Source organism: Halobacteroides halobius DSM 5150, from assembly GCF_000328625.1.
Lineage (GTDB): Bacteria > Bacillota > Halanaerobiia > Halobacteroidales > Halobacteroidaceae > Halobacteroides > Halobacteroides halobius.
This window is the reverse complement of the sequence record NC_019978.1, coordinates 461,373-519,043: the sequence shown is the minus strand read 5'-3', so window position 1 is coordinate 519,043 and position 57,671 is coordinate 461,373. Positions and strand designations below refer to the sequence as shown.

Annotated in this window: 66 protein-coding genes, 8 tRNA genes, 2 pseudogenes and 2 riboswitches (2 of these 78 cut by a window edge); of the genes and pseudogenes, 9 read left to right on the top strand and 67 right to left on the bottom strand. The window is 31.3% G+C overall.

Annotated features, from left to right (window positions below; translation table 11 throughout):
• The 6 genes in view from pilM to HALHA_RS02550 are tightly spaced (at most 12 nt apart) and all read right to left on the bottom strand, a layout consistent with a single transcriptional unit that may run on beyond the window.
• Window positions 1-258: the 5' portion of a type IV pilus assembly protein PilM gene (gene pilM / locus HALHA_RS02575; RefSeq protein WP_015326222.1), read on the bottom strand. 750 nt of this gene lie to the left of the window's left edge; 258 of the gene's 1,008 nt are visible here — the first part of the coding sequence; it begins with the start codon at window positions 256-258; its stop codon lies beyond the left edge, outside the window.
• Window positions 259-268: 10 nt separating this feature from the next.
• Entirely contained in the window at window positions 269-1,051 is a 783-nt protein-coding gene (locus HALHA_RS02570) for a helix-hairpin-helix domain-containing protein (RefSeq protein WP_015326221.1), read from the bottom strand.
• Window positions 1,048-1,485 (bottom strand): PilW family protein, encoded by a 438-nt coding sequence (locus tag HALHA_RS02565; protein ID WP_015326220.1) that lies wholly within the window; start codon window positions 1,483-1,485, stop codon window positions 1,048-1,050. Before HALHA_RS02565 ends, HALHA_RS02570 begins: the two co-directional genes overlap by 4 nt.
• A gap of 12 nt (window positions 1,486-1,497) precedes the next feature.
• Window positions 1,498-1,851, bottom strand: coding sequence for a type IV pilus modification PilV family protein (locus HALHA_RS02560; protein ID WP_281098769.1), 354 nt, complete (start codon window positions 1,849-1,851; stop codon window positions 1,498-1,500).
• A gap of 5 nt (window positions 1,852-1,856) precedes the next feature.
• The gene (locus HALHA_RS02555; RefSeq protein WP_015326218.1) at window positions 1,857-2,321 is read right to left on the bottom strand and encodes a prepilin-type N-terminal cleavage/methylation domain-containing protein; all 465 of its coding nucleotides are present in this window, start codon (window positions 2,319-2,321) and stop codon (window positions 1,857-1,859) included.
• 9 nt (window positions 2,322-2,330) lie between these two features.
• Window positions 2,331-3,530 (bottom strand): type II secretion system F family protein, encoded by a 1,200-nt coding sequence (locus HALHA_RS02550; protein ID WP_015326217.1) that lies wholly within the window; start codon window positions 3,528-3,530, stop codon window positions 2,331-2,333.
• A gap of 253 nt (window positions 3,531-3,783) precedes the next feature.
• On the opposite strand from HALHA_RS02550, the gene HALHA_RS13545 reads away from it, so the two are divergent.
• Window positions 3,784-3,960 (top strand): hypothetical protein, encoded by a 177-nt coding sequence (locus HALHA_RS13545; protein WP_015326216.1) that lies wholly within the window; start codon window positions 3,784-3,786, stop codon window positions 3,958-3,960.
• Window positions 3,961-4,043: 83 nt separating this feature from the next.
• On the opposite strand, the gene HALHA_RS02545 is transcribed toward HALHA_RS13545, so the two are convergent.
• The 34 genes from HALHA_RS02545 to HALHA_RS02400 all read right to left on the bottom strand — a co-directional run bounded on the left by HALHA_RS02545 (window position 4,044) and on the right by HALHA_RS02400 (window position 29,845).
• A complete protein-coding gene (locus HALHA_RS02545) occupies window positions 4,044-4,904 on the bottom strand; it encodes a shikimate dehydrogenase (protein ID WP_015326215.1) in 861 nt (286 codons plus the stop codon).
• Window positions 4,897-5,931, bottom strand: coding sequence for a GntG family PLP-dependent aldolase (locus HALHA_RS02540; RefSeq protein ID WP_015326214.1), 1,035 nt, complete (start codon window positions 5,929-5,931; stop codon window positions 4,897-4,899). Before HALHA_RS02540 ends, HALHA_RS02545 begins: the two co-directional genes overlap by 8 nt.
• Entirely contained in the window at window positions 5,928-6,818 is an 891-nt protein-coding gene (locus tag HALHA_RS02535) for a DMT family transporter (protein ID WP_015326213.1), read from the bottom strand. Before HALHA_RS02535 ends, HALHA_RS02540 begins: the two co-directional genes overlap by 4 nt.
• Window positions 6,819-6,843: 25 nt before the next feature.
• Window positions 6,844-7,278: a nucleoside recognition domain-containing protein gene (locus HALHA_RS02530; RefSeq protein ID WP_245547378.1), complete on the bottom strand. Its 435-nt coding sequence runs from the start codon at window positions 7,276-7,278 to the stop codon at window positions 6,844-6,846.
• A gap of 59 nt (window positions 7,279-7,337) precedes the next feature.
• Entirely contained in the window at window positions 7,338-7,751 is a 414-nt protein-coding gene (locus HALHA_RS02525; RefSeq protein WP_015326211.1) for a nucleoside recognition domain-containing protein, read from the bottom strand.
• A 132-nt stretch (window positions 7,752-7,883) separates the two neighbouring features.
• Window positions 7,884-8,603 (bottom strand): hypothetical protein, encoded by a 720-nt coding sequence (locus HALHA_RS02520; RefSeq protein WP_015326210.1) that lies wholly within the window; start codon window positions 8,601-8,603, stop codon window positions 7,884-7,886.
• Between the two features lie 515 nt (window positions 8,604-9,118).
• Entirely contained in the window at window positions 9,119-9,259 is a 141-nt protein-coding gene (locus tag HALHA_RS13540; RefSeq protein WP_015326209.1) for a hypothetical protein, read from the bottom strand.
• A 15-nt stretch (window positions 9,260-9,274) separates the two neighbouring features.
• Complete coding sequence (gene feoB, locus HALHA_RS02515; RefSeq protein WP_015326208.1) at window positions 9,275-11,116, bottom strand: ferrous iron transport protein B; 1,842 nt, start codon at window positions 11,114-11,116, stop codon at window positions 9,275-9,277.
• A gap of 17 nt (window positions 11,117-11,133) precedes the next feature.
• On the bottom strand, window positions 11,134-11,346 hold the full coding sequence (locus HALHA_RS02510; protein ID WP_015326207.1) for a FeoA family protein: 213 nt from the start codon (window positions 11,344-11,346) through the stop codon (window positions 11,134-11,136).
• A 170-nt stretch (window positions 11,347-11,516) separates the two neighbouring features.
• Window positions 11,517-11,681 carry a DUF362 domain-containing protein gene (locus HALHA_RS02505; protein WP_015326206.1) on the bottom strand — a complete coding sequence of 55 codons (165 nt, stop codon included), beginning with the start codon at window positions 11,679-11,681 and terminating at the stop codon, window positions 11,517-11,519.
• Window positions 11,682-11,841: 160 nt separating this feature from the next.
• Window positions 11,842-12,273: a Fur family transcriptional regulator gene (locus tag HALHA_RS02500; protein ID WP_015326205.1), complete on the bottom strand. Its 432-nt coding sequence runs from the start codon at window positions 12,271-12,273 to the stop codon at window positions 11,842-11,844.
• Between the two features lie 88 nt (window positions 12,274-12,361).
• Window positions 12,362-14,203 carry a ferrous iron transport protein B gene (gene feoB / locus HALHA_RS02495; protein ID WP_015326204.1) on the bottom strand — a complete coding sequence of 614 codons (1,842 nt, stop codon included), beginning with the start codon at window positions 14,201-14,203 and terminating at the stop codon, window positions 12,362-12,364.
• A gap of 16 nt (window positions 14,204-14,219) precedes the next feature.
• Window positions 14,220-14,432, bottom strand: a complete 213-nt coding sequence (locus HALHA_RS02490; RefSeq protein ID WP_015326203.1) for a FeoA family protein — start codon at window positions 14,430-14,432, stop codon at window positions 14,220-14,222.
• A 66-nt stretch (window positions 14,433-14,498) separates the two neighbouring features.
• Complete coding sequence (locus HALHA_RS02485) at window positions 14,499-14,933, bottom strand: flavodoxin domain-containing protein (protein WP_015326202.1); 435 nt, start codon at window positions 14,931-14,933, stop codon at window positions 14,499-14,501.
• 86 nt (window positions 14,934-15,019) lie between these two features.
• On the bottom strand, window positions 15,020-15,301 hold the full coding sequence (locus tag HALHA_RS02480) for a DUF2325 domain-containing protein (protein WP_015326201.1): 282 nt from the start codon (window positions 15,299-15,301) through the stop codon (window positions 15,020-15,022).
• Window positions 15,302-15,472: 171 nt separating this feature from the next.
• The gene (folK, locus tag HALHA_RS02475) at window positions 15,473-15,979 is read right to left on the bottom strand and encodes a 2-amino-4-hydroxy-6-hydroxymethyldihydropteridine diphosphokinase (protein ID WP_015326200.1); all 507 of its coding nucleotides are present in this window, start codon (window positions 15,977-15,979) and stop codon (window positions 15,473-15,475) included.
• A gap of 12 nt (window positions 15,980-15,991) precedes the next feature.
• Entirely contained in the window at window positions 15,992-16,354 is a 363-nt protein-coding gene (folB, locus tag HALHA_RS02470; RefSeq protein WP_015326199.1) for a dihydroneopterin aldolase, read from the bottom strand.
• A 51-nt stretch (window positions 16,355-16,405) separates the two neighbouring features.
• The gene (gene folP, locus HALHA_RS02465; protein WP_015326198.1) at window positions 16,406-17,194 is read right to left on the bottom strand and encodes a dihydropteroate synthase; all 789 of its coding nucleotides are present in this window, start codon (window positions 17,192-17,194) and stop codon (window positions 16,406-16,408) included.
• Entirely contained in the window at window positions 17,194-17,763 is a 570-nt protein-coding gene (gene folE / locus HALHA_RS02460; protein ID WP_015326197.1) for a GTP cyclohydrolase I FolE, read from the bottom strand. The genes folP and folE overlap by 1 nt, the downstream gene beginning before the upstream one ends.
• A gap of 229 nt (window positions 17,764-17,992) precedes the next feature.
• Entirely contained in the window at window positions 17,993-18,193 is a 201-nt protein-coding gene (locus tag HALHA_RS13425) for a hypothetical protein (protein WP_156801203.1), read from the bottom strand.
• A gap of 61 nt (window positions 18,194-18,254) precedes the next feature.
• Entirely contained in the window at window positions 18,255-19,070 is an 816-nt protein-coding gene (murI, locus tag HALHA_RS02455; RefSeq protein WP_015326196.1) for a glutamate racemase, read from the bottom strand.
• A 116-nt stretch (window positions 19,071-19,186) separates the two neighbouring features.
• On the bottom strand, window positions 19,187-19,681 hold the full coding sequence (locus HALHA_RS02450) for a GerMN domain-containing protein (protein WP_015326195.1): 495 nt from the start codon (window positions 19,679-19,681) through the stop codon (window positions 19,187-19,189).
• Window positions 19,681-21,897, bottom strand: coding sequence for an N-acetylmuramoyl-L-alanine amidase family protein (locus HALHA_RS12945; protein ID WP_052326454.1), 2,217 nt, complete (start codon window positions 21,895-21,897; stop codon window positions 19,681-19,683). Before HALHA_RS12945 ends, HALHA_RS02450 begins: the two co-directional genes overlap by 1 nt.
• 96 nt (window positions 21,898-21,993) lie before the next feature.
• Window positions 21,994-23,337 (bottom strand): N-acetylmuramoyl-L-alanine amidase family protein, encoded by a 1,344-nt coding sequence (locus tag HALHA_RS02440; RefSeq protein WP_015326193.1) that lies wholly within the window; start codon window positions 23,335-23,337, stop codon window positions 21,994-21,996.
• Window positions 23,338-23,392: 55 nt separating this feature from the next.
• On the bottom strand, window positions 23,393-23,881 hold the full coding sequence (locus HALHA_RS02435; protein WP_015326192.1) for a hypothetical protein: 489 nt from the start codon (window positions 23,879-23,881) through the stop codon (window positions 23,393-23,395).
• Between the two features lie 139 nt (window positions 23,882-24,020).
• Window positions 24,021-25,460, bottom strand: coding sequence for a glucose-6-phosphate isomerase (locus HALHA_RS02430; protein WP_015326191.1), 1,440 nt, complete (start codon window positions 25,458-25,460; stop codon window positions 24,021-24,023).
• Between the two features lie 211 nt (window positions 25,461-25,671).
• Entirely contained in the window at window positions 25,672-26,256 is a 585-nt protein-coding gene (locus HALHA_RS02425) for a DUF3793 family protein (RefSeq protein ID WP_015326190.1), read from the bottom strand.
• Between the two features lie 135 nt (window positions 26,257-26,391).
• Entirely contained in the window at window positions 26,392-26,916 is a 525-nt protein-coding gene (locus HALHA_RS02420) for a hypothetical protein (RefSeq protein WP_015326189.1), read from the bottom strand.
• 87 nt (window positions 26,917-27,003) lie between these two features.
• Window positions 27,004-27,087, bottom strand: a riboswitch (cyclic di-GMP riboswitch).
• Between the two features lie 126 nt (window positions 27,088-27,213).
• Entirely contained in the window at window positions 27,214-27,378 is a 165-nt protein-coding gene (locus tag HALHA_RS13420; RefSeq protein WP_015326188.1) for a hypothetical protein, read from the bottom strand.
• A 117-nt stretch (window positions 27,379-27,495) separates the two neighbouring features.
• Window positions 27,496-27,588: riboswitch (cyclic di-GMP riboswitch) on the bottom strand.
• Window positions 27,589-27,693: 105 nt separating this feature from the next.
• Window positions 27,694-28,212, bottom strand: a complete 519-nt coding sequence (locus HALHA_RS02415; RefSeq protein ID WP_015326187.1) for a general stress protein — start codon at window positions 28,210-28,212, stop codon at window positions 27,694-27,696.
• A gap of 101 nt (window positions 28,213-28,313) precedes the next feature.
• A complete protein-coding gene (locus HALHA_RS02410) occupies window positions 28,314-28,874 on the bottom strand; it encodes a Spy/CpxP family protein refolding chaperone (protein ID WP_015326186.1) in 561 nt (186 codons plus the stop codon).
• A gap of 108 nt (window positions 28,875-28,982) precedes the next feature.
• Window positions 28,983-29,249 (bottom strand): Na+/H+ antiporter NhaC family protein, encoded by a 267-nt coding sequence (locus HALHA_RS02405; protein ID WP_041607623.1) that lies wholly within the window; start codon window positions 29,247-29,249, stop codon window positions 28,983-28,985.
• Window positions 29,250-29,291: 42 nt separating this feature from the next.
• Complete coding sequence (locus HALHA_RS13785; protein WP_015326185.1) at window positions 29,292-29,414, bottom strand: hypothetical protein; 123 nt, start codon at window positions 29,412-29,414, stop codon at window positions 29,292-29,294.
• A 23-nt stretch (window positions 29,415-29,437) separates the two neighbouring features.
• Window positions 29,438-29,845, bottom strand: coding sequence for a SoxR reducing system RseC family protein (locus tag HALHA_RS02400; protein WP_015326184.1), 408 nt, complete (start codon window positions 29,843-29,845; stop codon window positions 29,438-29,440).
• A 524-nt stretch (window positions 29,846-30,369) separates the two neighbouring features.
• On the opposite strand from HALHA_RS02400, the gene HALHA_RS02395 reads away from it, so the two are divergent.
• The gene (locus HALHA_RS02395; RefSeq protein ID WP_015326183.1) at window positions 30,370-31,707 is read left to right on the top strand and encodes an NAD(P)/FAD-dependent oxidoreductase; all 1,338 of its coding nucleotides are present in this window, start codon (window positions 30,370-30,372) and stop codon (window positions 31,705-31,707) included.
• Window positions 31,708-31,793: 86 nt separating this feature from the next.
• On the opposite strand, the gene HALHA_RS02390 is transcribed toward HALHA_RS02395, so the two are convergent.
• The 7 genes from HALHA_RS02390 to HALHA_RS02355 all read right to left on the bottom strand — a co-directional run bounded on the left by HALHA_RS02390 (window position 31,794) and on the right by HALHA_RS02355 (window position 42,170).
• Entirely contained in the window at window positions 31,794-31,949 is a 156-nt protein-coding gene (locus HALHA_RS02390; RefSeq protein WP_156801202.1) for a hypothetical protein, read from the bottom strand.
• 739 nt (window positions 31,950-32,688) lie between these two features.
• Window positions 32,689-33,762 carry a PTS fructose transporter subunit EIIC gene (locus HALHA_RS02385; RefSeq protein WP_015326182.1) on the bottom strand — a complete coding sequence of 358 codons (1,074 nt, stop codon included), beginning with the start codon at window positions 33,760-33,762 and terminating at the stop codon, window positions 32,689-32,691.
• Window positions 33,763-33,793: 31 nt separating this feature from the next.
• Window positions 33,794-34,105 (bottom strand): PTS fructose-like transporter subunit IIB, encoded by a 312-nt coding sequence (locus HALHA_RS02380; RefSeq protein ID WP_015326181.1) that lies wholly within the window; start codon window positions 34,103-34,105, stop codon window positions 33,794-33,796.
• Between the two features lie 27 nt (window positions 34,106-34,132).
• Window positions 34,133-34,582: a PTS sugar transporter subunit IIA gene (locus HALHA_RS02375; RefSeq protein WP_015326180.1), complete on the bottom strand. Its 450-nt coding sequence runs from the start codon at window positions 34,580-34,582 to the stop codon at window positions 34,133-34,135.
• 14 nt (window positions 34,583-34,596) lie between these two features.
• On the bottom strand, window positions 34,597-36,597 hold the full coding sequence (locus tag HALHA_RS02370; protein ID WP_015326179.1) for a BglG family transcription antiterminator: 2,001 nt from the start codon (window positions 36,595-36,597) through the stop codon (window positions 34,597-34,599).
• Window positions 36,598-37,521: 924 nt separating this feature from the next.
• Window positions 37,522-38,648 (bottom strand): IS3 family transposase gene (locus tag HALHA_RS02365; RefSeq protein ID WP_156801201.1). Its coding sequence is split into 2 segments (ribosomal slippage): window positions 37,522-38,396 and window positions 38,396-38,648, totalling 1,128 coding nucleotides; the frame shifts between segments, so codons are not numbered across the junction.
• A gap of 279 nt (window positions 38,649-38,927) precedes the next feature.
• Window positions 38,928-42,170 carry an alpha-amylase family glycosyl hydrolase gene (locus tag HALHA_RS02355; protein WP_015326176.1) on the bottom strand — a complete coding sequence of 1,081 codons (3,243 nt, stop codon included), beginning with the start codon at window positions 42,168-42,170 and terminating at the stop codon, window positions 38,928-38,930.
• A 311-nt stretch (window positions 42,171-42,481) separates the two neighbouring features.
• On the opposite strand from HALHA_RS02355, the gene HALHA_RS02350 reads away from it, so the two are divergent.
• The 4 genes from HALHA_RS02350 to HALHA_RS02340 all read left to right on the top strand — a co-directional run bounded on the left by HALHA_RS02350 (window position 42,482) and on the right by HALHA_RS02340 (window position 45,649).
• Window positions 42,482-43,162, top strand: coding sequence for an IS4 family transposase (locus HALHA_RS02350; RefSeq protein WP_281098763.1), 681 nt, complete (start codon window positions 42,482-42,484; stop codon window positions 43,160-43,162).
• A 67-nt stretch (window positions 43,163-43,229) separates the two neighbouring features.
• Window positions 43,230-43,442, top strand: coding sequence for a transposase (locus HALHA_RS13780; protein ID WP_281098762.1), 213 nt, complete (start codon window positions 43,230-43,232; stop codon window positions 43,440-43,442).
• A 637-nt stretch (window positions 43,443-44,079) separates the two neighbouring features.
• Window positions 44,080-44,637 (top strand): TetR/AcrR family transcriptional regulator, encoded by a 558-nt coding sequence (locus tag HALHA_RS02345; protein WP_015326175.1) that lies wholly within the window; start codon window positions 44,080-44,082, stop codon window positions 44,635-44,637.
• A gap of 55 nt (window positions 44,638-44,692) precedes the next feature.
• Window positions 44,693-45,649 (top strand): 4Fe-4S double cluster binding domain-containing protein, encoded by a 957-nt coding sequence (locus tag HALHA_RS02340; RefSeq protein ID WP_015326174.1) that lies wholly within the window; start codon window positions 44,693-44,695, stop codon window positions 45,647-45,649.
• A gap of 174 nt (window positions 45,650-45,823) precedes the next feature.
• Here the strand turns inward: HALHA_RS02340 and HALHA_RS02335 are convergent, their stop codons facing one another.
• The 6 genes and pseudogenes from HALHA_RS02335 to HALHA_RS02305 all read right to left on the bottom strand — a co-directional run bounded on the left by HALHA_RS02335 (window position 45,824) and on the right by HALHA_RS02305 (window position 50,494).
• Entirely contained in the window at window positions 45,824-46,930 is a 1,107-nt protein-coding gene (locus HALHA_RS02335) for a cysteine desulfurase family protein (RefSeq protein WP_015326173.1), read from the bottom strand.
• 36 nt (window positions 46,931-46,966) lie between these two features.
• Complete coding sequence (locus HALHA_RS02330) at window positions 46,967-47,302, bottom strand: CGGC domain-containing protein (protein WP_015326172.1); 336 nt, start codon at window positions 47,300-47,302, stop codon at window positions 46,967-46,969.
• Window positions 47,303-47,547: 245 nt separating this feature from the next.
• Window positions 47,548-47,841: pseudogene (gene hepT, locus HALHA_RS02325) on the bottom strand (type VII toxin-antitoxin system HepT family RNase toxin); the annotation flags it as partial.
• 102 nt (window positions 47,842-47,943) lie between these two features.
• Window positions 47,944-49,190 (bottom strand): annotated as a pseudogene (locus HALHA_RS02320) (IS3 family transposase).
• Between the two features lie 72 nt (window positions 49,191-49,262).
• Window positions 49,263-50,066, bottom strand: a complete 804-nt coding sequence (locus HALHA_RS02310) for an ATP-binding protein (protein ID WP_015326170.1) — start codon at window positions 50,064-50,066, stop codon at window positions 49,263-49,265.
• Between the two features lie 131 nt (window positions 50,067-50,197).
• On the bottom strand, window positions 50,198-50,494 hold the full coding sequence (locus tag HALHA_RS02305) for a hypothetical protein (RefSeq protein WP_041607620.1): 297 nt from the start codon (window positions 50,492-50,494) through the stop codon (window positions 50,198-50,200).
• Window positions 50,495-50,497: 3 nt separating this feature from the next.
• On the opposite strand from HALHA_RS02305, the gene HALHA_RS02300 reads away from it, so the two are divergent.
• Genes HALHA_RS02300 through HALHA_RS13655 form a run of 3 tightly spaced genes read left to right on the top strand, consistent with a single transcriptional unit; the run spans window position 50,498 to window position 51,269 of the window.
• The gene (locus HALHA_RS02300; RefSeq protein ID WP_041607618.1) at window positions 50,498-50,875 is read left to right on the top strand and encodes a hypothetical protein; all 378 of its coding nucleotides are present in this window, start codon (window positions 50,498-50,500) and stop codon (window positions 50,873-50,875) included.
• Between the two features lie 46 nt (window positions 50,876-50,921).
• The gene (locus HALHA_RS13660) at window positions 50,922-51,059 is read left to right on the top strand and encodes a site-specific integrase (RefSeq protein WP_169314483.1); all 138 of its coding nucleotides are present in this window, start codon (window positions 50,922-50,924) and stop codon (window positions 51,057-51,059) included.
• A 51-nt stretch (window positions 51,060-51,110) separates the two neighbouring features.
• Window positions 51,111-51,269, top strand: a complete 159-nt coding sequence (locus HALHA_RS13655) for a site-specific integrase (RefSeq protein ID WP_342662853.1) — start codon at window positions 51,111-51,113, stop codon at window positions 51,267-51,269.
• Between the two features lie 209 nt (window positions 51,270-51,478).
• Here HALHA_RS13655 and HALHA_RS02290 read toward each other — a convergent pair.
• The 14 genes from HALHA_RS02290 to HALHA_RS02225 all read right to left on the bottom strand — a co-directional run.
• Window positions 51,479-51,554 (bottom strand) — tRNA-Val (locus HALHA_RS02290).
• A 23-nt stretch (window positions 51,555-51,577) separates the two neighbouring features.
• A tRNA-Leu gene (locus HALHA_RS02285) sits at window positions 51,578-51,666 on the bottom strand.
• A gap of 64 nt (window positions 51,667-51,730) precedes the next feature.
• Window positions 51,731-51,819: transfer RNA gene (locus tag HALHA_RS02280), tRNA-Leu, on the bottom strand.
• Window positions 51,820-51,919: 100 nt separating this feature from the next.
• Complete coding sequence (locus tag HALHA_RS02275) at window positions 51,920-53,188, bottom strand: transposase (protein ID WP_015326168.1); 1,269 nt, start codon at window positions 53,186-53,188, stop codon at window positions 51,920-51,922.
• 185 nt (window positions 53,189-53,373) lie between these two features.
• Window positions 53,374-53,449 (bottom strand) — tRNA-Cys (locus tag HALHA_RS02270).
• A gap of 5 nt (window positions 53,450-53,454) precedes the next feature.
• Window positions 53,455-53,530 (bottom strand) — tRNA-Gly (locus tag HALHA_RS02265).
• Window positions 53,531-53,537: 7 nt separating this feature from the next.
• A tRNA-Phe gene (locus HALHA_RS02260) sits at window positions 53,538-53,610 on the bottom strand.
• A 5-nt stretch (window positions 53,611-53,615) separates the two neighbouring features.
• A tRNA-Asp gene (locus tag HALHA_RS02255) sits at window positions 53,616-53,692 on the bottom strand.
• A 128-nt stretch (window positions 53,693-53,820) separates the two neighbouring features.
• Window positions 53,821-53,896: transfer RNA gene (locus tag HALHA_RS02250), tRNA-Val, on the bottom strand.
• Window positions 53,897-54,035: 139 nt separating this feature from the next.
• Window positions 54,036-55,496, bottom strand: a complete 1,461-nt coding sequence (locus HALHA_RS02245; RefSeq protein WP_015326167.1) for a PepSY1/2 domain-containing protein — start codon at window positions 55,494-55,496, stop codon at window positions 54,036-54,038.
• 11 nt (window positions 55,497-55,507) lie between these two features.
• Window positions 55,508-55,987, bottom strand: coding sequence for a cell wall hydrolase (locus tag HALHA_RS02240; protein ID WP_015326166.1), 480 nt, complete (start codon window positions 55,985-55,987; stop codon window positions 55,508-55,510).
• Between the two features lie 71 nt (window positions 55,988-56,058).
• Window positions 56,059-56,412: a hypothetical protein gene (locus HALHA_RS02235; RefSeq protein ID WP_015326165.1), complete on the bottom strand. Its 354-nt coding sequence runs from the start codon at window positions 56,410-56,412 to the stop codon at window positions 56,059-56,061.
• A gap of 114 nt (window positions 56,413-56,526) precedes the next feature.
• Window positions 56,527-57,279, bottom strand: a complete 753-nt coding sequence (locus HALHA_RS02230) for a sulfite exporter TauE/SafE family protein (protein WP_015326164.1) — start codon at window positions 57,277-57,279, stop codon at window positions 56,527-56,529.
• A gap of 108 nt (window positions 57,280-57,387) precedes the next feature.
• Window positions 57,388-57,671: the 3' portion of a hypothetical protein gene (locus HALHA_RS02225; RefSeq protein ID WP_015326163.1), read on the bottom strand. It continues 118 nt past the right edge of the window; the window shows 284 of its 402 coding nt (coding positions 119-402); its start codon lies off the right edge, out of view; its stop codon occupies window positions 57,388-57,390.

Genomic DNA, 57,671 nt, shown 5'->3' with positions numbered 1-57,671 from the left:
TTCAGACATATTAGGTAGATTTATTCTTCTAATAATTAAGCTTGGCCCACCAATACCAATTACCATTTTATCTGTACTAAAATTAAATTCCTTTTTTATTTGAACTAATTGATTCTTTAAATTATTATCTTCTCTTCTTCTGATTAAGAATTGCTCTAACTTAGGTAGAGAACTAGTTGGCGCTAACTCTACAACTTTAAGATTACTAGCTCCTATATCTAATCCTAAGGGTAACTTAGATTTAAAAAAAGATAGCACAATATTCCTCCTAATCTAATTTTATGATTTTTAATCTCTCGGTTTGTAATTCTCGCTCTGGAATCTTGATTCTAACTAGAATTTGAAAATAATTAGAATCAACCTTTACTAAAGGTTCTAGCTGTTGATAAGTAGCTGGGCCAACTCCCTCTACATCCTTTAGTTCTTCAATATTTGTAAAGATTCGATTCATTATAATCCTAGTTGCTAGAGTCTCCCCTACTCCTGGCAAGGTATTTAACACTTCTATTGGAGCTGTATTAAGATTAATCTTACCTTGCGTCTTTAGGGTTAAATAGTCTTTAATTTGCTCATAAAGCTTATTATCTATCCCTGATAAATTTAATAATTCTTCTAAATAATTATATAATCTATGGTCTACAATTCGTTGGCTTATTGTTTCACCAATCTCTGGTAACTCTTCTAATCTCTCTTGACTAGCTAAATTAAGATTTAATTTACTGCTTTCATCCACTATCTCTTTAACTAAATATTCCGTCTTAATTTGATGAGAGCTGTTAGGATCTTTTAAAACTATACTACCTTCTATTTGCAGTTGGTCTAGATTTTCTTTGCTTATATAACTTAATTTATTTATTTGTTTACTAACCTCTTCTTTAGCTACCACCATTACACCCTTAACCAAATAATAATTTTTTATTTGCTGCTGATAGTGCTTAGTAATTATAACTTCATTACTCACCAATTGTAATAAAACTGGTAATAAAATTCCTAGGCTAGTTAAGGTTATAAATACAAAAATTAGTATGTAACCTTCTTCTTTTTTGGTCATAATTGTTTCTCCTGTAACTTAATTGCTGTTTTTAGGCTTAGACTCTGCCCTTGCTCTGCAATCTCTAATTTAATAACTAATAGCTGGTTCAATAACTTATAATTTAAATTAGAAATACGCTTACTTATTACATTCAAATCACTATCAAGACATAGACCAGTATTCGATTGATAATAAATTACTCTCAGTTTTGCTTGCTGGTCAAGAAATGAAATTTTATTAGTTGTTACTCTTTTAATCTTTAGTGCAGATTGTAAATGCTTAACGATACTATTCATACTTACTCTTAACTCCTGCTCTAAACTAGCTTGTAGTTTATTAGACTGCCAGGTTCTAAGCATTGTTTGATTAACTACTACTAAAGAACTTAGGATAATTCCACTAACTGCCAGTAACAACATAATCTCTATTAAAGTAAATCCCCTATTTTGCAAACTATCACACCTTTATTTCGCAATTATAGTTACTAACTTAGCTTTTAGTCGCTGTTGATAATAAACTTTAGTAATCACTTCTTTTAGATTAGGACTTAACTTAATAATATCAATCTGATAATCATAATTAGAAAACTCTGGGCTAAAAAAAGAAGTTCTGCTTTGGTCTATTAAATTACTATACTCTTTAACCCTTTGGGTAGCTAACTTCCATCTCGCTAAATTAATTGCTTCAGTTTTAAATCTAGCTGCAACTATTTCTTTTCCACTATTAATAAATGTAGTAACTAATGGTATTAATATGCAACCTAACATCGCAATAGCAAATACTACTTCTAATAAAGTAAAACCTCTCTCTTTAACAATACCACCTACCTTATAGTTAATTGTCCAGCATTAGAAGAAAATATAATCTGACGTGGGGCCAAATTATCTAATTCTAATACTACTCGACCATTATGTCCATCTAAATTTCCTAGTTTCTTAAAAAAGATAGCTCTTTCTCCAGTAGCAATTAATTCATAAGTAGGAAAAGTAATCTCTTTAAATGTAACCTCTTTAAAATCTACCCTGTCAATTATCTTAGGATCTACTTTTGATTTAACTAATAAATACTGATTCCTATCTAAATCAAAGACAATTCCATACTTTATTTCTGTTATAATTGAGTTTTGTCTAGCTAATTGTAGATCACTAACTAATTTATTGACCGCCCCACTTAACTTTAAGTGTTGTAGATAGGTATTTAAATGAGGAATTCCTAGCGTAGCTAAAATAGAGATTATTGCTATTACCATCATCAATTCGATTAAAGTAAATCCAGCTTGTCTTTTCATTTATAACTCCTAAATAAAGTTAATTAGATTAAATAAAGGTAGTAACACAGAAATTAAAACTATAAATACAAAACTAGATAACAATAAAATTATTAGCGGTTCTACTAAAGAAACTAACATTTCAAGCTCATACTTTAATTCTTGGTTATAATAATCAGCTACTTTAAGCAACATTGGCCCTAATTCTCCTGTTTGTTCACCTACTTTAACCATTTGAGTTAATAATTTAGGAAATAAATCATCACTTTCTAATAAGAAGCTTAAAGATTGGCCCTGCTCTACTTTAGTTTGTAACTTTCCTAACTTCTCTTCTAAAATTTGATTATTAGCTACTCCCTGGAGATTATCTAGCCCAACTAGTAAACCTCCACCCCCTTTAAGAATAATTCCTAAAGTACGAGTTAAACGAACTAATAATATCTTTAGCATTAAATTACCTACTAGCGGAGACTTTAAAATTATCTGGTCTAATTGCTTTTGGCCTGCTTGCGTCTTTAAATAGCTAATTATTGCTATTAGACTAGATACGGCTATCCCTAATAGTAAATAAAAGTTTGTCTTAATAAAACTTACTGTTTGCAACAAATATCTAGTTACCAAAGGTAATTGTAAGTTATAATCTGCAAATACACTACTAAAAGTAGGTAACACAAAGAGAAATAAAAATATAATAACCCCTAAACTAGTAATTAAAATAAAGAGAGGATAGACTAAAATGGACCTCAATCGTTGCCTTAACTCAGTTCGTGCTTCTAAATATGAAGTTACTTGCTCTAAGACTTGTTCTAAAATTCCTTCTTTTTCTCCTACAGAGATTAAATCAATCATTAGTTGGGGGAATAATTTATTATGTTGGGCTAAAGCCTGCGCTAGAGAATTTCCTGCTTGTATATCCTGATTAACTTCTATGATTGCTTGTTTTAATTTAATATTGGTTATTTGCTCTTCTAGGACAGATAAAACATTAATTAATGATAAGCCAGATTTTAATAAGGTAGTCAACTGCCGACTAAATAATGCTAACTCTTCGTCAGTTATTCCTTTTAACTTCCTCAACCAGCTAACTGTTGGTTTTGTAGATTGCTTGATTTCCATAATATAGTAGCCTTCACTTTTTAGTCTATTAGCTACCCTCTTTTTAGAGTTTGCCTGCAAACTTCCCTTTATTCTTTCACCATCCTTAGAAACAGCTTGGTAATAAAAATTCAAAATCTATCAACTACTTTCTAGATTGGTTTTAATAGTATTATTACCATTAATTTCATGTTTATAAGATATATTTCTTTTTTATCAGTCTAATTATATGTTATAATATGGTTGCTGTGTATTTATTTTACTTAATAATTCAATTTGTTTATCTTCTGCATAATATTAAATCTAGACACATATAACATAATCATGTATATTATAATCATGTGTATTAATTTGATGAACTTGACAGCCAGAAAGGAGTTTAATAATTATGACCTGTCCATTATTGTTTATGGCTACTAAAAGTTCTAAAATCAACAATAACCCTAACAGTTACAATTGTGAAGAAGAGAAATGTAATTGGTTTAATAAGCAAGAAGGAAAATGTAAATTAATGAAATCATCATATAAACGTGATTATGTAAAGAAAACATTACAGTGCCTTTAATAATTGTCAAAAAAATAAGTCAGAGGCTATACCCCCTGACTTATTTCTACTTACTATTCTCTACAAAAGTTATAAATAAAAAATTAAATATTATTTTTTAACCCTTCCTCTAATGCTCGTCTCATTACTTTTTTAGGAGCTTTCTTTCCTGTCCAAATTTCAAAAGCTATTACTCCTTGGTAGAGAAGCATCCCTAAACCACTCAAAGTTTCTGCTCCTACCTTTTTAGCTTCTTGCAATAAAACCGTTTCTTGGGGATTATAAACTAAATCAGAGACTAATAAATTTGAATGAAGCAGTTTAGCACTAATTACTGGTTCTACATCAGTTTGAGGATGCATCCCTACAGGGGTAGTATCAATTATTAAATCTAACTTTTTAATTATATCTGCTAATTTGTTATCTGATAAAGGTAATGGTTGCACTTGATTTAAACTAACCTTAGTTTTAATATCTTTAACCAGTCCTTTTGCTTTCTCTATAGTTCGATTAGCAATGTATAATTCATTAATCCCCTCTAAACTAAGTTGAAAAGCAACAGCTCTAGCAGCACCACCTGCACCAATAACTAATACTTTCTTTCCTGATGGGTTAAACTTCGCTTCTTCTTGTAATGCTCTAATATACCCTCTACCATCTGTATTATGACCAATTAGTTTACCCTCTTGATTCTCAATAGTATTGACTGCTCCAATCAACTTAGCTTCATTTGAAAGTTGATCCAGATAAGAAATCACCTTTTGTTTATGGGGGATCGTTAGATTGACTCCTTTAATATTCAAAGCCTTAATTCCTCTAACTGCTTCTTTTAAATTGTCTGGTTTGACAGCAAAAGGTAGATATGTCGAATTAAGTCCTAACTCCTTAAATGCCGCATTATGCATTGCTGGAGATAAAGAATGTTCAACTGGATAACCAAATAATCCTGTCAGTTGCTTATTCATTAAATTTCCCCTCCACATCTACTAATTGATTAACTACATAATTAATATCTTCATTAGAAATATCCTTATGGATTACAGCTCTAAGTAAACCAGGGCCAAACTGGCTAATCTTAACTCCTCTATCAGCTAGCTGTGTTATCAACCCTTTAATATCATCAGTCACCTCTAAAATTACAAAATTAGTATTTACATTCCTCACCCTAATCATTTCTGAATCTAATCCTTTAACTAACTTAGCAAATTTATTAGCTAAGTTATGGTCATCATCAATTCTGTTAGTCATCTCCTCTAAAGCTACTAATCCTGCTGCTGCTAGCATACCAGCCTGTCTCATGCCTCCTCCTAACATCTTTCTATTTTTACGAGCTTGCATAATAAACTCTTTGGACCCAACTAGAAGAGAACCAACTGGTGCTGCTAATCCTTTAGAGATACAAAACATGACTGAATCAACATTTTTAACTAAACTCTTAACATCTATCTCTAATTCAGCAGCTGCATTAAATAGCCGAGCACCATCTAAATGAACTGGTAAGTTATTCTTAATAGCTAAATTACAGATATCGTCTAATTTAACTTTAGAGACTGCAACTCCTCCAGCTCGATTATGAGTGTTCTCTACACAAATTAATCCTGTCCTCGGATAATGAATATTATCATCTCTAATGGCTTCTTGCATAGCTTTAGGACTGAAAATTCCACTACTATCAGCAAGAGTCTTAGCTTGAACTCCAGCTAATTTAGCCAATCCACCTACCTCATAACAAAATATATGGCTATTCTCTCCCAAAATAATCTCATCTCCAGGTTGGGTATGGGTCATTACAGCTAATAGATTCCCCATAGTTCCACTAGGAACAAATAAAGCTGCTTCTTTCCCTAGAGCTTGAGCTGCTTTTTCTTCTAATTTGTTAACTGTTGGGTCTTCTCTATAAACATCATCTCCTACTTTCGCTTTAGCCATAACTTCTCTCATCTTAGCTGTCGGTCTTGTAACCGTGTCACTTCTTAAATCAACTTCTCTCATTTTAAACCCTCCATTCCAACTACCTCTTTAATTTTTTTAAACTTTACTTCAGCTAATAACATCCCTAAAACTATCAGACTCCCTCCTAAATAGCCTTGTAATGAAATCACTTCTCCTAAATATAAATAGGCAAATAAAGCTCCAAAGATAGGTTCTAAAGAAAAAATAATTGCCGTTCTAGTTGGAGTAGTAAAGGTTTGGGCTTTGTTTTGGATTAGAAAAGCTACAGCAGTAGCTAAAGCTCCCATATAAATTATACTACTCCACACCTCAAAACTAGATACAGACTGATAACTACCCTTAAATCCAACCCACATACTACTTAATAAAGCTACAGTAGCAATCTGTACAATAGCTAATAAAACTGCATCTTTTTCTTGCACATATCTATCAACTAATAAAATATGTAACGCTAATGAACAAGCGCATAAAAGAACCAAAAAATCTCCTAAATTAAATAATAATTGTCCCTCAAAAGATAGCAACCCCAACCCTAAAGTAGCTAATATAACCCCTAGCCACGTCATAAATGGGGGAACTTTCCTAAAAAATAAAGCTGAAAATAAAGGAACTAACACCACTGATAAACCAGTAATAAATCCAGCACTAGAGGCAGTAGTTAACTCTAATCCTGTTACCTGAAAAGCATAACCTCCAAATAAAAATAATCCAGCTACTAAACCTGCTTTTAATGTGGCAAAATCAAGGCTACTTAATCTCTTGTGAAAAATAATAACTAGTATTAAAGTAGCAACCCCAAACCTTAATGTTAAGAAATAAACAGGAGTTATTGTATTAAATATCCCTTTCATAATCGCAAAAGTACTACCCCAAATTAAAACCACCATTAATAAAGCTAAATCAGCTTTTAAACGTCGCTTAATCATCCTCTACTCCCTTCTTTAAATACTATTAGCAACAATCAACTTCTCTTAATTTCTCAATTTCTAATTGATCTTTTTCCACAAAATACTTAGCATATAAATAAGTGATTACAATTGCTAAAACTACTCGCATTCCTAATATGATCAAGCCATTGGCCCCTAAAGCAGCAAATAATAGAGTATCTTCTATAGCAGCATGACAAATTACTAAAAAGATAGCCAACGTCATTAAATCACTAGCACTTAATTGATCTTCCTCAACACTACGCAAAATAACCCCTGCGCCATAAGTTAAACCAAAAATCTGAGCTACTAACAAAGGGATACTTGCCTCTTTAGGTAACTTAAAATACTTTAAAATCGGATTGAACAATTGGGCCAATCTATCTAAAATTCCTATTTCATCAGCTACTTCAACTCCTATTAATAATGGAAAAATAATTAAAGCAATCTTCTTTAACATCGACCAACTTCCCCACACTACTTCCGAAAAAAAGAGAGACCATTCCATATTAAAACCTCCTATAATAATAAATTTAAAATAAACCCTGCTACTATAGATAAAATAACCCTTAGACTAATTAAAGCAATCAATCTACCATTTATCTTTTTAATCACAGCGGCTTCAATAATTAAACTATGAGCAATTCCTAACATAGTCCCTAAAATAGTTATCTCTCGAACAGTTAAATCTAAGCTAGCTATAACTGCAAGTGCACCATAAATATTTAGTAAGTAACCTGTTAGTAAAGCTAATACCGCTTCTCCAGGTAAACCAACTAACTTCATCATTGGCTTAAAAATCTGAGCCAAATAATTAATTCCACCAGTATACTTAATAAAAGTAACTAATATATAAACTGGAATAATTATTTTTACTAATGCTAAATAACTATCTAATGCTTTCTTAAACCCTCGCTTAATAGTTTCAACCATTCTTTTTCCTCCTATCACATTATTTAGTCTCTTACTAATTTATTGTATAATTAGTCAACTATAATAACAACAATTTTATTGATTTCAGAAATTTTTATACAATAAAAAAAGTGGCCCCCAGGCCACTAACTACTAAAACTTAGTCTCTGCTCCAAAGAAAATCCCCTGTTTTAAGATATTTACCTCTGATAAATTATAAGCATCAATTTTTAAATTATTGAAATCTTTATTTTTGATATTCTCTCGACTTATCTTATAACCAAATCTGAATTTTAATTGAGGGGCCAACTTAAACTTAAACCCAGTCTGTAAATAATAATCACTGTTTATTTCATAATTAGTTAATTGTTCGAGATTATTATTTAAGAGGGGAGAATCAATTTGATACCTTCCAGCTAAATTATACCCTCCATTAGCAAATAAGCCAATTCTTTCTGTTAATCTCTTTTCTAGATCTACTACTAAATCAAGTCCTTGGCTCTCAATATTAAATAACTTTTGACTAAATATACTAGTAGTAAAGTTTGAATAGTTCCCTGCTATACCTAAAGCTAACTTCTTTTCTGGCGAAAATAAAAAATCCTTAGTTAGTTTTAAGTTAACCTCTTTTAAATTAGCATCTAGATAATTATCATAATCACCAAAGGTATAACTAGCCTGTAAAGATAAGCCAGAATCTAAATTTACTCCACCTATTAATTCCTTAAGTACCATTCTCTCACTAAAAGAATCATTCAATTGATACTTTGACTGCAAGCGATTAAAACCCATCTCAAATCCTGGTGCTGCTAAAATAGTAGTCGTATTCAATAATAGAATTAGTATAGTAATTATTAGTGTAGCTCGTTTCATCTTTCCACCTCTTTTAATATTAGATACTATATTAATTTTAACTTATACTAGTTGAGAAAAAAAGAGGTAATTAATGACACAACATTGATATATAGTGGCACTTCTCAATGAGGCATTGTGTGGCTTTTTCCTTAAATAGTTTTTGTTCATTTCATTCCAGGTAAAATTAGATAAACCAAATCATAGATTTGCTTATTCATATCTATTTTACCTTTCATTCAAAGCATATGAACAAAAACTATAAGACAGTCCAAAAGCCCCACAATACCTTTAGTAATTGCTGGAGAGGGTTTCGCAACGACTCATGAATTTTTCATTAATGAGTCTTAGTGAACTGGAATAAAAATAAGGTTTGGGTTAGCTAATCATCTATTTTGATTAGCTTAACCTTATTTTTATGGAAGTAAGCTTAGACGAATTTTGAGGAATTTATCTAGTGAGAAATCCTCTCTCAGCAATCTAAAAGTTAAACTATATATCAAAAAAGGCCAACCTAAAAAAGTTGGCCTTTCCTATCATAAACTACATTTATCACACTCTGAACACTTCTTTAATAATATCTTAAAACAACGAGGACACCTTATTTTTTCAGGATCTGTAACTTCATAACCACACTGAGAACAGGTTCTAACCTGTTTACTAGTATTACACTCCATTTTTTCACCTACTTCTTATATCAGTTGTGCTACTATACCACCTACAGTAAAAGCTGTAATCCAACTACCAAACCAAATTGCTATAGATTCTTTCCAATTTCTTTCTTTAACCATAATCATCATTGCTGCAATACATGGTACAAATAAAGTAATTGTAATTAAAGAAACTGTTGTTTGAGCTGCTGTCATACTTAAACCAGTTAAACCAGCTGCTCCAAAGTCACGTCTTACTATCCCCATAATAAAAGCTGTCGCTGCTTCTTTAGGTAATTGTAACCAACCAACAGTAATTGGTGCTACTGCATTTTGAATAGCTGTTAACCACCCAAAATACTGCATTATAGTAATCACTACTGATCCTAACACAAAGATTGGCCCAGCTTCTTTAATAAATGATTTAGACTTAATATATGTCTTTTGTAATACATTACTCATTTTTGGTATTCTAAGTGGTGGTAAATCAATTAATAAATCAGTTGATTCTCCAGGCATAACTCGATTTAAGAAAGTACCTGCCAACACATAAACTGCCAAGATAGTACCGACATAAATCATAAAATATTTAAATCCTAATGGTGCAATTAAACCAGCAATAACTCCTAACTGAGCTGAACAAGGTATTGCTAAACCTAATAAGAAAACAGCTATAATCCGCTCTCGCTTAGAACCTAATAATCGGGTAGTAATTGTGGCCATCGTTACACAACCAAAACCTAATAACATAGGAATAACAGCTCGACCATTTAACCCTAAAGCTGTTAACATACGATCGACTAAAGCGGCAATCCGTGGTAAATAACCTGAATCCTCTAGTATAGATAAGAATAAATAAAACCCTATAACTAATGGAAGTAATAAGCCAAAAGTATATGTAACAGCCATAGTCAATACACCAAACTCACCAATTAATAATTGACCAATAAAGGATGTATGAGAAACCAAATTACCAACGACATTCTCAATAAAAGGTTCATACATTCCATCAAATATCTTTCCTTCTGTAATACCAACTACAGTTTGAGCAATAAAAACCCCTACAAGTTGATATAAAGCATATAGAACAGCTAATAACATAGGTACTCCAGTCAGTGGTCTAACCATCATTCGACCTAATTTAGTCTTAAAGCTACTTCCTTCACTTGTTTGACTAACTACTTCTTCTGTTAATTCATTAACCCGTTTTCTTCTGTCTTTATAGATTCTTTCTTGATACTCTAAAGGATCTACTTTATTTTTGGCAGCAACATTAGGATCACCTTCTAACACCAATAAAGCTTCTCTTCTATTAGTTACTTTCTCTTCAGTAGCAGCTAATTCTGATTCTAACTCTAAACTACTATTGCCAACTTTAGCTCTTTTAACTGCTTCTTTTACTTCATCTAATCCTTTACCTTTAGGAGCTACTGTTGGAATTACTGGTACTCCCAATTCTGCACTTAACTGATTAATATTAATCTCTAGTCCTCGTCTCTTAGCTTCATCCATCATATTTAGAGCTACAACTACTGGAATACCCATATCAATAATCTGTTGGGTTAAAAATAAATCTCGTTCTAGATGAACAGCATCTACAATATTAACTACTACATCAGCCGAGGCAATTACATCTCGCGCTACTCGTTCTTCATCATTAAAAGAAGATACTCCATAAACTCCTGGTGTATCTAATACTACATCATCCCCATATTTACCTGAACTAATATCTAACGTTGTACCAGGGTAATTTGAAACATCAACATAAACCCCCGTAAAAGAACTAAAGAAAATTGACTTACCTACATTTGGATTCCCGGCTAAGACTATCTTATCAGCATCAGCTGGAATATCTATTTGATGACTTATATCACAACAATCCATTTCTAAATCCTCCTTATTTACTGAACCTCTATTCTTTTAGCTAACTTTCTTCCTACTGCAATTTCTTGTAAATTTCTTTGTACAATAACTGGTCCTCCAGGTACTTTTTCAACACAAGATACCTTGGCCCCCTCTGAAATCCCAAATCTTAATGTCTGCGCTCGAATCCCTTGGTCTGGAATGGAAGCAATCTGAAATTTATCTCCTCGTTTAACATCTGCCAAAGTCATATTTATTCCTCCTTCTCCTTATACTTATAATTGATAATCTTTATCATCATTATGTAAAAATAAAAACCATTCTCATTTTATTTAAGTACATTATAATACATTCGATTTAAAAAGTCAATATTATAAAAAAAATAAGCCCTCAGGAATTAACCTGAGAGCTGACAATTAAATTACTCTTCAATTGCGTCCGTTGGGCAAGAACTAGCACAAGCTCCACAATCAATACAATCATCAGAAATGTCATATTTAGAATCTCCTTCAGAAATTGCATCAACTGGGCAAGTACCTGCACAAACTCCACAAGAAATACAAGCATCAGTAATTGTATAAGCCATTTATTTCACCTCATTTAATAGTAATTATGTAAGTCATATTTTTACTATTTATATACTAGCACATTTCTTTTGATGTATCAATAAAATATTAAAAATATGAATGAAAACCATAATCAGTTAGCAAGCTATAAAGTTCGTTAGCTTATACAATATTACTAAATCAGGAACATTCTTCACAGTAACCATGAATTTTAATTTTATGATCTAATACTTTAAAATTATATTTATTTTTTACACATAACTTCATTCTATCTATCATCTTTCCATTAGTTTCTACTATCTTATTACATTTAATACAAATCAAATGATAATGATGAGAAACTCCTTCATCTTTTAGTTCATAACACCGACATTTAGTATCAAAGTCTAACTCTTTAATTATTCCTGAATTTAAAAAAGTATCCAAAGTACGATAAATAGTTGATAACCCAATAGACGGATGCTCATCTTTTATACTATTATAAATATCTTCTGCACTAAGATGTTTTTCTTTAGTATTTAAAAATAATTGTAAAATCAACTTGCGCTGAAAAGTCAACTGATAATTATTTGCTGCCAATATAGTTTTTAAGTTCTTAAGATTTATCTTCATAATCAATCACTCTTTTTATAGACTTTATAGTAACCAAAACGATTACGAGCAGCTTTAAATCTACTCCCACTCACTTCTCCACTGACACTTATATCAATTGTGCTACCAAACCACCTACAATAAAGGCAGTAAACCAACTACCAAACCAAATTGCTATAGATTCTTTCCAACTTCGCTCTTTAACCATAATCATCATTGCTGCACTACATGGTACAAATAAAGTAATTGTAATTAAAGAAATTGTAGTCTGAGCTGCAGTCATACTTAAACCATTTAAACCAGCTGCTCCAAAGTCACGTCTTACTATCCCCATAATGAAAGCTGTCGCTGCTTCTTTAGGTAATTCTAGCCAACCAACAGTAATTGGTGCTACTGTATTTTGAATAGCTGTTAACCAACCAAAATAATGCATGATAGTAATCAATACTGATCCTAACACAAAGATTGGCCCTGCTTCTCTGATAAATGATTTAGACTTAATATATGTCTTTTGTAATACATTACTCATTTTAGGCATTCTAAGCGGTGGTAAATCAATTAATAAGTCTGTTGATTCGCCTGGCATAACTCGATTTAAGAAAGTTCCTGCTAGTACATAAACAGCTAAAATAGTTCCTACATAAATCATAAAATATTTAAATCCTAATGGAGCAATCAAACCAGTAATAACTCCTAACTGGGCTGAGCAAGGTATTGCTAAACCTAATAAGAATACAGCAATAATCCTTTCTCGCTTAGAACCTAATAATCGAGTAGTTATTGTTGCCATTGTCACACAACCAAAACCTAATAACATTGGAATAACAGCCCGACCATTTAATCCTAAAGAAGTTAATACTCTATCAACTAAAGCTGCAATTCGCGGTAAATAGCCTGAATCCTCTAGTATAGCTAAAAATAAATAAAATCCGATAACTAATGGCAGTAGTAAACCAAAAGTATATGTAACAGCCATAGTCAATACACCAAATTCTCCAATTAATAATTGGCCAATAAAGGATGTCTGAGATACCAAGCCACCAACTAAGTCTTCAATAAAAGGTTCGTACGTTCCATCAAAAATCTGTCCTTCTGTAATTCCAACTACAGTTTGAGCTATAAAAACTCCTACAAACTGATATAAGGCATATAAAACTGCTATTAACATTGAAACTCCTGTTAAAGGCCTAACCATCATTCGACCTAATTTAGTCTTAAAGCTACTTCCTTCACTTGTTTGACTAACTACTTCTTCTGTTAATTCATTAACCCGTTTTCTTCTTTCCTTATAGATTTTTTCTTGATAATTTAATGGCTCTACTCTATTTTTAGCAGCAACATTAGGGTCACCTTCTAACACTAATAAAGCTTCTCTTCTGTTAGTTACTTTCTCTCGAGTTGCTGCTAATTCTGATTCAAAGCCTAAACTACTATTTCCAACTTTAGCTCTTTTTACTGCCTGTTTTACTTCATCTAATCCTTCACCTTTAGGAGCTACTGTTGGAATTACTGGTACTCCCAATTCTGCACTTAACTGATTAATATTAATCTCTAGACCTTGCTTCTTGGCTTCATCCATCATATTTAGAGCTACAACTACTGGAATACCCATATCAATAATCTGTTGGGTTAAAAATAAATCTCGTTCTAGATGAACAGCATCTACAATATTAACAACTACATCAGCCGAGGCAATTACATCCCGGGCTAACCTTTCTTCATCATTAAAAGAAGATACTCCATAAACCCCCGGTGTATCTAACACAACATCATCACCATACTTACCTGAACTAATCTCCAAAGTTGTTCCTGGATAATTTGATACATCTACATAAACTCCTGTAAATGAATTAAAGAAAATTGACTTACCTACATTCGGATTCCCGGCTAATACTATCTTATTAGCACCAGCTGGTATATCAACCTGATGACTAATATCACAACAATCCATTTTTAAACTCCTCCTCTTATTTAACCTCTATTTTTTTAGCTAATTTTCTACCTACTGCAATCTCCTGCAAATTTCTTTGAACAATAACTGGTCCTCCTGGCACTTTTTCAACGCAAGATACCTTGGCCCCTTCTGAAATCCCAAACCTTAATGATTGAGCTCGAATCTCTTGGTCTGGAATGAAAGTAACCTGAAATTTATCTCCCCGTTTAACATCTGCTAAAGTCATATTTATCCCCCCTAATCAAATATTTTGAAACTCATTATCAATAGATTGCAAAATAAATATTCTATGTTATATTTCTTGGGCCCACTTATCAACTTCTGCTATAGCCTCTGAAGTTATACTTCCATCCCATTTAAATCCTTCAACAACAAGATTTATTCCTAATTCTTCTAACTGACCTTCTAAAGTATCTACTGCTTGACAAAACATTTCTCCATAACCAGTATCTCCCGGGCCAAATACTGCTCCTTTCTTACCTGATAAGTCAATATCTGCCTGAGATAAAGAATTAGCAAACGGAAGAAAATCGTCTTGTAGCTCTCCAGCACCCCAAGTTGATGAACCAAATACTATTACATCATAATCCTCTAACTCTTCAACCTCTGTATTAGTCACATTTTTATTCACAACTTCATAATTGACAGCTAATGAATCTGCTACTTTTCTAGCTAAGTCCTCTGTATTACCCATTGTTGAACCAAATACAACAATTGCTTTCTCCATTCTTATCTCTCCCTTCTGTTTATTAGAATATGAAACTCATTATCAACTTATTACAAAAAATAAACTACAATTAATTTGATGCTACTTTAGTTTAAAAATCCACAAAAATTTAACTTTTTATAAATATTAGACCAAGACCGTCTAGAGAATAAAACAGGAATTTCTTTTTCTTTAGCCTTAGATTTAACCACTTCACATAAATTATGCCCTACATAATCTGTTAGTACCAAAACCATATCTGTCCTCTGGTCAACTCTACAATTTTGACACTTCCGTCCTGAAACATGTTTAATACAACTAAATCCACATTTACTTAGTCTCTCTGGTATTTTACCTAATTTATCGCCACCTACAATTAAAACAGACATCTTACTCCCCCTCTACTATATAAAACTGAAAATCATTTTCAATTAGTTTCTGTAATTATAATAACAACTAATCTAAGACTTGTCAATAGTTTTTATAATTTTCTCCTAAATTAATCTTTACTAGATATATTAGCTAAAAATAAAACTTATGAGCATTTGGCCCATAAGTTTCTATTTATCCTTGATTGATTCAATAATTTTACTATTATACTCTTTTAAACCAACTACTTTAATTATTGATAACCATTCTTTAATGCTTTTCCCTTTTATAATTAAGTTATTATTTAAATCACTCAATGGTACTAGAACAAAAGCTCGTTCTTGCATTCTAGGATGAGGTAGAATTAATTCTTCATCATTTAACTTTAAATCATCATAGACTAAAATATCAACATCAATTGTCCTTGGCCCCCATTTAATCTTTCGTTCTCGTTTCAACTCTTTTTCCACCTGTTGACATTTTGTCAATAATTCATGCGGGCCCAATTTTGTCTGTACTCTAACACATAAATTCAAAAAATCATCTTGTTGGGTATATCCCCAAGGTTCAGTCTCGTATACAGCTGATATTTCTTTAAGTTCTGAGTTATTGAAATTATTGATTAATTCTATAGCCTGCTTTAAATTAGCTTCTCTATCTCCTTTATTAGTTCCTAAACCTAAATAAACATCCTTCATTTCTATCGCCCCTTAAGATCTACTTCGCTCTATCTCAACTGCCACATAATTAAAAATGCCTTTAATCGGTGCTTCAGGTTTTTTAACTTTAACTAAAATCTCTTCTACTAAATAAAAATCTTGTAATATATTTTTAGCTATATTCTCAGCTAATGCTTCTAATAATTTATATTGTTGATTCTGACAGATATCTGCTACTAATTGATAGACTTGGGCGTAATTTACTGACTTTTTAAGTTGATCAGTACTACCTGCTTCTTTAAGATCACATTTTAACTCCAGATCAATAATAAATTTTTGCCCTAATTCATTTTCTTCTTCTAAAGCACCATGATAACCATAAAATGATAATCCATCTAGTATTATCTTATCCATAACTAATTCCTCTCTTTATAGTAGAGTGTGAGTTAGACTAAGTACTAATACTCACCTATATATTGCATCTGTTACCTTAGCAGCTTCTAAATTTTCCTTTACATCGTGAACTCTAACTAGATCAACACCTTGCATAATTCCCATTACTGTTGTAGCTACTGTACCATTAACTCTTTCTTTAGCTGGCAGATCTAATATATCACCAATCATCGATTTACGAGAAGTCCCCAGTAAAATTGGATAACCTAACTCTTTTAACTCTGCTAACCGATTCATAATTTCCATGCTTTCCTTTGAGCTAATTCCAAAACCTATTCCTGGATCTAAAATAATATTTTCATCTTTAATCCCTGCTTCTTTAGCTATCTTAATACTTTCGGTTAAAAATGCCTTGACACAATCTATTATATCTCCTTCTTTATCATACAATCTTGCATTATGCATAATTACAACTGGCACATTATAATCAGCTACAACTTTTGCTAAATTACTATCTCCTTGTAAACCTCGTACATCATTAATTATATCTGCTCCTAAATTTAGAACCTCTTTAGCCACATCAGCTTTATAAGTATCAACAGAAATAGGTACCTTAAGATTAGCTACTAATTTTTTTAATACTGGAGTAATCCGGGCCAACTCCTCTGTAGCAGTGACCTTGTTGGCTCCTGGCCTAGTAGATTCTCCTCCAATATCAATAATATCTGCTCCAGCTTCAACCATTTGTTCTGCCTGCTCTAAAGCAGAATTTACATCAAAAAAATTGCCACCATCTGAAAAACTATCTGGCGTAACATTTAAAATCCCCATAATATAAGTTCGCTTACCATAATTAAACATTATCTAGTCCTCCCTCTATAAATAAGATTAATAACCTCATTTTTAGCCCCACTATCTTCCTTAAAAATTCCTCTACTAGCCGAAGTAATAGTTTCAGTTTCAGTCTGTTCTACTCCTCGCATCGTCATACATAACTGTTGGGCTTCTACTATTACATATACTCCTTGGGGTTCTAAAATCTCCATCATTGTATCAGCAATTATCTTAGTCATTCTTTCTTGTAATTGAGGTCGTTTAGCCACTGTCTCAACCAACTTAGTTAACTTGGAAAAACCAGTTACTCTACCACCTTGAGGTTTATAAGCTAGATGAACCTTCCCAAAAAAAGGTATTAAATGATGTTCACAAAGAGAATAGAAGGTTATATCTCTAACTAATACTAAATCATTCGCTTCATCTTCAACAAATACATCAAGAGCTTCACTAGGTTCTTTATTAACCCCTAAAAATATCTCTTGATACATCTTAGCTACCCGCTTGGGGGTTTTTTCTAATCCCTCACGTTGTGGATCTTCTCCTATAGCTTCTAAAATATTACTAATTGATTTCTCAATTCTATCTTGATCCATCAAATATCTCTCCTTACTACCTTAATTATATTTTCTTTAATAATTTATTTTCATATAAACAATTAATTTTAGATTGACACTTAATTGATATAAAGAGCAATTGACAATGGACAATGAACAATTTACAATTAAAAATCAAAACCGTGTAATCCCTTGATTTAGAAAGGTTTTAAGGGGTTCTAATTGTCAATTGTCAATTGTAAATTAAAAGTGAAGCTTTATATCAATATTATTTCACTTTATAAACTCGTCCTTTAAACTCTTGATTTAAAATTGCAAAAATTTCATTATCTCGCTTATACTCTACCTCTTCTATCTCTACCACTGGCATTAAATCTAATACTTTATTTCTTATTATTCCGGGCAATAAACCTAATTCCTGCTTAGGCATATATATATTTTCCTGATTAATGAAAAATATATTAGTCATTGTACCTTTCCATTAAAAAATGCCGCTTTAAAAAGCGACACTTTAACAAAAATATAATATCTTATTTTTCCCATAAATCAAGTTCAGAAAAGTTCAATTGATCAAAATTTAAAAACTTAGCCCCTATCTTAACAAATTTCTTAGATAATTTATCTAAATCACTGACGTAAAACTTAGCCTCACCACTAGAAGATGAAACCATTAAATCTTTATCCACTAATATCTCTCTAGCCTTTAAAGCAATACTTTGACCCGGATAAATTAATGTAACTTCTTGGCCCATAATCTCCTTAATAATTTTACTTAAATAAGGAAAGTGAGTACAACCTAATAATAAAGTATCAACCTCTTCCTCTTGTAAAGGTGCTAAATAATCTTGAGCAATTTCCCTAACTTGTTGACTATATAACTCTCCTGCTTCAACTAATGGAACAAACTTAGGACAAGCCTGTACAAATACTTCAACTTCACTATTTGCTTGCTTAATTGCTTCTTGATAAGCACCACTATCTACTGTTCCTTCAGTAGCAATTACACCTATCTTCTTGTTTTTAGTTCCAGCGATAGCCTTTTCAACCCCAGCATCAATTGGGCCAATAATAGGTAGAGAAAAATTATCTCTAGCTAATTCTAAACCTGCTGCAGTAGCAGTGTTACAAGCAATAATCACCATTTTAGCCCCTAAATTCACAAAATAATCTATAATCTTAAGAACAAATTCTTCTACTTCCTCTTGTTCTCGCTCCCCATAAGGTAAATGTGCCGTATCTCCAAAATAAATAATTTTCTCTTGAGGAAATTGATTAATTATTTCTTTAGCAATTGTTAAACCACCGACCCCCGAATCAAATAAAACAATTGGTTTATCTTGCTCCATGGTCACCATCCTATCTAAATTTAATAATACTACTATTTTATTATTTATTTTATATTAATTCAACTTTAATTATTGCTAATTTCACCAAATAAAAAGCGAGGCAGCACCCGCCTCACTTATTTAACCAATTTTGCTTTAAATTTTAAAGGATGTGTTAAATCAAGATGTCCTACTAAGGTTTTAATCTGTTTACCATTTACTAATATCCGGACTCGATTTATCTCTTTAAATTGAGCTAAAGTATTAACAATGGAATATACCGTTATCATTTCACCAGCGGTTCCACCCCAGTGGTTATCAATTAATTCTCGACTAAAATTAACTCTAGCTAACCCATCTTCTACTTTTATATTAAGTAATTTAGTTTGAGAAGGAATAGTCTTCATTAATTCCTTACTTTGGGGTCCTTTAATTAGCTCCTTAATTGAATTTATATATAAATCATCAAGTTCTACCTCTCTAATTTTAGATACTAGATATTGTGCCTGTTGATCCCCAAAATAAACTTTAACTTTTTTACTAGCTAAAAACTTGGGATATAATAAAATTAACAATAATACTACAATTATAATCAGCACAATATATATATTCTTATCTGTTAAATCTAACATCAGGATTCCTCCTCTAAAAACCTAAAATATTTACTTATTCCCTTATAAAGACCAACTGCAACATTAGATCTAAACTGATTTCGACTTAATAACTCTTCTTCTTCAGGATTGCTAATAAAAGCAATCTCACTTAATACAGCTGGCATTTTAGTATGCTCTAATACATATAAATTTCCTTCTTTTCTTCCACGATTAAAGGTGTTTATTTCATTAACTAACTCATCTTGAATAAAGTGAGCCAACACCAATGAATTATCTGAGTAATCTTCACGAATAAAAATTTCAGTCCCAAATGCATCCTTAGTATAATGGGAATTAATATGGATACTAACAAATATATCAGCATTTAATTTGTTGGCTAACTTGGCCCTTTCTTCTAAACTAATAAATTGATCAGTCTTTCTAGTCATAACCACTTTTGCTCCAGCAGCTTCCAAGATATCTTCTAATTTTAAACCAATATCTAATGTAATATTCTTTTCACGTAAAAATGAGCCCAAAGCACCTGGATCATATCCTCCATGACCGGGATCAACTACAATAATCTTGCCCGCTAAATTATTAGTCATAGTATTAATCACAATATGTTTTGTTCTATCAGGAGATTTAACTTGCAGATTAATATCATCTTTTAAATCTAATACTACCCTTACACTATACGGAGTAACAGAATATTGGCTAAATCTTATATCACTTACTATATCTGAATTATTAATCAATTTAAGTTTCTTCTTATCCACAATAGCATTAGGAATATCAATTACTAAACGTTTAGGATTTGGTAATTGATAAATATCATATTCTCCAGGTGTTAATAATGATATATCTACTTTTGTTCTTGCTTTCATATCATTTACTTTAATTTCTTGTAACTTATTCATCAAATTTAATTGTAATTGATTCCCTTCCCAATCAATTTGGTAGGAGACTAACTCTGATAAGTCAATCACAGCCCGCGTGATATACTGATTAAATTGAGAAATCCTAATTTCTTTAATTAATCGACTATCAATTTTCAAATCTTCCTTTTGGAATTCATTAGTAGTATTAAAAAAATCAAAAACTAACCTATCTCCCTTTTTTAAGGGCACAATATCAGGCTTTACTTGTGTACTTAGTTCAAATAATACTTGATTGCTTTTATCAGAGTTATAAACTACTTTTTCTAATTTAGCTACTATTGGACTTATTACCAATGAACTTTGCTTTTGAATACCTCTTAACTCTAAATTTTTCTTAGCCTCAAATACGACCCGTACTATATTATTAGGATTTGTTTGATATTGACTAACTCTAATTTCTTTAAATAAGGGATTATTTATTTTTAACTTCTTTTTACTCTGAGTAAAAACAGCATTCTTTAAATCAACCACAATTCGCCGTGGATTAGATAAATAAACTGGTTCTTTCATCCTGATATCAGCTGTTGCATTTATTTTCAATCCAGTTGCTTCATACTTTATATCTGTAATCAAAGGACTCAATTTAATTAAATATTGATATGATTGATTAAGCTTCTTGCTAACTAATTTATAATCAACTTTACTAGCTAAATCTACTACTACTCTTACAGTATTACCGTTAAATTGAGCTACTCGCACTTGCTTAATTAATTTATTATCAACCTTAATATTATTTATTTTTTTAATTAGTCTAGTTGTTTTTAGATCAAGGACAATTCGTCTAGGATCTTTTAAAACACTAACTTTATGACCTACCTTTTGACTAATATTAATTGCTATCGCTTTATAATTATTAGTCTTTTGATACTTAATTTCTTTTAATCTGCCCTGCACCTCAAATATATTAACAATTCTTTGTTGAGGGTTAGACTCAATAACTAATCCTAATACCTCCCCTAAGGATTTAAGTGGGACCATTAATCTTCCATCTTTTTCTTTAGGGGCTACAGGCATCTTAATTAACTTATTATTAACTTGTAAATTTCTATCTCCTAATCTAAATTTGATAACTTTATCCTCTGTCTCTAAGCGCAATGTTTTAATTAAGTTAAACCATTTAAGCTTTATTGATAATGCATTAGATAAAGTCCTTAGAGGGATTAAAATATTTTGGTCTACAATCTGATAGTCTAAACTATTAGTAATTTTTTTATTATTAACTAACAATTTAATATCATCTGCAGCATATAAAGAATTAGAAAAACTACAAATTAAAACTAAAACCAATATTCCCATTAATAATCTCTTCGGCATCATAATAGCCTCCTAAACTGGAAGATCTCTTACAATTTACTATATTACATTAGTTATATTATTTAATTTCTTCTTAATTGGTTGATATCCTTCTTTTTAATCTTCTTTAGCAAAATATTTTTTTATTCCTGCTACAATTCCTGCTGCTGCTTTTTGTTGGAAATCATCACTATTTAACAAACGCTCTTCACGAGGATTAGATAAAAAGGCAGTCTCTACTAAAATTGCTGGCATATTTGTCTCTCTTAACACAGCAAAATTAGCTGCTTTTAGTCCATTACTCTCAAGTTTAATCCTTTCAACTAATTCACTTTGTACATACCAAGCTAAAGCCCAATTAGATTTTGAAGCATACCAGTGAGCATAAGTAGCTGTTCCATTAATCCATGGTTTAGAGTTTGAATTAGAATGAATACTAACAAACAAATCAGCTGACCACCTATTAGCTTGATTGGCCCGCTTTGCAAGAGAATAAAACTTATCACTTCTCCGTGTCATTTTAGTTCTAAAGCCTGCTTGCTTTAATAATTTATTTACAGATTTAGCAATCTGATAATTAACTGTCTTTTCTTGGACACCAGATGGGCCAATTGCTCCAGGATCAAACCCTCCATGGCCCGGATCAATCACTATCTTTTTAGTTCTTAGCTTTAGTTTAGGCTTTTTTAACTTTGGCTTACGGCTAATAATAGACGAAGTTACTACTTGAGTATCCTGGTTTATTTTTAAAACTAGTCCTAAAGAATTTCTTTTAATTTGATAATTACTCATTTGATTAATATCTACTACTACTCTAACCACAGCTGGATTAAGCTTAAATTGACTAACTCTAATCTGCCTAATAATGTTATTATTAACCTCAACTTTAGATTTTACTTCTGCTAAACTAACATTATATAGATCTAGCACTAATCTTTGCGGTCGATGATATAAATTAAGTTCATATTTTACCTGATAATCAGTATTAATTACTACTTGAGAACTATTAACTGAACTTTTAGTACTTATATCAGACACTCGATTTGAATAATAATAAATTGTTTTAGTACTCCCATCCCACTCTAGCTCTCCCCCGTACATTTTAGTTAAGAATCTTAGTGGAATCATTACATCATCATTTATTAATCTTATCCTAGACTCTAGAGGAAGAATACTAGAATTAACCTCAGCAATTCTACTTCCTACTTGAAAAGAAGCTCGCCAATACCCACTATTTACTTGTAATTCTTTTCTACCCTTTTTCCAAACTAACTTTTCTCCAAATTTCTCCTTTAAAATTTGAGCAGAGACTAATGACCTCCCATCAACAATCAATAATTTACTCTCTACATTTTGGCTATCAATTACTAACTTAATCTCTTCTGCCTGAGCTTCAGCAGGGATAGAAACGAAAACTATCATCATAGCTAAAACTATTATCATACTAAATCTAATATTCAATTCCCTAGCTCCTCTCTACTATAAATAATTGCTATAATTTATCGTATTAAAATTACTATAATGTTAACTGTGTTATTAGTTGGCCTTGATAATCAATAAACTTAAATTCTAAATCATCTGTAAGCATTAGTTGGGATCTATTTATTTTGACTAGATCATAAGGAGAATTAATCATCCCTAAAGATAATTGGTTAGTTGCTGAATAAACAAGTACTTCAACTATAACTTCTTCATCTTCAATTATGATTTCTTCTATTTTTATCTCTGATCCTATTCTTTTAGCCTCATTTAAAGAAACATAAATCAAAAAGAAATTATTATAATTAATATCTGATGTGATTAGGTTTTGATGGCACTTTGGTAGATTTAATATATCATCTGAACTGGTTATTAGGTTAACGTTTAATTTTATATCAGTGCTAAACTCTACTTTATTTTGCTTAAATGCTTTTGGATTTAAAGATGTAAAAGAAACTACTTGAGAATTGCCTAACCCTAACTTTTCCCATAATGAATTAATTAAACCTTTTTTGCTTTTACTCAATTTAAACCTACCTTTCTATATACAGAATTCAAGATTTAAGTTAAAAATCCTGTTATAAATATATGACACTAATTCCATTTTAATTAAAAAACCAAAAAATAAAAAATAGGCCCGTTATAGGGCCCATTAAAAATATAAGCTATAAGATTAAGCTATCATCTTTAGCTGGTCGAGAGTCAAATTCCTCTTTCATTTCAGCAAATCCTTCTCTACCTAAAACACCATAAGCATACTTTTTACCTAATTCTACACCTGGTTGATTAAACGCATTAATATTGTATAATTCACCACTCATAGCAGTTTGTAATTCAAATAAATAGAAAAACTGTCCTAAAGTAAAGGCATTTACTTCTGGGAATATAACTGTACAATTTAAACGATTTTGTTTAGTTAAAGCTAATTCAGTAGCTTTTTTCTCAGTAGTGATCAATTTATTAAATGTATGGTTGCCTAAATAAGAAACTCCCTCAATATCTTCATAACCAGATCCAATTTCTAATTCTTCCTTGAAATTCTCTACTTCTAAGAAAGTAACTACTTTATCATATGGCCCTTCCATGTATAATTGAGCTTGAGAGTGTTGATCTGTAGCACCTAAAGCTTTAATTGGAGTTGGCCCTACATTAACTACATTGCCTTCTCTATCAACTTCCTTACCTAAAGATTCAGCCCATAACTGTCGATACCAATCTGCTACATCTTTTAAAGCATGATTATAAGGCATCATTACAGACATTGGCTTTCCATCTTGATCAGCTAAATACTGTAGTACAGCATTTAAATAAGCTGGGTTGGCCCATAAATCATCTGTATCACAAACTTGAGCCATATACTCAGCACCAGCTAATAACTCTTCAATGTCAACTCCTACAAATGCAGAAGAAACTAACCCAACAGGAGTTAAAACTGAGAAACGCCCCCCTACATTATCTGGAATATAGAAAGTCTTAATAGCTTCTTCTTTAGCAATTTTAATTAATTTTCCAGAATCTTTACTAGTTGTAGCAATAAAATGATCACTAACAGCATCTTCTCCAAGATCTTCTACCACTGCAGCTTGAGCAGTTAAAAATTGACTCATTGTTTCAGCAGTTGTACCAGATTTAGAGATAACATTAAACATTGTTTTTTCTAAATCAAGTTCATCTAATAAAGATTTTAATCTAGTAGGATCAACATTATCCGGTACAAATAATCTAGGACAACCATTTCTAGCTTCTTTCTTTAGGTTATAATAAGGATCATTTAAAGCAGTCTGCACAGCAATATTACCTAAAGCAGAACCACCAATTCCTAACACTACAAAGTTATCATACTTCTCACGATTAGCTTCAGCAAATTCTTTAATCTCTTTAGCAATTTCTTTATGAGTTTCCGGAAGCTCCATAAAACCTAATTCTCCTGCTTCCTTAGCCTCTTTAATTGCTTGATGTCCCTTAGTAACTTTTTCTTGTAAGGCATCAACATCTTCTTTAGTATAACCATGCTCTGCTCCAATCTTATCTTCAAACATATTGTTAACATCTAATCTAATACGCATAGATTCTTTCCATTCTGCATCTTGATATTGATTACTCATTTTTATTCCTCCCTATTTTATTATCACTTTTTTTAAAAGATAATATACTGTTCAATCGTTTTCACGCTTTTCTACAATAAAATCAAGTATGTAATTCCTACTACATCACCTCATATTATTCTATTTACATTTCAAATATCCTGCAAAAAAATATTTTTTCTCAAAATATAAAAGGTTTAAGCAATATGTGAGGGCACATTGCTCAAACCTTTTATATCACTTTATGGAATTCTTCAACCAGTTCTATTTTATTTAACCTAGCATTAAATTTTTCTCTTGCCCTATCAAATTCCTTCTGTTTTAATAAAGAAACTTTTTTATTACCATAATACTTCCATTCACCTCTATGAGTAACCTCTAAATCAGCATAGCCCATAAACCCTAGAACATCTTTTAGAGGATAACCAAAGAAAACACCTATTTCATGAGGAAATTCAGCCCCTTGTAACCTCTTCTTTAATCTTTCTAAATATTTATTTAAACTATACTGCTTAGGATATCCTATATTTTTAAGAAATTTAAGTATATTTTTATTTTGTAATTGTTCTTCTAAAGCATGAGTATGATAGAAAAGGACTTTTTGCCTACCATTAACTATATCTATTTCTATAATTTCTAGCTGATTATACTTTAGAAGAGTCTCTTTACATCTCTGCCAAGAACTTTGTTCTTGGTTTATACTCCTTAATTCAGCAGGCTTAACCCCCATAATAGTAGCACCGATCCTTCTTAATAGACAATCGCAATTCTCTCTAAAATAACTTATATCTGTCTGGCATTGCTTGGCCCTTTTCATCTTTTCTCCTCCTCATCCAATTTTGACTAATTGAAATTGATTTTCAATATCTGCTTATAGTATAGCATTCATAAACTCACTTGTCAAAAAAATAAAAAACATCTTTCTTAATTGAAAGATGTTTTAAACAATTATTTATTTCACTATCCGATAATTTCTACTTTTACTGATTAAATAATCCTGAATCAAAGTTATATCCTTAAATGTGTAATTGGCTAACTCATCTACTAAATCTTTTTCTACTTTATTATTCAGATCTAAATAACTACATAATGATTTAGCTACTTCTTTAATCTTTTCTCTTTTACTATTATTAGAAAGCTTATTATAAGATATCATTAATTGTTCTCTTATTTCTTCTAATAAATTAGAATAACTACTTATATCTGTTACTAATAAAGAAGAAAAATCATTAGAAATACTACGTAGAACATTTGAACTAAGAGCTAAATCATTATTCTTAATTACAAAGGTAAAACTAAAGGAGTGAATAGCAACCAAAATCAAATTTAGATTATCTTTTGATATTTTGATTCCTATTTCTCTAAGTTCTAACTTATCTTCCTCTTCTGTTACCAATTCAACTAATTCTTCAGCTAAATCATAGCTAGATACTCTGCTACTTTTTCCTAAAATTTTCTTTAATATTCCACTATACAATATAAGCCCCCCCTTTTTTTAACATCCTACTAAGTTATAAGATTATACATTATAACAAAAAGACCTAAATCTTTTAGTATTATACTAAAAGATTTAGGTCGGATTCACCATTGACTCCATATAATCCTGGTGACCAGATATGGATTATACTTCTCTGTCTCCTAAATAATCTCTTATTTTATTTATCGATTTAAATATATAGCATTCTATGATTATTTTAACATATTATAAATTAAATGTAAATATATCCATTTAATTTATTACAACTTTTACTCTTGGTTACTACTAACTTTAAACTTACTTACGATTGTTACTAACTTTTCCTAAAACATTAATAAACTTTGAAAACTCCTTATTTTGATACTTATCATTTAAAGCATCCATACAATTTGACTTATCCTTTAAACAAATATTGATGATCCATCCTAAAATAACAAAACCAATAATCACTGAAAGAGGCATAATTATCACTCCCTAATTTTTATTAAACAACATAAAATCTATTATAATTATCCCTCTTAAATAAAAAACCCCATTCCTCGCAAAATAAATTTAAGGAATAGGGTACACCTATATCCTTTCGGTAACCTGACCATCATAGCATCATAAATACTATGCCGTAGACTCATAGCTTTGCGACCTTATCTTTCAATAAGTGTGCCTTTTTCGAGGGTTACTTTAGTTGTTTACTTGCAATTATTACTATAATATCCTGCTTATTATAATATTACTACATAATACTCAATTTTCCTCCATAAAAAATGAATTATTTTTATTTTAATGTGTTGCTACATCCTTGGCCCCTTCTTTTCGTAAAATATCCGCCACATCATTAATTCTGGTCTCGTCTGTACCTTCAGCAGCTACTAAAATTTTTCCTTCCTCTACTCTTTTGGCATATCTTTGACCTGCTTGTTGGTCTAACCCGTAATCAACTAAACCACCTGCAACTCCTCCAGAAGCTGCTCCAGTTAAACCAGCAGCTAACGGGCCAGCAGCTAAAAATGGACCTGCTCCTGGAATTGTTAATAAACCTGCACCAGCTAGTATTCCTGCTGCTCCTCCCAAAGCCCCACCAGTAACACTACCATCAGCTAAATTTTGGTCAGTTCCTGTCATTTCTGCTCCTGCTTCAATATCAGCATCTTTATTTTGCTTAGCTACTAATGAAATTTTATCTTCAGAGATCCCTTTATCCTTCATCTTATTAACTGCATTATTAGCTTCAGATTCATTATTAAATACTCCTAAGACAGTTGACATATCTTTATCTCCTCCTACTGTAAATTTAGTCATAATTACACCACCTTATTAATTCTCAAATATATTTTAACCAACTTTATAATTTAATATCCTATTCAAAAAATAGAAAAAAGGGACTATCCTTTTAATAGTCCCTAAAATCTACTTTTTAATAATCTTTTAATCTTAATAATTACCATCCCCATCATACCATTATTACCATTCATCATATAACCGCCCATCATTCCGTAGCCACCCATATGACCTCTAACTCTTCCTCCTCTACCTTGGCCCATTATACCACCAAAATTCATCATTCCGTAATCTTCCATAATTTCTAATTGTTCAGAGCTCATCATATCTCTGATCTTCAATTGCATCTCAGTCATTAATTTATACATCTTATTTCTCAGTTGGTTAACTTCTTTTTCTGCTTCAATAATCTCATTCCGCTTAACATTCTTATTAAAGTATAAATCTCTTGAATTATCATTTTTATCCACTATATCATCCATTAAATCATGCATTTTATCTTGATATTCATCTCGTAAATGATTGATAGAATCTAATTGTTCATCTGATAAATTCAAATCTTGAGGGTAGTCATTATTTTTATTTATTTGGTTAAAATTACTTCCTCCTCCATGAGCAAAAGCATAAACTGAAACTCCTAACACCAATGTCATTACTACAGCAAATCTTAAAAATTTCTTCATAGCTATCTCCTCCTATTTTATTTAAGTGATAATTTATAAACTTTTTATCTTACACTTATAGTATAGGAGGTAAATATTAAAAAAATATTAAAAGAATAATAAGTTTCTTTAAAGATTATTTCTTAAATCAGCTTCAATAACCATTGGGATTGAAACACCTGTGATTGAAGCTAAAGGAATAGCAATTGGCATTAACAAAGCAAAACTTCCCCAAGATGAACCAATAAAATAAGTTACAAAAGAAGTTATTACGAAAACAATAACTGGTACTAGGCTTCCTGATAGATTATTACCTAAAGTTGATGTGATCAACTTCGATAACCCTAAATCGTTAGTAATATCCTCATGACCATAATTATTTCTTTTATCTGGCATAATAATTCCCCTTTTCAACTAATTTTATCTTTTCAACTAATCTTAATGGCAACTATAATCATCATCACTATTGTCATTATCCATAATTCCCAACTTACTTCCAATTAGATAAAAAGCTCCTGCTATAACCCCAATTAAAATAATACCTGCTACTAATTGACCCATTTTATTCCCCCTAACATTAATATTTAATCAATAATTTCTGTTATCTTGGATTGAGGATTCATTTTCTTTCCCAATATTTTTATTACTACAACAGACAAAACTAAAAATACAATTGCTCCTATAATTCCTCCTACTTCACCTTGTTGAATAATAAATTTGTCCCCTATAAAATAACCACCTACCAAAGCCAAAAGGGGAAACAAATATACCAATAATGCAGCTGAGACTAAATTGCTTCCTTCTAATTCTAATTTTACTCTTTGTCCTTCATAAGCTCCTACTTCATTATTAACTTCTACTAATAATTCATCTTGTTCATGATCTTCAGCTAATTCACAATTCTTCTTACATTTACTACAAGCTGAATGACGCTCAATTTTCACTATGGCTACTTTCCCTTTATTAACCATTACTTTACCTAACTCTTGCATTACTCTTACCTCCTCCTAAATATTAATGCAATATTATCTACTAATTTTCCTCTCTTATTTGTACTATCTAATTTAAAATTACTAGTCTCTTATGTTCATTTATTCATTAATTGAATCCAGTTATTGTGACTGATAAAATACCACTGTAGGGTATATTAATAATAAAAAATAAATCAATAAAAATTATTTATTAGTAAACTTAAAAATAACCTCCATCAATTCTTCAATCTTATCATATACTTTATCTTGCTCTATAATTGTATCATTATCCTTATACCCATACCCCCTATTAGTATTATCTTATGGAAAGAATACTATAATATAACTATTCTGTCAAGAGCAATAATAAAATATTTTATTTGATGAAGTTTCAAAATCAAACATCTTTTTATTCCAATTAAGAAGTAATTTGAATATGAAAAAACTTCCTAGCATTAGAAAGCTCAGATGACATTACTTTAGATTATCCTTCATTTATAATATAATTTAATAGTATAATCAACTATACCGGAGGGAGAAACTAAATGAAGAGAATTACAATAGTAGGTGCTGGAGTAAGTGGTTTATTTTTAGCTTATACTTTATTGCAGAAAGATAGAAAGTTACAGATTCAAATTATAGATCAAGGTCGTCCACTTAAAAAAAGAAGTTGTCCCTTACAAGAAGAGACTAAACAGTGTGTTAGTTGTAATAAATGTGATCAATTATCAGGACTAGGCGGAGTTATGGCCAAGTCGGAAGGAAAGTTTAATTATACAACTGACTTTGGTGGTAAACTAGCTACTAAATTAAATACTGATACAGCTTTTAAACTACAAAACAAAGTCGACCAGATTCTCTATTCGTTAGGAACGGATAAGACAACTCATTACAGTACTAAAAATCCTAAGTTGATCCAGGAAGCAAAAGAACATGGTTTAGAGGTACTAACTACTACCGTTAGACATTTAGGAACAGATCTAACTTATAAAATTACAACTAATCTATATCATCGTCTGAAGGATAGAATTGATTTTAGATTTAATACAGAAGTTACTTCCATTGATAAGCAAAATAGATTTTATTTACAAACTAATCAAGGGATTTATAAGACTGATCAGCTTGTTTTAGCTACTGGGCTTACTAGTAATAATTTGTTAGGATCTTTTCCCGAGGTTACTACCTTTAATACTAGGGTTGATTTAGGAATTAGAGTTGAGATGAAGCAAAAACAGCTTGCGAGTATTCTCCAGGATAATTTTGAGACTAAACTGCGTTATCAAGGAACTGATTTTACAGCTACAACTTACTGTATGAATCCCGGCGGACAGGTGGTACGAAAATATCACCAGGGACTAGTAATGGCGGATGGGCAAAATTATGCTGAAGGTACAGCAGCTACTAATAAACTAAATTTTACTCTGTTTGTTCCTCGCTACTTTCCTACTTCAAAGCAAGCAAGAGATTATGCTGCTAATATAATCGGTAGAATTAATCAAAACCGGGAACGAATAATTGTTCAGCGTTGGGGAGATTTAAAACAAAAGTTAGCTACAACAGAAAAAAGGCTAGTTGCTAATAGTATTACTCCTAGCTTACAAGCAGAGCCTACTAATTTATATAAAGAGATTCCTAAGCTGTATTTAACTGCAATAAGAAAATTTTTTCAGGCTCTAGAGAAGTTGATTAATCAGCCAATTGCTGCTAATACTTTATTATATGGTCTAGATGCTAAATTTTATCAACCAGAGATCAAGCTAGATAAAAACTTTCAAACACAAATAGAAAATTTATACTTAATCGGTGATGCTTCCGGAGTTTCTTGGTCTTTAGCTCAGGCAGCAGCTAGTGGTATTTATCTAGGGAATAAGTTAGGTTGCTAAATCTCCTGCTGTACTATCTATTACTATTGGGGTTTATAGTGATGGATCTGTTGGTTGTTTTGAATAATCTCCATCCAGAACTTCAATTAGGATTTCTGTTGGTGGAGATATTTTTCCACTTCGTCTTTTTTCATTGGATTCAATGTAACATATTTAGGAAGAGACCAATCTCTAATTTCTCCTGACCATCTTTTTGGATAAGCTGCTTTTGCTTTTTTATATGTTTCAATACGTTTCTGCATTATATCTATATCAAGCCCATGATGTCTTTGATAGGGCGTTATAAAATTAATCCCACTATGCAAAACTTACTCTTAGCCTTGAAAATGAACTCTGTATTCCTAGTTTATCTAAAGTTGCTATAAATGTTGCTGCTTGCATAGGACTACCATTATTAGAGTGTAATACTAAAGGTTTCTTCTTTTTAGCTATGGCTTGAGAATAGGATTTATTGTCGTTACTTTATTATAACACAGATTTTATTCCTTACGATAACTATCCTAACATATAGGGCACCGGCTTTAACATTAAGTTCATTTAAGTTTTCTTATCCCCCCTTCTCTAATGGATGCTACAAATTCCTCTTTACTTACATCAGGTTTAACTCCATAGACTAATTTAGTCTTTAGCATCAATCACATACCACATCCCTGTCTTATCTAACTCTCCATTCTCATGTTGCAAAGCATACTCATCCTTAGCCTTGGTTCCTAAATTTTTTCTCCTTCTTCTTTAATAACTTCCATTAGTGTCTTCCTAGCTAACTTTCCGTTATTTACCTTACCACTACCATTGTCATGAGCTGCTAGCTCCTAACTACCTATTAAGCCCTCTGGTAAATCTCTATGTAGTTTATTCTCTAAAGCTCTTTCTCCCCAAATCTTTTCTTCTTTAATCTCCTCTCTACAACATTATTTGATTTTATATAAAATAACCTCTTAGGGCCACCCCAAGAGGTTAAGATATTATCTTCTTATCAAATTAACTCATATCAAATTCTAAATCAAGCTCTTCCTCTGCTGACTCTTCTTCAACTATTTCTTCTTCTACCTCTGATTTTAAAGCATTTACCATTACAGCAGTAATTGCTACTCCAACAGCAATTGCCACAACAAACATTAATCTATTATCTACTACTGGCAATACAATTAAACCTCCATGAGGAGCATGGTCTCCTACTCCACTTAACATAGCTATTACTGAACCTACAGCAGAACCTGTGACGATAGAAGGAATAACTTTAATTGGATCAGCTGCTGCAAAAGGAATTGCTCCTTCAGTAATTCCTATCAATCCCATAAAGAAAGCTCCTTTACCTGCTTGTCTTTCTTGTTCCGTATATTTATTAGGTGCTAGTGTAGTTGCTAAAGCCATACCTAATGGTGGAATACAAATTGCTGCAGCAATAGGCCCCATTACCGTATATACACCTTGTTCAATTAATCCTGTACCAAATAAGAAAGCTGTTTTATTTATTGGCCCACCCATATCAAAGGCAATCATAGCTCCTAAGATAATCCCAAATATTACTTGGCTTCCATTACTCATAGCTTGTAACCAACCTTTAAGACCAGTCATAAAGTTACTAATAGGAGCTCCTATTACATACTGCATCAAACTACCAACAATAATTGTAGATAATAACGGAATCACAAAAATAGGCATTACAGGTTTTAAAACTTCTGGCACAGACCAATTTTTAATCCAATTAGCAACATAACCAGCAATGATACCAGCAACAATACCACCTAAAAATCCTGCTCCAATCTGTCCTGCTAAATAACCTCCAATCATACCTGGAGCTAATCCTGGACGATCAGCAATTGAATAAGCAATATAACCTGCTAAAACTGGAACCATCATTGTAAATCCTGCTACCCCTAAATCCAATAAATTTTTAAGAGCCGGATTAGTTACATTCGCTCCCTTACCAGCCTCAACACCACTTAACATAATTGCAAAAGCAATTAATACACCACCAGCAACTACAAAAGGAATCATGTGACTTACACCAGTCATCAAATGACCTCTAATTTCTTTTAACTTTTCCTTCATAAACTATCCCTCCTAATTTATAAGTTTTTGATTATTCTCTAAAGTTTTTAATTATCTTATCTATGATTTGATTTGAATGTTTAATTGCTTTTTGAACTTCAAGCTTTAACTTAGGCTTTCCTTTAAATCTTTCTGGCTTAGAAATATTAATATCTGCAGCTATAATAACTGCTGTAGCTTCTGCTACTTCTTCTTTAGTGATTTTATTTTCTATTCCAACTGATCCTTGGGTTTCCACCTTAATCTCTACTCCCCTTTCTTCTGCACTCTTTTCTAAAGATTCTGCTGCTAAATAAGTATGAGCTACTCCAGTAGGACAAGCTGTTACTGCAACTATTTTCATTATCATCACTCCTTATTAATTTTATTATTAAAACATTTGAGTTAAAATTTTATTAACTTCTTCTTTAGTTTGAACATTTAATAATTCTTCTTTAAAACCATCATTTAATAAATTACGAGATAAAGTAGCTAGAATCTTCAAATGATCATCTGACTTACTTTCTTCAGGAATAGCTAATAAAAAGATTAATTTTACTGATTGGTCATCAATTGCCTCCCAATCAACTCCTTCTTTTAATCTAGCAAAAGCTACAGTTGGTTCTTTAACACTACTAGATTTACCATGAGGAATAGCTATTTGATTTCCAATTCCAGTACTAGATTTTTCCTCCCTAGTGAGTAAACTATCATAGTATTTATCTAATGATTCTAATCTTCCACTTTTATCAATTAAGCTTGCTAATGACTTAATTATTTCTTGTTTATCCCCCTTAACTACATCTAAACTGATTAATTCTTCATTAATTAAATCATTCATCTAACTCACTCCTTTTATAAAATAGACTTTATTATATTTTCCTTAGTTGTAGATTCTTCTAATTTCTTGATTGCTTTTGGATTATCAAGAATCTTATGAAAGTGCTTAAAAAACACCTTAGATTCTTTATTTTTAAGAGCTAACAGAAAAACAATATTTACAGATTCAGCTCCCCACTTGATTGGATTTTCTAAAGTTGCTATTGCTATTTTAGACTCTAACACATAATCTTCTTTGCCATGAGGAATAGCAACCTTATTACCTACTCCAGTAGAAGTTATCTTCTCTCTATCTAAAGCTGATTCAATAAAATCTTCTTTAATACTATTTCTATCTAATAATTGCTGACTTAGAAATTTGATAATTTCTTCTTTACTCTCAACATCTAAATTTACAAATATTAAATTTTGGTTTAATAATTGGTGAATTTTATTCAGTTCTAAATCCAATTCTAACTTCTCAGCTTCTTTATCTTGTAAAATATAATTAGTCTTTTGCTTTACTAAATTAATATCATTTTCTGTTACTAAAGGACTTACCTGAATTACTGGTTGTTCTAAATCATTTAATGGAATTGTACTAATAATGACATCTATTTCTTCTAAATTTTTATTTTTTAATTTATGAGCTGCCATCAAATCCATAATTTCTATTCCAGATAATCTTTTAGCTAATCTACTGGCTATTAACTGCGAAGTGCCAATTCCACTACTACACACAATAACCGCCTTTATCTTTTTATTTATTCTTTCTAAAGCCGCACCTAAATGTAAAGCAATATAACCTACCTCTTCTTCATTAACTTTAATTCCTAAATGTTTTTCAAAGATTATGCTACTAGCCCACGCAGCTCCAAAAACACTAGGATAATCCTCTTTAATTCTATCTAATAAAGGATTTCGTAAACTCATTCCATACTTTAAGCGATTAATAGCAGGCCTTAGATGTAATACTAATCCCACTAATAGTTGTTTATCATCTTGAAACTCAACTTCTAATACTTCGGCTGCTAAATTAATAACTTCTTTAGCTACTTTAACTATTTTAGAATCAGTATTTTCTAAAACATCAGTTACACTTTTAGTTTGAATGTTTTGTTGTAATTTAGCACCTAAAATATGAAGAGAAATATAACCAACTTCATCTTTAGGAATTTTTATCTTTAATATATTCTCTAATTTAGTAGTAATATACTCTGCCACTTTAAATTCTTCTTTAGCCTTTAAATTATTTAATTGTTCCTGATCCATTTTTATATCTTTACCTTGTTCTAGTCTTTCAATACTAATAGCTATATGAATTACTAACCCAGCAAAAGCCTCATCAGTAAATAAAAATCCTAATTCATTCTCAGCTTCTTTCAGAATTTTCTCAATATTACGGAAGTCTATATCTCCAAATAAAGATTTTAACTGTTGATAAGTTTTGGTGTCAATCCTACTATCTGGTTCTAAACTAGTCTCTTTTTCTAATATTTTTTTAAGTTCCTGGTCTCCTTTAAGCTCAGCTAATAAATCTGCTACTGCTTTACGCCATTTTTTTTCATCCCCTCTAACTTTAATCCCACAATTTCTTTTTCTTTCTAAAATTAAACCATATTTAGATAACCAGGTTTCAACTTTTTTTAAATCCTTATAGATAGTAGATCGACTTACATATAGTTCTTCAGCTAATAGTTTCATAGTATATTGTTTATCAGTTTCTAATAAACACTTTAGAATATATTTCTGCCTTCTAGAAGGAGATAGTAGATCATTATTTTTTTGCGCTTTAAATAATTGCCTTTCTAATTCTGTTTTTTCAACACTATCACACTCTATCCAAACTCCTACTCTTGGTTTCTTTATCAAAGTGATATTTCTTAACTCTAACCACTCTTCAAGTTTTTTTAAATCACTCCTAATTGTTCGAGCAGAAACATCAAATTCTTTAGCTAACTTTTTAATAATTATAGGTTTTTGATTGTTTAATAGGATCCTTAATATTTTTCCACTTCTTTTATTAGGTAAGTTCATTATGTATACCACCTTATGCTTCTAAATTAAATTTTAAATCAATTGTGGAAATTAACTAACTATCTCTCTTGACTACATATATATAATAACATAAAACTACTTGCAATCATAGTCTTTAAACGCGACAATAGTTTCCGGTTTAATCCGGAAAATAATAAAAATAAATCACAATTATTTTATATTCCTCTAATTTTTATATTATTTTTTTCATTTAAATCTAAATATCGTTAACTCTAGATTATTATTGACGTGTACTCACGAATTTTTGATAATCTCATATTCACAACGTTTCATTAGTACTAGGCAACTTTTAGCTGCAACGACGATTAGAGAAAAAAGGGGGGAGAGCTACCGCTTCTTGCCAATTTTTAGCAGGTTGTAACTCCCCACCTTTTTGGAAATATAATAGAAACTACCATCTATTGGGATACATGACTATTGCTTTTTATAGTAATGTATCTGTTGGTTGTTAGGGAGTTGGCCCGTTATTTAACTCTTTTTCATCAATACATTAAGTCAGTATTCATCCTCTCGATTTTCCCTAACATCAGCAGTCTTCCACATCTTAACTACTTCTAATTCAACAAACTTATTCTTTAGTTTCATAAAAGAATCTTCATCATACTAGTTAAATAATCTAACATTTCTATAAACTTCTCGATTACCATATTTAAAGTAAATATAGATTACTCCATCCTTAACTAAAGCCCTAATAAGCTTTTTAAAAATCTCTTCAATTTTCATCAAAAACTGTATTTTTATAAAATTTACTTGCATTTTGATTATAATAATCTATTGTAGGCATTGCATAATTTTATCTCTCAAATAATTCCTTCATTATCCCTCTGATATTTAATAAAAAGTCCTTAAAGCTTTTCTCTATACTCTTAGCTTGTTTTTTAATAACTGGATTGTCAACACTTTTTAGGCCACTTTTTTCTCGGACATTAAATACCTATATTCAACAGGTGTAAGATAATCAAGTGACCCGTGAATTCGGTGGTTATTATACCAGTTAACATAATCAAAGAGCTCATATTCTAATTCTTCAAAACTGTTAAATTTTCTATTAAATACAAATTCAGTTTTAACTACTTTAAAGGCGGCTTCTGCTACTGCATTGTCATAAGGACAACCTTTTTTACTTAAAGATCGTTCAATATCGAATGTACTTAAAATCTGATCTATTGCTTTATTTTTAAACTCATTACCCCTGTCAGTATGCAAGATGTTTATCTCATCAATTGGTCTCTTAATACTATAAAAGGCTTTAGTTACTAATTCAGCATCTTTCTTTTTACCAGCAGCACAACCTATAAATTCACGGTTAAACAGGTCTATTATTAGGCATATATAATTCCATTTGCCATTAACATTAACATAGGTTAAATCACTAACTACAACATCTAAGGCCTGCTTTTTATTGAAATCTCTATCAACAATATTATCTATTTTTTCTTCATTACATTTTGGAGAATGAACTTTATACTGCTTAACAGTATAATTGGAGACTAGACCATACTTTTTCATAATTTTAGATATTCGTCTTCGAGATACTTTATAACCTTTTTTATCTAGTCTATTTTTGATTTTTCTAGTCCCATAATTATTTCTACTATTTTTAAAGATAGTTATTATTAGATTTTCAAGTTCGGTATTACAAGACTTTTTCTTGGGTTCGTAATAAACAGAACTTCTTGAAATATTAAGCACCTTGCACATTGCGCTAATACTGTATTTCTCTTTATTTGCCTTAACAACAGCTACTTTTGTCCTAGTATCAGCGCTGCTTGCTTTAAAATATCATTCTCCATCTTAAGTTGTTTAATTTCTTTACGTAATTTTAATAGTTCTTTTTCTTCATCAGTTCTATTATCTTTAGCTTTAAAAGAACCAGAATTATTAAAGTCTTTTTTCCATTTATGGACAGTAGATCTTGCAATACCATATTCATTAATAATATCACTTATCTTTTTACCGTTATTAACAAGGTTAACAATTTTCTTTTTAAATTCATCATTATAACGTTTGGCCATGATATTCTCCCCCAATTTAATTTATATTCTTTTATTATATCATGTCCGAGAAAAAACTGTATGATTAATTATAACCTATCTAAAATCCCCATATACCTTTTTCCGCAAATCATATCTTTTCCCTTCATTTTCTAAATATCATTCAAAATAAAAACTATTTTTTAAATAGTCCCTAAACCCTAATTACAAAATTGGAAACTTAATATAGAAAATCTCATTCACGAAATGCACCATACAATTAATACCTAATAAAAAACTCCTGAGGCCTTATAACCCCAGGAAAGATACTAATTATTATTTTACTTGTTCTATAGAATAAGTCATCTCCTTTAAATTAACTCTAACTATATACTCTGTTCCTTCTTCTAGATTCAAGTAGATATTACCCATCCCTGTATCTTCTTTCAACTTACCATCTTTTCCTATAAAGGCTGGACCTCCACCATCACTTGGCCAAGCTCCATTAGTTCCTATCTTAAAAGCTTGGTTCTTCCCTTCTGGGACCCAATCTTTCTTTACTGGAGCTGGTGCTTTAATCTTTGCTTCGTAGACTCCATCTGCTACTTGCTTCATTGCAGTGAACTTATTAAACTTCCAACTAGTTGCTGTTCCCAATAAGTAAGCTTGATTAATCTCTGCTTTTTCTTTAACTTTTATTGTCTTTATTACTGTTTCCCCTTTTAAACTAACTGTAATAGTGGTTTTTCCTGGTTTAATACCTTTAACTTTGCCATTAGTAGTAACCTTAGCTATTTCCTCATTACTAGACTTCCAAATAACACCTTCTTTATTGACCGTCAACTCTATTGAGTCGCCAACTTCTAATGCTATATCTCCATTTACTTCTAACTTTTCTTGTTCAGCTTTATCAATTGCCTGCTTATTATAATCAACAGAATCAATAGTAATCATCTTAGTATCATCAGCAATTAGTGGATCAGTATCTCCATTTCCACCTCCAAATGACCAAGGGCCACCTTTAGAAGTTAATGGACGTAAGATACCTTGCGAACCATCAAAGTCCCAAGTTGTTATATAGACTTTCACTCCCACTAAATTACCTAAACCAGCAAAAGAGTCAGATTTAAACTTAAATTCTATCGTCTTCTTACTTTTATTTACTTTTACTTTTGGGGCTGGAATTATCGATTTACCATACTTATCTTTAGTCGCTCTTTCAGCAGAATAATAAGCATTATTCCAACCATCTACAAATGCTTGATAATCCCACTTGAATCCTTCTGGAGCAGTAGCATTCAATCTTGGTAGTACTTTAGCTCCTGATTCATTTGGTAAATCTATAAATATATTGAATACTACATGATCAAATCCATTATCTGGATTCCAAGTGTCAGTTATCTCCGCCATCTTTAAGTTTAATTTTAGGTTACCGCCTACTAGAGTTGCTTTTACTTGTCTGATATCCATTTGCGAACCAAAGCTTTTATCTTGTGGAAGAGTATATTCTCCTTTTGGCCCGTGGATATCACCAGCTGGATCCTTAACTATAAGACTTGAACTCTGGCTACTTACTTTAGTAGTAAAAGTAAACCTTTCTGAAACAATACCTTTATCTGCAGCATAAACAGCTAAACTGTGTTGATTCTTACCTAATCCAAACTCTTTAATTGGTAGATTTACATTCCAATTTCCATCTGCACCGACTACTACATCTGTTGCTTGTGCAAGATTTCCATCTACTACTACTCGTAATTGTTCAATATCACCTTTTACCTTACCTTGTAATTTAATATCATCAGTAAACGTTTCATTATTAATTGTTGTTTGAACATCTATTTTAGAATCAGTCGTAGCAATATCCCTTTTCTTTTCTGTGGATAATAATACTAATCCGGCTCTAGGTGCAAGTTCCGTAGTAATTTCACCATTCTCTCCGACTACAACTTCATCAGATTCATTCATCTGTACAAGCGTCTTCAACCTAGTTCCTTCTTTCAATCCAGTCCCAAGGTTACTCATTAATACTGGATGGTCTGCCGTATTAAAGAGAACTAAAGCCGTCTTCTTTTTATATTCTCTCTTATATGCAAAGACTCCTGAACCAGAATGATTATCCTGTAATACATCAATTGTACCTCTAGTTAATATCCTATTAGAAGTTCTAGTCTCTGCTAACTTCTTAATATACTGATATAAATTAGCCTGTTGATTAAAGTGATTTTTGCCACCAGAACCAAATCCTTCAGCAAACATTGAACCACGTTGTTCAGTAAATCCTTGTTCTGTCCCGTAATAAACAATCGGAATTCCTGGAATAGTAAACATAAACATTAAAGACTGTTTCATAGCTTTACGAGAACCTTTTTCTAAAAATCTAGCTACATCATGATTATCAATAAACAATGGAGTTATATACGGATTTCTATATTCATTCATTGTTACATTTAGTCTATAACTCAAATGATGCGTTGGCCTTCCTTGAGCAAAAACCCTTCTTAATGTTACATGTAAAGGAAAGTTTAAGACAGCTGGTAACTCTGGCTTATCTTTAGTACCTAAATACCTAGTTACCTTTTTATCTCCTTCTTTACTTAAAGGATCAGAAGCTTCGAATACTTCTCCAAAGGCTAAGAAATCATCTTTTTTATTCTTCTTAGCTACTTTCATAATACCTGGTGCTTCAGCATCATCAGCATAAAAGAAGTCATTCCAAAACTCATGTTCAATAAATTTAACTGTATCTACCCTAAATCCATCTACTCCTACTTCCTCTATCCAGTATCCATAAGAATCTCTTAATGCATCTCTAACTGCTGGATTACTTGTATTTAAATCATCAAGATCACTAATTTGATAATTTTTTTCCTGCTTTTTGTTCTTGTAATCCTTAATCTTAGGCGTCCAGTGGTATATATTAGCCTTGCGATCTTTCTGATTATTATAATTATTCATATTAAATGGATATTGAACTGGCTTACTAACAGGTTCTGACTTCTTATTTAATATGAAATTCTCACCTGGCTTATAAGGATTATATTTATCATCCTTATAAGTAAAGAAGTTTCCTGTATGGTTAGGAACTATATCTTGAATCAAATACATTCCATTCTTATGCAAAATATTTGATAATTTTTTGTAAGTATCTAATGTACCATAATGTTCATCTACCTTCTTGAAATGCCGTCCCCAATAACCGTGATAACCTGTTACTTGTACCCAAGGATCCCACCATTGATTAGCTACAGGAGGAGTAATCCAAATTGCTGTTGCTCCTAGGTTTTTTATATAATTAATTTTATCTATAATCCCTTGTAAATCTCCTCCGCTATAAAAATCCTTATGGTTAGGATTATATTCTCCAACTCCTTGGTTATTATTATCAGGATTTCCATCATTAAATCTGTCTGTTAATATAAAATAAATAACTTGATCTCGCCAATCAGGTGATGATACTTGCAAATGAGAATATTTCTCCTCTGATGCCTTTTGTTTAACAATTGGACCATTGCTAAAAGAATATACTGGCAAACTAACTACCCAAAATAATAAGATAAATATTAAAATTTTCTTTTTCATTTAATCTTCCTCCTATATAATAAATATTACTCCCTCAGTTACTAAGTTATAAAATTTATAGGGGAGTCAGCGCAAACGATTGCACATAAACCCTATTATACTTATTCTTTAATTAATTTATTATTCCTTTATAATTTATTATTTTTTAATTCTTAGTCACCTTGTTAAATAATTAATTTACAATTGTTATAAACAATCACTAGCGTTGCATCGTTTTTTATAAAAAATTATTGAAAAAACAAAACTCCTTTGATTAAATGGATAAGTACCCACCACAGTACAAAATTCATGAAACCAAAGGAGCTGAAATCATGAATTATTGTACCATACTTTTAACTAAACTGCTAGATGTTATTGATGAAAATTTTCTAAAAAGTTTAATTAATAAATATAATGCAGATTATAAGGTTCATAAACTAACAACAGAAGTTCATTTGTTATATTTACTTTACTTTCATCTTACTAAAAAAGAAAGTCTAGAAGATTTTGTTTCGGATCTAAAGAATAATAAGCAACTAAATAAAGTATTACCTAAGATAAGCAAGTCTCAGTTATCTCGAAAAAATGAAGATAAAACTTACAAGATTTTCTTTGAGATTTTTCAACACCTCTTTGATAAGCTTACATCTAATAAAGGGCTAAAAAAAGCATTAAAAGAAATTGGTTCTGTAAAAATTTTAGATTCTTCAACAGTAAGCTTATGTTTATCATTATTTCCTTGGGCTAAGTTTAGAAGTACTAAAGGTGGAATTAAACTTCATACTCTATATGATTTAAATACTAATGCTCCAGAAAATATAATAATAAGTGATGCTGTAATTCATGATAAAGAAATATTTGATGATTTAACTTTTAATCCTAGCTATACTTATCTTTTTGATAGAGCTTATATAAAGTATCAAAAATTTGATGAATTTATAGAAAATGATATTTACTTTGTGACTAGAGCAAAATCTAACACCAAAATTGAACTCATTAGATCTAACTTTTAAGAATAAAGAAGCAGATGTTATATTAGACGCTGATGTAATGCTAGGCGACCATACTTCAGAGACTAGAATGAAACATAAAACAAGATTAGTTAGAGTAAAAACTACTGATCGAAATAGAAAAGATAAAATCATAGATATTCTAACTAATCGTTTTGATTTGGAAGCTCATGTAATAGCCTATTTGTATAAAAAGAGATGGCAAATAGAATTATTTTTTAAATGGATTAAGCAACATTTAAAGATAAAAAGCTTTTTGGGCAAAATAGAAATGCTGTCTTAATCCAAATTTATAGTGCTGTTATTTTATTTTTAATCCTAAAATTACTTAAAAAAGAGTCTAAATTTAAAGGACATTGCTTAAACTTACTAGAAAGATAAAATATTCTATTCTGTCAGTTGTAAAAGATAATTTCCATTGGAGTAAATGGATAAATACTACTTAATAAAATTTTATTGTTTAAGACTTAGGGTAGTAGAGCTCTGTTTAGAAATATATTCTATATTTTACTTTAAATATAGAATATAACTTCATTTTGGAATAAAATTGTTTTTTAAAGATTTAACTATCATTAAATTTTTGAGTACTAATTTAATTTCATTGAATTAGTAAATTTATAGTTTTTAACAATGCAACGATAGTGATAAACAATATATTTCAGAGAATAACTTTTAAAATTAACCCATATCAGGATGATGTATATGAAATTATTTTTATCTTCTCTATGGAAAAATCTCTATTTAATATTTTCATAACTAAGCCCCTTTTTAATATAACCTTGAAGCTCGCAATATACCTATTAATAATCCTTCTATTCCATTTTTATTAATTCAATCTCTTTACCACCTTTGACAAACCCAGAAAATCATAATATAATATTATTGAAAGTAACTACTTGCATACAAAGGAGGAAGACTATATGCCCAAAGAAGAAACTTCCCAAGCAATACTTAAGGCAGCACTCAATCTTTTTTCACAAAAAGGATATAATAGCGTAACTACCAAAGAAATAGCCCAGCAAGCTGAGGTAAATGAAGTCACTCTATTTAGACACTTTGAATCGAAACAAAAACTTTTTGAAGCAGTATTTGAACATTATATCTTCGAACCAAATATAACCAATGGAGATGAACTCTATCAGAAAGAACCGAAAGAATTTTTAATAAATATCGCCAGTTCTTTATACGAGATTTTTGAATACAATTCTTCCCTAATAAAAATTGAACTCAAAAATGATGAAACTACTATCCAAGATATAAGGTTACCATTAGATAAATTTTCTGAAGAAATAAAAGAAACTGTCATTACTTATATAGATAAAACACAAGAACTGGAGATTGATCAGCCAGATATCTTTGCCGTTAACTTTCTGTCCTCTATTTGGGGACTTTTTATGAATATTAATATCATTCAACCTTTTGAACCAATGCCTGACTTCGAAACTTCCTTAGAAAAACTAGTAGATGACTTACTATAATAATTTTTTTATTCTTTATGCAAGTAACTACTTACCTTAAAAGGAGGTACAACTTATGTTTAAAACTTTGCTTGAATTATTTAAAAAGGATAACAATGAACCGCACGATATTGATGCTATGATTGGAGACTTAGATAAGTTATTATCACATGAACAAGTGATTGAACCTGGTCAGAACTCGCGTGAGCAAGGAGAGTTTAAAGGTAACCCTATGCAACATATATCAATTATGAAAAGGCTGAATTTAATACCAATTCTAATCAAAAATATGAGAGAATTAAAAAAGAGTTATCGAGGTTTGGATCAAACCCCTGATCGAGAGAAGATTAACCAAGAAGAACTAGAACGAATCAATCAACAAGCTGAGGAGCTTGGCGTAGATTCAATTGGCTACACTACAGTAAATAAAGATGATATCTTTCTCAATCGAGGCATCCTCTACTCTCAGGCAATTGTCTTCTCTATAGAAATGGATCAGGAAGATATTCAAACAGCCCCCAGTTTCCAATCATTGAAGACAGTCCAAGATACATATGCTCAAACTGGTGTAGTAGCAAATAAAATTACTAATTCACTCCGGGAAATGGGCTTTGGAGCCCAATCTGGCCCAGGATTAGGTGGGCAAACAATCTATCCAGTTCTAGCAAAGCGGGCTAGACTAGGTGCCTTTGGCCGGCATGGTATTCTAATAACTCCCGAAAACGGGCCAACCCACAGACTTGGCGTCATCTATACAAATATTAAAAATCTACCTACAACTGGAGATAATAAGCATGAATGGATTAATGACTTTTGTCAGCAATGCGGGAAGTGTATAGAATCTTGTCCTGTAGATGCAATCTACGAAGAACCAGTAACAACTACAGCAGATAATATTGCTTTTATTGACAATGATACATGTGTAGAATACTTTGCAAGGAATTATGGTTGCTCAATCTGTATCAAAGAATGTCCTTTTAATCAAGTAGGTTACCATAAAATAAAAGAAAACTTTTTGGTAACCACTAAATAAGAAATCATAAAATGCTTTAGTGAGTATATTAAACTAATCTAATACAGATTCGACTTCCATCATTAGATGTTCAATACAAAGTGATGGTTAACCTTGGCCCTAATGAATATGCAACTACGCCTTAATATAATAAAACCCTTGAGAGTTTCTAAATCCCAAGGGCCAATTCAAGAACTAATCAAATTTAATGCAGTTAGTTAGTTGTTCCATTACCTTATCAATATCTTCTTTTGTAGTATAACGACCTAAACTAAATCTTACTGCTCCCATAGCTATTTGATTATCAATATCCATAGCTTTTAATATCCTAGAAGGTTCTTTTTTGCCAGAATGACATGCAGAACCAGTTGAAGCAGCAATATCATCTAACTGATTTAATACTTCTAATCCATCCATTCCTTTAAAGCTTACATTCAATGTATTAGGAAGCCTTTTTTCAGGATGACCATTAAGAATTATACTATCTTTAAATTCATTAACTAATGAATCATAAAAATAATCTGTTAGCTTTCTCAATTTATTATTATTAACCACTTCACAGGCTTCTCCTAGCCCAACTGCAAAAATAACATTCTCAGTTCCAGCACGCTTCCCAAACTCTTGACCTCCACCGTGAATCAAAGGTTCTATCTCTATCCCTTCTCTAATATATAAAGCTCCAATCCCTTTAGGAGCATATAATTTATGACCAGCAACTGATAAAAAATCAACTCCTAATTCATTAACTTTCGTAGGAATTTTGCCAACTGATTGTGCTGCATCAGTATGTACTAAAACCTCATTCTTATGAGCAATTTCACTAATCTCTTTTAGTGGTTGAATTGTACCAACTTCATTATTAGCATGCATAATTGTAATCAATATTGTTTTATCAGTTATTGCTTTACGAACATCTTCAACATCTACCATACCATACTTATCTACAGGTAAATAAGTTATCTGGAATCCTTTCTTCTCCAAATACTTACAGGCATTAATTACTGCTGGATGTTCAATTTGGGAAGTGATAATATGATTTCCTTGGTCTTGATAAGTTTCTGCTACACCTTTAATAACTGTATTATTTGATTCACTGCCTCCACTAGTAAATATTATTTCTTCAGAGTTAGCTCCTAAAAGCTTTGCAACTTGAGATCTTGCCTTTTTAACAGCCTTTGCTGCTTTCTTACCAAGTTCATGACTACTAGAAGGATTACCATATATATCATAAATATATGGTTCCATTGCTTTAGTTACTCTCTTATCTATTGGAGTAGTTGCATTATAATCTAAGTAAATCATTAAGGCTCCTCCTTTATAAATTCATTTTAAAAACTTTTAATGTGTCCATTCAATAACTTCAAGTCCTGTTTGCTCTTCTATTAATTTATGCATTTTTTTACCAAAAGGACAAGGATAGTTAATATCACTTGGTGTTCCACGTAGAATACAGGAAGCCAAAACAATTTTTTCTGCTCCTCTTTCTTTTAACATTGCTGCTCTTTTAATAGCTTTTTTACCTGGGCAGCCACCACAGGTAATCACTCCTATAACCTCTACTGGGCCTGTTTCTTCAAAACCTCCTTTGCCTTCTTTTGCAAAAGATAAACATGTTGTTGCTGGACAATATTCTTCAGTTTTTTGACATCTAATTAGACCTACTTTAATTGACATTATATTCCCTCCTGTTTCAGTTCTTTATTTTTCACCTTCAACTTTAATTATATATCACAAAAAGAAGTAGTCAAAAAAATTAAAAAATTTTAGTGTTCTGCACATTAAAAAAGCCAGTTATTTAACTGGCTTTTTCTTTATTTCTTCTTTATATAAACCACTAAGTTCTATTCTATATATTCTCGATACCAATTAAATAAAACTTTTATTTCCTCTAAATTCTTAGTTAAAATATTATAAATAATTTAATCATCAAAAGTAGAATAATCATGTACAATCACATTTCTAAATTTAGCCATTTTTATATATTGGTCAACATTATCTTTAATTATATCATTTTCTGCTAAGATCTTTATAATATCAGCATTAGTATCAGCTATGCCTAATCTTTCATCACTAATAATATGGCTTCCTATATCAAGACAAGATTTAATAGCTAATTGTAATGTTCTCTCCACAAATCGCTTTACCAATTTACTATTTTTATATTTAATAAATCTAATCTCTTCATATTCTTTCAAATCATTAATATATTCTTCTAATTTTAATAATCTACCTCTAACTAATTTCCCATTAACCGGCTTAACCCACTAATATTGGAGAAAATCTATATCATACTCAATCATTCGTAACTTCTTATTTTATGCAATAAAGACTTCAGGCTTAATCTTTTTATCTTTAACAGCTCGATAATATTGAGTTGGAGCTTGGTTATTTAAACTACCATGTCTACGCCTGTTATTATAATATCTCATATACTCACTAACAATCTCATAGACCTCTATATAACTTTGAAATTCATTACGACTATAATAATATAGAGTGGAATGATTCAATATGAGCATTCATATTCGGAGTTTTTACTGGTATTCTTTTATGCTTCATGCCTAGAGATTGACAAGTACTACCAAAGAGTTTAGATGTAAACTGTGGACCATTATCTGTTCTTATAACAGGTAAATCCATACCTTTAGTTAATTCTCTTTTAGCAAGAGCCTTTTTTTATACTCTGCAGGCATCTTCAGCTTTACAACTTAAACCTAAGTGGTAGTCAATTATTGACCTATCAAAGACATCTATTACTGATAACTGAAAGAAGAATTGATCTGTTCCAGTGATATAACCATATTTAAGACCCATCTCCCAAAGTTGATTAGAATTACTAATCTCGTCTCTCTTAGCTAACCTTCTAGGGTGACGATTCTTTATCTTTCTTTGAGGTCTTAATATATCAAGCTCTTTGCACAATCTATATACCTTTTTATGGTTGATTTTAAGCATATAATCTTCCTTTAGACAAGTAGTTAATTTCTTATAACCATAAGGAAAACCATCACCTGCAACTAATTCTAATAACCATTCTTTTATCTGTTCATCTGAGACTTTTTCACCAGCATAGCTATAAGAATAGCCAGGGGATAGGTCTCCATTAGGATTATTTGAGCTATTATCATCTTCGCTATTATGATTAATATTATAATAATAAGTGGATTCTGATAAACCGACAAAGTTTAAAACTGTAGCTATTTTATAACCTTTATTTATCCACTTTACTGCAATTTTTACTTTGTCGGTTACTGCGGGTTTGATTGGTCTCTTAGGTCTCTTAAAATAGCTAATTCTAGTTCCTTTTCAGCAAGTAATTTTTTTAGTTGATCACATTTTCAGAACTTACTTTCTCTAATCTTTTAGAAGTCTCTTTGAGCTTTTTCTTTTGATTTTTTGGTAATGAGTTAACAGAACCAGTCTTACGAGCTTTTTTAACCCAAGAATAAACAGTGCTTTTATAAATTTCATGACGTCGAGCTACTAAAGAAATATTATCTACTTGTCTACATTCTTCTACCACTTGCTTTTTAAGTTCGTCAGAATACTTTGTTCTAGGCATTTTTAGTCCCCCTAATTTTAAATTATTCTAATTATACTACTAATGCACGATTTCTACAAGTCAGTCAGGGGGCTATATAGCTAGCTCATCCCGTTCTTCTCCTGCTTGTCTTCTCCAATTATATCCCCTCATAATAATTGATTGGCCACACATCTCCTGAATCCTATCCCTAACATCTTGACCAAGTTTATCCTGCAACCAGTCATAATTATACTTGGCTGTGATGATAATTGTCTTACTTTTTTCATAAATTGCATCAATTAACCGATAAAGTACACCACGCTCAAACTCAGTAAAACTATCAGTAGGTCTCTTTCCACCAGTTAGATCATTTAAAGCTACTATCTGATTCTCTCCAATAGCTCGTAACATTTCATTTAATCTACCTTCTCCTATAGCATCTTTTAGATCGCTTAAAAACTCCCGGACATTAACCATTACTCCTAAATAATCTTCCTCCACACATAACTCATTAACTATACTAGCTTGTAATTTAGTCTTTCCCTGACTTGGTGGTCCTTGTAAATATAATCCCCAGTTATTAGCTATAAACTTATCTACTTCTTTCGCTAGAACTACAGCATGTTGATGGGCTTTCTTGTGGGAGACAGCTTTAAACTCAAAATTATCTAATCGACTATTCTTAAATCTAGTTGGAATTCTGGCTGATCTAATCTTCTTTCGAAATGTTTTCAGTTGATTACACTTACATCTTACCATTTCTTCTTTTCCTTCAGGTTGATAAAAACCTCTATCCTGACAAAGGGAGCAATCATAATCTTCTTCTAGTTCTTGATCAGTAGTCTGTATATTTTTTCTCCAGTTCTTTCGTACTTTCTCTGCTCCTAGTTCTACCTCGTTTTTTACTAGTTCCACTTTTGCCCCCCCTTTTTGCTTCTTCTGATGCTGGCGATCTAATTCTTCTACATCAGCTAGTGAGCTAACACCAACCTTTATCCAGTGATTAATTAGTCCCTTCCTTTCTCAGGATTAAGTCCAAAACAGTACTAGAAGGGATCATCTCGGTATCTAGCCCTTCTCATTCCCTCAATTACTACTTCTGTAGTTAAACTTTTAGCTACTTCAGTTAACTTTAATATCTGCGAGGGATTAGGAGATAGAACTTTCCAATAATCCTCAAAGGCTTTGCGAATTGTCTGGGGCTTATTTTCTGAAGTCACCTTATCTATGTCTGTATGTTTATTATTCTTTGTGACTTCTTTGGTATTGGTCTGGGCAATCTGTCCACTCTCCCTCTGGCCATTTTGACCAGTGGCTTTTTCTTCTTTTTCCTCATCATTCAAGACTTGATTAAGATACTGATAATCAATTGTGATGTAAGCCATACTGAAATAAATAGGCTATCTAAAGGAAAAAAACCTTCTATTAGGACAATCAACAAAATAGCTGCTGGAACAGATATCGCTAAGGACAGATTATTAAAAATAGCCGACTTTTTAGATAATGATACCAACGATGAAAGAGAAGAATTAATTAGGAAGCTATCTACAGATACTCTTAAGTCACTTGAAAAGGCAGATATAGAATTTTTCGTTAATTTAGCTAAAGATGATCAGCGACAAATGTTACTAAAAGAAAGTAAAAAATTATCTGATCAAGATCTGTCTAAAATTATTAAAATTATTAGAACTTTTGCAGAAGAAGAGGATGTTCCACCTGAATAATACTTTTCAAAGGAGAGTTAAGGAGGTTGACTTCCAAGAAAAAATAATGCAAGTCAAACAAAGTGTAACAAAATTATCTGGAGGAAGATTAGATTTTCGAGAACCAAAAACAAATTCTAGTATCAGACCAATCAATATTGATGATGATATAGTAAATATATTAAAGCAACGTAAGCAACAATAAAAGAAGAATAAACTTAGACTAGGTAGTAAATATAATGATCAATATGATTTAATCTTTCTTAAAGAAAATGGAGATCCTTATCTGCCTTTATATACAACTAGACAATTTAATAAAGTAGCTGATAAAGCTGATTTATCACAATTTCGATTACATGATCTAAGACACACTCACGCAACACTGATGCTTAAAGCTGGTGTGCATCCTAGATAGTTCAGGAAAGATTAGGCCATTCTTCAATCACACAGACCCTTGATACCTATTCTCATGTAATTTCTTCTATGCAAAAAGAAGCAGTTAAAAAACTAAAAAACAACCTTAATAAATAGGTTTGGCAACAAAATGGCGACATTATCTCCAAAAAATAAAATAACCTGTCTTAGTGACAGGTCTTAATCCCTTATATCTCAATGGTTTATAAGTGGTGGGAATAACTGGGCTCGAACCAGTGACCTCTACGATGTCAACGTAGCGCTCTCCCAACTGAGCTATATCCCCTTAAGATTTAATTATATAAATAATGGTGCCGGAGGTCGGATTCGAACCGACACGGGCACAAAGGCCCACCGGATTTTAAGTCCGATGCGTCTGCCAGTTCCGCCACTCCGGCTTATATTTAATTAATAATTGACAATGGACAACTTACAATTAAAAAAACTATTAAATTAATTAAGTGGTGCCGGAGGTCAGACTCGAACTGACACGGGCACAAAGGCCCACCGGATTTTAAGTCCGATGCGTCTGCCAATTCCGCCACTCCGGCTTGTACACTAAATCATTGTAACTTATTTTAATTAATTTGTCAATAGTTAATTAAAATAGAGTTTCCCCAAAATTATAATACCAGCAAGCCAACATTGCTATTATAGCAATAGTTTAGACAACATTAATTGTTGTGATTGTTGGTATTTGATATTTTTATTAATAAAACTTTGGATACCTGTTCGGGTTTTCTTGAAAATATTATAAATTCCAGTAGCTATTGCATAATAATCAAATTCGGGGATATCATAAATTCTTTCAGATAATTTAGTTATCCACATATTTAATTTAGTTTTATTTCGCTTTTCTGACAGCATAGCAATAAAACCAATTAAAATACTAAGTAGCAAATCCATAGTTCTAATACTATTTAAAGATCTGACTCTAATATTTTCTAAATTGAATTGTTGTTTTTTAAATCGAAAGTATTCTTCTACTTTCCATCTTTTTAAGTATGCTTCAAATATAGTTTTAGTAAGTTTTTTTGATTCAGGAGCTAAATTACTAATTAATATCATAGGGGTTAGCCCAAGCCCTTTTACTATAACCATAGTTAAATCTTTATCTGGCATAGCAGGAAGTTTTATTTCAGCATAACTATACTTTGCTTTTTGGGGATTATTGTTTTTATCTTTAAAATTAGCAACATATTTACCTTTGTAAAACTTTGCTACATCTAATATATTCATTGTTTGCCCTTTATAAATAACATTTCTAGTTTTTTTAGCTCTAATAACAAAATTACATTCATCATTGTTTTTTGTAAAATATTTATAAAAACGATTATTATCGTACCAACGATCTAAGGCATAAATACCTTGATTCCCAAAGTGTGATTTAACAAAATCAAGACCTTTGATAGTCTCTATATTCTGACTTTTGAATCCTTTTTCTTTAGTAGAATAAACCCGAGAATATACAGAAAGCGGCATCTCATGTTCTTCTGTTAATGCTGCAATTTCAAAAGTATCATAACCATCGTTAATTTTCCCAGTGCTTCCATCACGAACTTGGTCTAATGCTTCTAATTTTTTGCTTGCAGGTTTAACTATATCAGATTTATCACAACAAAAAATTGTGTTTTCGTTAATGCATGTTTTAACTGAATTAATATAATTATTCATAACTGTTGATCTTTGATCAAAATTTTTACAATTGCGAGATAAACGATCAATTACTTTTTTTAATGTTATATCTTCTTTTAAAGCTCTAGAAATTTCACTTAATAATATAGATTGACTTTCTAATAGACCATATAATATTTGAAAAATGAATTTAGATTTTGGTTTTGATAAATTTTTAGTGATTTTATCTGAAAAAGTTGATAATTTTCGTTTCAATTGATAGATAAGTTTGGTATAATTAATCATGGTGAAATGACCTCCTATTTGGTTTTGGTTGCCAAACTAATTATACCAAATTTAGGAGTTCATTTCACCTTTTTTTATTTTAGAGCAGTTACTATCTGTTTTACCAAAAGTTATCCACAATTTTATTATCAATAAGTTCTAATTTATTATTTTTGAAAAAATGGGGAAACTCTACTTAATTAAAATGGAGGTGACACCCGGACTCGAACCGGGGAATGGAGGATTTGCAATCCTCTGCCTTACCAACTTGGCTATGTCACCATTACTGGAGCGAAAGACGAGATTCGAACTCGCGACCTTCTCGTTGGCAACGAGATGCTCTACCAACTGAGCTACTTTCGCATAAGGGTGGCAAGACCCGGATTTGAACCGGGGACACGAGGATTTTCAATCCACTGCTCTACCAACTGAGCTATCTCGCCACTTATGGCGGGGACGACGAGATTCGAACTCGCGATCTCCGGCGTGACAGGCCGGCGTGTTAACCAACTACACCACATCCCCACAATAAAACAAATTGACAATTGATAATGAACAATTTACAATTAATTTCTAACTTCAAAATCAAATCATTACCCATGATTATCGTCTTTAATTGACAATTCTCAATTGTACATTGTCAATTATTTGAATGGTGGGCGAAATAGGACTTGAACCTATGACCCCCTGCTTGTAAGGCAGGTGCTCTCCCAACTGAGCTATTCGCCCTTACTCATCAGCACCGTTTAATAGTATATACAAACAGGGGGAAAAGGTCAAGTATTATTTAGTTGTTCTTAAAGATTTAATTCAAAATAGATAATTGATACTATACTTTTCTCACATATACTACTAAATACTAATTAAATCATCTTGCAATCGTATAAATATCGCTATCAAGGCTTTTAATACTTACTTCTCTACCAGTTCTAGCATCAATTTTAATACTATACTTTTTCTCTCCACCCTTTACCCTTCCAATAAATTCATAACATAACCTTTCTTGAGTTTCATCATTAATTAAAACAAGTTTACTGTCTTCTATTTTTAAGTTATTATTCAATTTTTTCTTAACTTCTGCTTTACTTAACTTTGGGGTAAGTTCATTAACTTCTCTGGTGTGATGATATAGAACGTAATCAATACCATTAAATCCTGTTATCTCACCATTATCTAATGCAACTTCCACTTTTATTCTGTCTGCTTTAATCAATACCACCTTACCATTATCTAAAGTACGAGCTGGAAGAAATTCAACTATTAATTGTCTTGGATTTTTATTAGGAAACTTTTCAGCTGATTCAATCACTACATTCTCATAACCATTATCCTTTAAAAATTGTTTAGCACTCTGACGGGCTTGGTCTATATTAACATTGTGTTCACCAATTCCTCTTTGATTAAGCAACCATACTACTTGTCCACCATGTTTGCTAATATCTAATCTAATTACTTTATCTTCATCTTCTTGGTGTACAGCTTTAATAGCATAGGCTGGTAGCTTAGCTTCAACCATCTTTCCGTTATCCAACTTTATTTTATCATCCTCAGCTAATGTATAATTATATTGTTCGGGATTTTTTATAAACTTTTTAGCAATTGCAATTGCTTTTTTTCCAGCTACTTTTTCTCCTTCTAAAGCTGATAAAGCAGCTATTATACTTTGTTGGTTAGAACTCATTATATTACCTGGTACAACTGACTTTAACTTATCTTTAATCTTAGTTAATTTTAATTTCCCATCTAATTTATTTAATCCAGCTAGAGGACTAGCAGAATATTCTTTCTTATCCTCTCTTATACTTATTCTTCTTTTATCATACCATGTGAAATTCTCTTGCTCCATTTTATTGTGTACTGCTTCTAAACCACGATTAGCTACTTGGATTTTTTGCCTAAATTTGCTTAACATTTGTCTTTCATTTTCTTTTAATTCTCTGTTTACTACCCGACGGTCTAAGTGTTTACTGTAGCGAGATATATTAGATAATAACCCCTTTAGATTATCTAGAGCATCGCTATTTAGTGGTAACTCACCTAAATTCTCTCGAGCTGAATAAGCAGATCTCCAAACATTTGATAAATTAACTGATACATTATCAACAGTATTAGAAACAACTAAAGCACCTAACTCTTCCTCTAAAGAGTCAACTTGATGATTTAAACCTTGAAAAGCTTGCTGGTATCTATTATCTAATTCATTTTCTATTTGATTTAAAGTAGTATATTTACCATAACCCCAGTATCCTGTAGCAGCTATCCCAACAGCTAAAACAAGTATTAATATCCACTTCTCATCTAACCAATCTCCTAATCCTTCGTTATTCAAATTAATCCCTCCTATTTAGCAAAAATATGTTTGCCTATTCTGCGTACTACATTTCTAGTATATATCCAATTAGTCTCTACTTTAGCTGGATTGTAATAATAAATGGAACCATATGTTGGATCCCAACCACGTTTAGCAGCTAAAGTAGCACGAATAGTTCTCTCATCCGGGGTATTATTCCAAATGTGACCTCGTGCTACTGCTGTAAAAGCCCATGGTTGATAAATAACCCCCGATATAGAGTCAGGAAATTTAGAACTATCAACTCGATTTAAGATTACTGCCGCAACTGCAACTTGTCCAACTAATGACTCTCCTTTAGCTTCCGCAGAAACAGTTCGCGTCATCAATCTCATTTTAGGGGATAAACTCCAAAAACTTGGAGCAGCAGCTTCAAGTTTTTCAAGCTTCCCAGTTGACTGTGTTTCATAAATTAATACCCCAGTCCCAATTACCGCTAATATTGCTACCAATATTCCTAGCTTTTTCATTTTATCCTCCCCTACAATTAATTTGATTTCAATATTATCATTTACTTTTAACCAACTTTATATTCACGAATCTATCTTTTCTCTTGATCTCCTTCTTCTTCATCATCTCGTGGTATTTCAGGTGGTTGAGGTGGTGGGCCTTCGCCTTCATCAGAAGAGCGATAAGGCGAATGTACAATAGTGATACTATTAAGTAATATCTCTAGCTCTTTTGTCTTATCTTCTGTTTCTAATCTTTTTCTAATTTCAGCTCTAGGAACTACAACAGTAACCTCATGTGGTCTATCATAAGCAAAACAACGTTCCATATCTATTTCTAAACCATCTAGATCAAGATGTATTTCATCTTCATTTCTACAATGACACTCCTTTTTAAATAGTTTTTCTAATTTATCTTTTAATTTACTAATCAAGGAAAATACCAATTATCCCACCTCCTTAATATAATCTATTCACTCTACCTTCTAGAGGTGCATTAAAATAAAAAATGACCTAACTTTAAAAGTTAGATCAAAAATAATGTATGTTTAAATTCTATTTTAAAAATTTATTAATAATCTTAATGCCATTGCTAAAATTAAAACTATTAGTATAACCTTAATCCATCTATCACCCTTAGCTATAGCAAAATTACTACCTAAATAAGCACCTAAACTATTGCCCACAGCTAAAATAATTCCTAATAACCAATTAATTTTACCATTTGTAATAAATACTACAAGAGAAGATATAGTATAAGCAGCAATTACAAATACTTTAATACTATTAATTTTAACTAATGAAGAATCTGTAATTAATGATAAAGTAACAATAAACATAAACCCAACACCTGCTTGAATAAACCCACCATAAATACCTACAAAGAAAAAAGCTATCATTGCTATAATCTGTTGCTTAAGATTCAACGCTTCTACTTTATTTTCTGTATCTTTAGTAGGGTTGAGAATAATCACCCCTAATACTAAAAACATTATCCCGGCTAATATTTTATTAAATAACTCTTCAGGAAGTGTTATAGCTACACTTGAGCCAAAAACGGCACCAATTACTGCTGGTATAGCCAACTTTAAATTCAGTTTCAAATCAAAAAAACCTTTACGCTTAAAATTAGTAACTGCTACAATATTCTGTACTAAAACAGCAATTCGATTAGTTCCATTAGCTATAGCAGAAGGCAAGCCCATAAAAATCAAAGCTGACATAGCAATTAATGAACCTCCACCAGCTAATGTATTAATAAATCCTGCTGCTAGGCCAGCAAATAAAACTATACTTATTTCAAATAAAGACATAAATCTCCTCCTTATATCCAAAATATATATGAAGTATATCAAAATTATACCATGGAAACAAATTATTAAAAACCCTACAGCTATATGACTAACTGTAGGGAAATTAAATTATTCATCATTATTTAACTTTTTAGCTAACTTATCTTCAGAAGCCTCAATAATGTCCTTTAAGCCAGAACGTCCTACTGTCATATGGTCAGTTTCACTAGCAGGAGAGCCAGAAAGGACTTGGTCTCTAAATCTACCTACCTGCTGAGCAGCATCTGCCTTAAAACTTGTCCACTGACCGGTCTCAATTTCAGTTTCAGGAAAGTTAAATCCTTCTCCTTTCTCCTGTAAACTTATAAAATTTTCTCTATGCTCTACCTTCTCGTTTACATCTCTCATTAATC

Bases quoted from the DNA above. Each gene is read 5' to 3' on its own strand.
- HALHA_RS02570 (WP_015326221.1), bottom strand. From the start codon at position 1,051: ATGACCAAAAAAGAAGAAGGTTACATACTAATTTTTGTATTTATAACC.
- HALHA_RS02555 (WP_015326218.1), bottom strand. From the start codon at position 2,321: ATGAAAAGACAAGCTGGATTTACTTTAATCGAATTGATGATGGTAATA.
- HALHA_RS13545 (WP_015326216.1), top strand. From the start codon at position 3,784: ATGACCTGTCCATTATTGTTTATGGCTACTAAAAGTTCTAAAATCAAC.
- HALHA_RS02545 (WP_015326215.1), bottom strand. From the start codon at position 4,904: ATGAATAAGCAACTGACAGGATTATTTGGTTATCCAGTTGAACATTCT.
- HALHA_RS02540 (WP_015326214.1), bottom strand. From the start codon at position 5,931: ATGAGAGAAGTTGATTTAAGAAGTGACACGGTTACAAGACCGACAGCT.
- HALHA_RS02535 (WP_015326213.1), bottom strand. From the start codon at position 6,818: ATGATTAAGCGACGTTTAAAAGCTGATTTAGCTTTATTAATGGTGGTT.
- HALHA_RS02530 (WP_245547378.1), bottom strand. From the start codon at position 7,278: ATGTTAAAGAAGATTGCTTTAATTATTTTTCCATTATTAATAGGAGTT.
- HALHA_RS02525 (WP_015326211.1), bottom strand. From the start codon at position 7,751: ATGGTTGAAACTATTAAGCGAGGGTTTAAGAAAGCATTAGATAGTTAT.
- HALHA_RS02520 (WP_015326210.1), bottom strand. From the start codon at position 8,603: ATGAAACGAGCTACACTAATAATTACTATACTAATTCTATTATTGAAT.
- HALHA_RS13540 (WP_015326209.1), bottom strand. From the start codon at position 9,259: ATGGAGTGTAATACTAGTAAACAGGTTAGAACCTGTTCTCAGTGTGGT.
- feoB (WP_015326208.1), bottom strand. From the start codon at position 11,116: ATGGATTGTTGTGATATAAGTCATCAAATAGATATTCCAGCTGATGCT.
- HALHA_RS02510 (WP_015326207.1), bottom strand. From the start codon at position 11,346: ATGACTTTGGCAGATGTTAAACGAGGAGATAAATTTCAGATTGCTTCC.
- HALHA_RS02505 (WP_015326206.1), bottom strand. From the start codon at position 11,681: ATGGCTTATACAATTACTGATGCTTGTATTTCTTGTGGAGTTTGTGCA.
- HALHA_RS02500 (WP_015326205.1), bottom strand. From the start codon at position 12,273: ATGAAGATAAATCTTAAGAACTTAAAAACTATATTGGCAGCAAATAAT.
- feoB (WP_015326204.1), bottom strand. From the start codon at position 14,203: ATGGATTGTTGTGATATTAGTCATCAGGTTGATATACCAGCTGGTGCT.
- HALHA_RS02490 (WP_015326203.1), bottom strand. From the start codon at position 14,432: ATGACTTTAGCAGATGTTAAACGGGGAGATAAATTTCAGGTTACTTTC.
- HALHA_RS02485 (WP_015326202.1), bottom strand. From the start codon at position 14,933: ATGGAGAAAGCAATTGTTGTATTTGGTTCAACAATGGGTAATACAGAG.
- HALHA_RS02480 (WP_015326201.1), bottom strand. From the start codon at position 15,301: ATGTCTGTTTTAATTGTAGGTGGCGATAAATTAGGTAAAATACCAGAG.
- folK (WP_015326200.1), bottom strand. From the start codon at position 15,979: ATGAAGGATGTTTATTTAGGTTTAGGAACTAATAAAGGAGATAGAGAA.
- folB (WP_015326199.1), bottom strand. From the start codon at position 16,354: ATGGATAAGATAATACTAGATGGATTATCATTTTATGGTTATCATGGT.
- folP (WP_015326198.1), bottom strand. From the start codon at position 17,194: ATGTTTAATTATGGTAAGCGAACTTATATTATGGGGATTTTAAATGTT.
- folE (WP_015326197.1), bottom strand. From the start codon at position 17,763: ATGGATCAAGATAGAATTGAGAAATCAATTAGTAATATTTTAGAAGCT.
- HALHA_RS13425 (WP_156801203.1), bottom strand. From the start codon at position 18,193: ATGACTAATATATTTTTCATTAATCAGGAAAATATATATATGCCTAAG.
- murI (WP_015326196.1), bottom strand. From the start codon at position 19,070: ATGGAGCAAGATAAACCAATTGTTTTATTTGATTCGGGGGTCGGTGGT.
- HALHA_RS02450 (WP_015326195.1), bottom strand. From the start codon at position 19,681: ATGTTAGATTTAACAGATAAGAATATATATATTGTGCTGATTATAATT.
- HALHA_RS12945 (WP_052326454.1), bottom strand. From the start codon at position 21,897: ATGCCGAAGAGATTATTAATGGGAATATTGGTTTTAGTTTTAATTTGT.
- HALHA_RS02430 (WP_015326191.1), bottom strand. From the start codon at position 25,460: ATGAGTAATCAATATCAAGATGCAGAATGGAAAGAATCTATGCGTATT.
- HALHA_RS02425 (WP_015326190.1), bottom strand. From the start codon at position 26,256: ATGAAAAGGGCCAAGCAATGCCAGACAGATATAAGTTATTTTAGAGAG.
- HALHA_RS13420 (WP_015326188.1), bottom strand. From the start codon at position 27,378: ATGCCTCTTTCAGTGATTATTGGTTTTGTTATTTTAGGATGGATCATC.
- HALHA_RS02415 (WP_015326187.1), bottom strand. From the start codon at position 28,212: ATGACTAAATTTACAGTAGGAGGAGATAAAGATATGTCAACTGTCTTA.
- HALHA_RS02410 (WP_015326186.1), bottom strand. From the start codon at position 28,874: ATGAAGAAATTTTTAAGATTTGCTGTAGTAATGACATTGGTGTTAGGA.
- HALHA_RS02405 (WP_041607623.1), bottom strand. From the start codon at position 29,249: ATGCCAGATAAAAGAAATAATTATGGTCATGAGGATATTACTAACGAT.
- HALHA_RS13785 (WP_015326185.1), bottom strand. From the start codon at position 29,414: ATGGGTCAATTAGTAGCAGGTATTATTTTAATTGGGGTTATAGCAGGA.
- HALHA_RS02400 (WP_015326184.1), bottom strand. From the start codon at position 29,845: ATGCAAGAGTTAGGTAAAGTAATGGTTAATAAAGGGAAAGTAGCCATA.
- HALHA_RS02395 (WP_015326183.1), top strand. From the start codon at position 30,370: ATGAAGAGAATTACAATAGTAGGTGCTGGAGTAAGTGGTTTATTTTTA.
- HALHA_RS02390 (WP_156801202.1), bottom strand. From the start codon at position 31,949: ATGCAGAAACGTATTGAAACATATAAAAAAGCAAAAGCAGCTTATCCA.
- HALHA_RS02385 (WP_015326182.1), bottom strand. From the start codon at position 33,762: ATGAAGGAAAAGTTAAAAGAAATTAGAGGTCATTTGATGACTGGTGTA.
- HALHA_RS02380 (WP_015326181.1), bottom strand. From the start codon at position 34,105: ATGAAAATAGTTGCAGTAACAGCTTGTCCTACTGGAGTAGCTCATACT.
- HALHA_RS02375 (WP_015326180.1), bottom strand. From the start codon at position 34,582: ATGAATGATTTAATTAATGAAGAATTAATCAGTTTAGATGTAGTTAAG.
- HALHA_RS02370 (WP_015326179.1), bottom strand. From the start codon at position 36,597: ATGAACTTACCTAATAAAAGAAGTGGAAAAATATTAAGGATCCTATTA.
- HALHA_RS02355 (WP_015326176.1), bottom strand. From the start codon at position 42,170: ATGAAAAAGAAAATTTTAATATTTATCTTATTATTTTGGGTAGTTAGT.
- HALHA_RS02350 (WP_281098763.1), top strand. From the start codon at position 42,482: ATGAATTATTGTACCATACTTTTAACTAAACTGCTAGATGTTATTGAT.
- HALHA_RS13780 (WP_281098762.1), top strand. From the start codon at position 43,230: ATGAAACATAAAACAAGATTAGTTAGAGTAAAAACTACTGATCGAAAT.
- HALHA_RS02345 (WP_015326175.1), top strand. From the start codon at position 44,080: ATGCCCAAAGAAGAAACTTCCCAAGCAATACTTAAGGCAGCACTCAAT.
- HALHA_RS02340 (WP_015326174.1), top strand. From the start codon at position 44,693: ATGTTTAAAACTTTGCTTGAATTATTTAAAAAGGATAACAATGAACCG.
- HALHA_RS02335 (WP_015326173.1), bottom strand. From the start codon at position 46,930: ATGATTTACTTAGATTATAATGCAACTACTCCAATAGATAAGAGAGTA.
- HALHA_RS02330 (WP_015326172.1), bottom strand. From the start codon at position 47,302: ATGTCAATTAAAGTAGGTCTAATTAGATGTCAAAAAACTGAAGAATAT.
- HALHA_RS13660 (WP_169314483.1), top strand. From the start codon at position 50,922: ATGCAAGTCAAACAAAGTGTAACAAAATTATCTGGAGGAAGATTAGAT.
- HALHA_RS02275 (WP_015326168.1), bottom strand. From the start codon at position 53,188: ATGATTAATTATACCAAACTTATCTATCAATTGAAACGAAAATTATCA.
- HALHA_RS02240 (WP_015326166.1), bottom strand. From the start codon at position 55,987: ATGAAAAAGCTAGGAATATTGGTAGCAATATTAGCGGTAATTGGGACT.
- HALHA_RS02230 (WP_015326164.1), bottom strand. From the start codon at position 57,279: ATGTCTTTATTTGAAATAAGTATAGTTTTATTTGCTGGCCTAGCAGCA.